This is a genomic window from Burkholderia sp. BCC1998 (assembly GCF_905339875.1).
Lineage (GTDB): Bacteria > Pseudomonadota > Gammaproteobacteria > Burkholderiales > Burkholderiaceae > Burkholderia.
On record NZ_CAJPHE010000036.1, the window covers coordinates 1 to 45,606 of the forward strand.

General features: G+C 69.9%; 39 protein-coding genes and 2 pseudogenes. 16 read left to right on the plus strand and 25 right to left on the minus strand.

Annotated elements, in window-relative coordinates; genetic code table 11:
• Nucleotides 1–234, minus strand: a pseudogene (locus U5A56_RS35060) (amidohydrolase); the annotation flags it as partial.
• Nucleotides 235–253: 19 nt separating this feature from the next.
• On the minus strand, nucleotides 254–421 hold the full coding sequence (locus U5A56_RS35065) for a DUF1427 family protein (RefSeq protein ID WP_044846122.1): 168 nt from the start codon (nucleotides 419–421) through the stop codon (nucleotides 254–256).
• Between the two features lie 120 nt (nucleotides 422–541).
• Here U5A56_RS35065 and U5A56_RS35070 point away from each other — a divergent pair, with 120 nt between their 5' ends.
• Complete coding sequence (locus tag U5A56_RS35070; protein ID WP_124489483.1) at nucleotides 542–1,465, plus strand: LysR family transcriptional regulator; 924 nt, start codon at nucleotides 542–544, stop codon at nucleotides 1,463–1,465.
• 19 nt (nucleotides 1,466–1,484) lie between these two features.
• Here U5A56_RS35070 and U5A56_RS35075 read toward each other — a convergent pair whose 3' ends face one another.
• Entirely contained in the window at nucleotides 1,485–2,171 is a 687-nt protein-coding gene (locus U5A56_RS35075; RefSeq protein WP_124489484.1) for a hydrolase, read from the minus strand.
• 283 nt (nucleotides 2,172–2,454) lie between these two features.
• On the opposite strand from U5A56_RS35075, the gene U5A56_RS35080 reads away from it, so the two are divergent.
• From U5A56_RS35080 to U5A56_RS35095, 4 genes are read left to right on the plus strand one after another with little or no spacing between them, the layout of a single operon-like run.
• Nucleotides 2,455–2,715 (plus strand): XapX domain-containing protein, encoded by a 261-nt coding sequence (locus U5A56_RS35080; RefSeq protein ID WP_044846125.1) that lies wholly within the window; start codon nucleotides 2,455–2,457, stop codon nucleotides 2,713–2,715.
• A 10-nt stretch (nucleotides 2,716–2,725) separates the two neighbouring features.
• Nucleotides 2,726–4,306 (plus strand): sodium:proton antiporter, encoded by a 1,581-nt coding sequence (locus tag U5A56_RS35085; protein WP_321927087.1) that lies wholly within the window; start codon nucleotides 2,726–2,728, stop codon nucleotides 4,304–4,306.
• Nucleotides 4,307–4,366: 60 nt separating this feature from the next.
• Nucleotides 4,367–4,759, plus strand: a complete 393-nt coding sequence (locus U5A56_RS35090) for an OsmC family protein (RefSeq protein ID WP_059467735.1) — start codon at nucleotides 4,367–4,369, stop codon at nucleotides 4,757–4,759.
• Between the two features lie 24 nt (nucleotides 4,760–4,783).
• Nucleotides 4,784–5,668 (plus strand): pirin family protein, encoded by an 885-nt coding sequence (locus tag U5A56_RS35095; RefSeq protein WP_321927089.1) that lies wholly within the window; start codon nucleotides 4,784–4,786, stop codon nucleotides 5,666–5,668.
• A gap of 82 nt (nucleotides 5,669–5,750) precedes the next feature.
• On the opposite strand, the gene U5A56_RS35100 is transcribed toward U5A56_RS35095, so the two are convergent.
• The 9 genes from U5A56_RS35100 to bcsB are packed head-to-tail and all read right to left on the minus strand — an operon-like array spanning nucleotide 5,751 to nucleotide 20,557.
• Entirely contained in the window at nucleotides 5,751–5,945 is a 195-nt protein-coding gene (locus U5A56_RS35100) for a hypothetical protein (RefSeq protein WP_321927091.1), read from the minus strand.
• A complete protein-coding gene (gene bcsG, locus U5A56_RS35105; protein WP_321927093.1) occupies nucleotides 5,927–7,480 on the minus strand; it encodes a cellulose biosynthesis protein BcsG in 1,554 nt (517 codons plus the stop codon). Before bcsG ends, U5A56_RS35100 begins: the two co-directional genes overlap by 19 nt.
• Before the next feature lie 27 nt (nucleotides 7,481–7,507).
• On the minus strand, nucleotides 7,508–10,045 hold the full coding sequence (gene bcsA, locus U5A56_RS35110; protein ID WP_321927094.1) for a UDP-forming cellulose synthase catalytic subunit: 2,538 nt from the start codon (nucleotides 10,043–10,045) through the stop codon (nucleotides 7,508–7,510).
• Nucleotides 10,042–10,830 carry a cellulose biosynthesis protein BcsQ gene (bcsQ, locus tag U5A56_RS35115; protein WP_044846131.1) on the minus strand — a complete coding sequence of 263 codons (789 nt, stop codon included), beginning with the start codon at nucleotides 10,828–10,830 and terminating at the stop codon, nucleotides 10,042–10,044. The genes bcsA and bcsQ overlap by 4 nt, the downstream gene beginning before the upstream one ends.
• Nucleotides 10,827–11,036, minus strand: coding sequence for a hypothetical protein (locus tag U5A56_RS35120; RefSeq protein ID WP_044846132.1), 210 nt, complete (start codon nucleotides 11,034–11,036; stop codon nucleotides 10,827–10,829). Before U5A56_RS35120 ends, bcsQ begins: the two co-directional genes overlap by 4 nt.
• On the minus strand, nucleotides 11,033–13,042 hold the full coding sequence (gene bcsE, locus U5A56_RS35125) for a cellulose biosynthesis protein BcsE (RefSeq protein ID WP_321927096.1): 2,010 nt from the start codon (nucleotides 13,040–13,042) through the stop codon (nucleotides 11,033–11,035). Before bcsE ends, U5A56_RS35120 begins: the two co-directional genes overlap by 4 nt.
• Nucleotides 13,043–13,058: 16 nt before the next feature.
• Entirely contained in the window at nucleotides 13,059–16,994 is a 3,936-nt protein-coding gene (locus U5A56_RS35130; RefSeq protein ID WP_321927098.1) for a cellulose synthase subunit BcsC-related outer membrane protein, read from the minus strand.
• A complete protein-coding gene (bcsZ, locus tag U5A56_RS35135) occupies nucleotides 16,979–18,208 on the minus strand; it encodes a cellulose synthase complex periplasmic endoglucanase BcsZ (protein WP_321927099.1) in 1,230 nt (409 codons plus the stop codon). The genes U5A56_RS35130 and bcsZ overlap by 16 nt, the downstream gene beginning before the upstream one ends.
• 3 nt (nucleotides 18,209–18,211) lie before the next feature.
• Nucleotides 18,212–20,557 carry a cellulose biosynthesis cyclic di-GMP-binding regulatory protein BcsB gene (bcsB, locus tag U5A56_RS35140; protein WP_321927101.1) on the minus strand — a complete coding sequence of 782 codons (2,346 nt, stop codon included), beginning with the start codon at nucleotides 20,555–20,557 and terminating at the stop codon, nucleotides 18,212–18,214.
• A 518-nt stretch (nucleotides 20,558–21,075) separates the two neighbouring features.
• Between bcsB and U5A56_RS35145 the strand changes: the two genes are divergently transcribed.
• Nucleotides 21,076–22,098, plus strand: coding sequence for a sensor domain-containing diguanylate cyclase (locus U5A56_RS35145; protein WP_321927103.1), 1,023 nt, complete (start codon nucleotides 21,076–21,078; stop codon nucleotides 22,096–22,098).
• A gap of 138 nt (nucleotides 22,099–22,236) precedes the next feature.
• On the opposite strand, the pseudogene U5A56_RS35150 reads toward U5A56_RS35145, so the two are convergent.
• Nucleotides 22,237–22,491 (minus strand): annotated as a pseudogene (locus tag U5A56_RS35150) (class I SAM-dependent methyltransferase family protein); the annotation flags it as partial.
• 293 nt (nucleotides 22,492–22,784) lie between these two features.
• Nucleotides 22,785–23,390, minus strand: a complete 606-nt coding sequence (locus U5A56_RS35155; RefSeq protein ID WP_044848430.1) for a CDP-alcohol phosphatidyltransferase family protein — start codon at nucleotides 23,388–23,390, stop codon at nucleotides 22,785–22,787.
• A gap of 223 nt (nucleotides 23,391–23,613) precedes the next feature.
• Between U5A56_RS35155 and U5A56_RS35160 the strand changes: the two genes are divergently transcribed.
• The 4 genes from U5A56_RS35160 (at nucleotide 23,614) to U5A56_RS35175 (ending at nucleotide 26,387) form a co-directional block, all read left to right on the plus strand.
• Entirely contained in the window at nucleotides 23,614–23,838 is a 225-nt protein-coding gene (locus tag U5A56_RS35160; RefSeq protein WP_321927106.1) for a hypothetical protein, read from the plus strand.
• Nucleotides 23,835–24,467, plus strand: a complete 633-nt coding sequence (locus U5A56_RS35165; RefSeq protein ID WP_124489497.1) for a lysophospholipid acyltransferase family protein — start codon at nucleotides 23,835–23,837, stop codon at nucleotides 24,465–24,467. The genes U5A56_RS35160 and U5A56_RS35165 overlap by 4 nt, the downstream gene beginning before the upstream one ends.
• A 36-nt stretch (nucleotides 24,468–24,503) precedes the next feature.
• Complete coding sequence (locus U5A56_RS35170; protein ID WP_044848429.1) at nucleotides 24,504–25,433, plus strand: phosphatidate cytidylyltransferase; 930 nt, start codon at nucleotides 24,504–24,506, stop codon at nucleotides 25,431–25,433.
• Nucleotides 25,434–25,565: 132 nt separating this feature from the next.
• Entirely contained in the window at nucleotides 25,566–26,387 is an 822-nt protein-coding gene (locus U5A56_RS35175) for a carbon-nitrogen hydrolase family protein (protein ID WP_124489498.1), read from the plus strand.
• 52 nt (nucleotides 26,388–26,439) lie between these two features.
• On the opposite strand, the gene U5A56_RS35180 is transcribed toward U5A56_RS35175, so the two are convergent.
• Genes U5A56_RS35180 through U5A56_RS35190 form a run of 3 tightly spaced genes read right to left on the minus strand, consistent with a single transcriptional unit; the run spans nucleotide 26,440 to nucleotide 29,451 of the window.
• Complete coding sequence (locus U5A56_RS35180; RefSeq protein ID WP_044848439.1) at nucleotides 26,440–26,751, minus strand: hypothetical protein; 312 nt, start codon at nucleotides 26,749–26,751, stop codon at nucleotides 26,440–26,442.
• Nucleotides 26,751–28,112 carry an acyclic terpene utilization AtuA family protein gene (locus U5A56_RS35185; protein ID WP_321927108.1) on the minus strand — a complete coding sequence of 454 codons (1,362 nt, stop codon included), beginning with the start codon at nucleotides 28,110–28,112 and terminating at the stop codon, nucleotides 26,751–26,753. The genes U5A56_RS35180 and U5A56_RS35185 overlap by 1 nt, the downstream gene beginning before the upstream one ends.
• 40 nt (nucleotides 28,113–28,152) lie before the next feature.
• Complete coding sequence (locus U5A56_RS35190; protein ID WP_321927110.1) at nucleotides 28,153–29,451, minus strand: citrate:proton symporter; 1,299 nt, start codon at nucleotides 29,449–29,451, stop codon at nucleotides 28,153–28,155.
• A 97-nt stretch (nucleotides 29,452–29,548) separates the two neighbouring features.
• Here U5A56_RS35190 and U5A56_RS35195 point away from each other — a divergent pair, with 97 nt between their 5' ends.
• Complete coding sequence (locus tag U5A56_RS35195) at nucleotides 29,549–30,445, plus strand: LysR family transcriptional regulator (RefSeq protein WP_321927112.1); 897 nt, start codon at nucleotides 29,549–29,551, stop codon at nucleotides 30,443–30,445.
• A 39-nt stretch (nucleotides 30,446–30,484) separates the two neighbouring features.
• Here U5A56_RS35195 and U5A56_RS35200 read toward each other — a convergent pair whose 3' ends face one another.
• Nucleotides 30,485–31,069, minus strand: coding sequence for a flavin reductase family protein (locus U5A56_RS35200; RefSeq protein WP_044848424.1), 585 nt, complete (start codon nucleotides 31,067–31,069; stop codon nucleotides 30,485–30,487).
• Between the two features lie 452 nt (nucleotides 31,070–31,521).
• Here U5A56_RS35200 and U5A56_RS35205 point away from each other — a divergent pair, with 452 nt between their 5' ends.
• Nucleotides 31,522–32,682 (plus strand): porin, encoded by a 1,161-nt coding sequence (locus tag U5A56_RS35205; protein WP_124489503.1) that lies wholly within the window; start codon nucleotides 31,522–31,524, stop codon nucleotides 32,680–32,682.
• A gap of 418 nt (nucleotides 32,683–33,100) precedes the next feature.
• Nucleotides 33,101–34,348 carry a transglycosylase SLT domain-containing protein gene (locus U5A56_RS35210; RefSeq protein WP_321927114.1) on the plus strand — a complete coding sequence of 416 codons (1,248 nt, stop codon included), beginning with the start codon at nucleotides 33,101–33,103 and terminating at the stop codon, nucleotides 34,346–34,348.
• 21 nt (nucleotides 34,349–34,369) lie between these two features.
• On the opposite strand, the gene U5A56_RS35215 is transcribed toward U5A56_RS35210, so the two are convergent.
• Both U5A56_RS35215 and U5A56_RS35220 read right to left on the minus strand, forming a co-directional pair.
• Nucleotides 34,370–34,705, minus strand: coding sequence for a hypothetical protein (locus U5A56_RS35215; RefSeq protein WP_321801541.1), 336 nt, complete (start codon nucleotides 34,703–34,705; stop codon nucleotides 34,370–34,372).
• Nucleotides 34,706–34,976: 271 nt separating this feature from the next.
• Nucleotides 34,977–35,723, minus strand: coding sequence for a MipA/OmpV family protein (locus tag U5A56_RS35220; protein WP_321927128.1), 747 nt, complete (start codon nucleotides 35,721–35,723; stop codon nucleotides 34,977–34,979).
• Between the two features lie 248 nt (nucleotides 35,724–35,971).
• Between U5A56_RS35220 and U5A56_RS35225 the strand changes: the two genes are divergently transcribed.
• Complete coding sequence (locus U5A56_RS35225; RefSeq protein WP_124523917.1) at nucleotides 35,972–36,700, plus strand: response regulator; 729 nt, start codon at nucleotides 35,972–35,974, stop codon at nucleotides 36,698–36,700.
• On the plus strand, nucleotides 36,701–38,056 hold the full coding sequence (locus U5A56_RS35230) for an ATP-binding protein (protein ID WP_044848419.1): 1,356 nt from the start codon (nucleotides 36,701–36,703) through the stop codon (nucleotides 38,054–38,056).
• Between the two features lie 45 nt (nucleotides 38,057–38,101).
• Here the strand turns inward: U5A56_RS35230 and U5A56_RS35235 are convergent, their stop codons facing one another.
• From U5A56_RS35235 to U5A56_RS35255, 5 genes are all read right to left on the minus strand, one after another.
• The gene (locus tag U5A56_RS35235) at nucleotides 38,102–39,352 is read right to left on the minus strand and encodes an MFS transporter (protein WP_321927119.1); all 1,251 of its coding nucleotides are present in this window, start codon (nucleotides 39,350–39,352) and stop codon (nucleotides 38,102–38,104) included.
• 34 nt (nucleotides 39,353–39,386) lie between these two features.
• Nucleotides 39,387–40,484 (minus strand): porin, encoded by a 1,098-nt coding sequence (locus U5A56_RS35240; protein ID WP_321927121.1) that lies wholly within the window; start codon nucleotides 40,482–40,484, stop codon nucleotides 39,387–39,389.
• A gap of 123 nt (nucleotides 40,485–40,607) precedes the next feature.
• Nucleotides 40,608–41,576: a VOC family protein gene (locus tag U5A56_RS35245; protein ID WP_321927122.1), complete on the minus strand. Its 969-nt coding sequence runs from the start codon at nucleotides 41,574–41,576 to the stop codon at nucleotides 40,608–40,610.
• 11 nt (nucleotides 41,577–41,587) lie between these two features.
• On the minus strand, nucleotides 41,588–43,378 hold the full coding sequence (locus U5A56_RS35250; RefSeq protein WP_321927124.1) for an FAD-dependent monooxygenase: 1,791 nt from the start codon (nucleotides 43,376–43,378) through the stop codon (nucleotides 41,588–41,590).
• Between the two features lie 43 nt (nucleotides 43,379–43,421).
• Nucleotides 43,422–44,273 (minus strand): fumarylacetoacetate hydrolase family protein, encoded by an 852-nt coding sequence (locus U5A56_RS35255; RefSeq protein WP_321927126.1) that lies wholly within the window; start codon nucleotides 44,271–44,273, stop codon nucleotides 43,422–43,424.
• A 159-nt stretch (nucleotides 44,274–44,432) separates the two neighbouring features.
• Between U5A56_RS35255 and U5A56_RS35260 the strand changes: the two genes are divergently transcribed.
• Nucleotides 44,433–45,170, plus strand: a complete 738-nt coding sequence (locus U5A56_RS35260) for a GntR family transcriptional regulator (RefSeq protein WP_044848413.1) — start codon at nucleotides 44,433–44,435, stop codon at nucleotides 45,168–45,170.
• Nucleotides 45,171–45,606 lie beyond the last annotated feature (436 nt).

A 45,606-nucleotide genomic window follows, 5' to 3' on the forward strand; every position in this document is an offset into this window, starting at 1 on the left:
ACCGCGAATCACGTGGCAGTGGTTGTCGATCAGGCCGGGCAGCGCGCTGCGGCCGCCGAGATCGACGATCTTCGTCGCGCGGCCCGCGAGCGGCATGACTTCCGCGTCGCTGCCGACCGCGACGAAGCGGCCGTCCTTGATCGCGACGGAAGTCGCGACGGGGTTCACGCGGTCGAGGGTCGTGAATCGTCCGTTGTGGAGGATCAGATCCGGTTGAGTGTCGGGTACGCTCATCAATATGTCCTCGATGCAATCAGAAACCGAGCCAGTGACGGACCGGTGCAACGGCCGCCACGCCGATCAGCATGCCGGCCAGCCCGACCAGCGCAATCAGCGGCGGTGCCGGCGAGCGCACCTTGATCACGCTGTACACGACGCCGACCAGCACGCCGGCGCCCAATGAAACCAGATACGATTCCATACGTCCCTCCCGACTGAATTAGAATGTGCCGCATTACCGCCCGGGGGCCGGGCGCCGTGCGCCTGCGGCCCGATCCGCTGCTGTCCCGTCCGCTTCACTTCGCCGCCACGCTTTCCAGCCATGCAACATCTGCCCGACCTCGAAGCCTGGGCCATCTTCGCGCGGGTCGCGGAGACCGGTTCGTTCGCCAAGGCCGCCGACCTGCTCGGCATCACGCAACCGACCGTGTCGAAAGCGATCGCGCGCCTCGAAAAGCGCCTCGGCGCGATGCTGCTGTACCGTACGTCGCGCAAGCTGTCGCTCACACCGACCGGCGAACTGCTGCGCGATCGCGCGATCCGGCTGCTCGCCGACGCCGAACTGATCGAGGACGAGGCATCCGCACACGCGCTCGAACCGCACGGCCTCGTGCGCGTGAACGCACCGATGTCCTACGGCCTGTGCAATCTCGCGCCGCTGCTGCCCGCGTTTCTCGAACGCTATCCGCGCGTCGACGTCGACCTCGTGCTCACCGACAACTTCGTCGACATCGTGTCCGGCGGCTTCGACGTCGCGATCCGGATCGCCGAACTGAGCGATTCGTCGCTGCGCGCACGCCGCCTGTGCGCGGTACGCCGGCCGCTCGTCGCGTCGCCCGCGTATCTGGACCGGCACGGCCGGCCGACCCATCCGAGCGAACTCGACCAGCACGTGTGCCTGACCTACACGAACATCCCGACGCCCGAATACTGGCGCTTTCGCCATACGACGTCGGGCGACGAATTCGGCGTGCCGGTGCGCGGGCGCATCCGTGCGAACAACGCCGACGTCCTCTGCCCCGCGCTGATCGCCGGCCACGGTATCGCACTGCAGCCGGCGTTCCTGGTATGGAATGAACTGCAAAGCGGTGCGCTCGAGGAAGTGATGCACGACTGGAAAATCCCGGACCTCAACGTCAACCTCGTCACACCGCCCGGCATGCTGCGTGCCGCGCGCGTGACGGCGCTGCTCGAGTTCCTCGTCGAACATCTGTCGCACGCGCCGTGGGCACTGCCGCCCGTCTGAGCGGGCGGCCCGCGACCCGTTACTTCGCCGGCACGGCCGGGATCGACTCGTGCGGCGTCGCGGTGCGCTGTGCCGCCTTGTGGACCATCGTGTACGCGTAGTCGACGCCCATTCCGTACGCGCCCGAATGCTCCTTCGCGATCGCCATCACGGCGTCGTAGGTATCGCGGCGCGCCCAGTCGCGCTGCCACTCGAGCGCGACCTGCTGCCAGGTGACGGGCACGACGCCGGCCTGGATCATCCGCTGCATCGCGAAGTCGTGCGCATCCTTCGACGTGCCGCCCGACGCGTCGGCGACCATGTAGATCTCGTAGTCGCCTTCGAGCATCGCGCAGAGCGCGAACGTCGTGTTGCAGACTTCGGTCCACAGGCCGGAGACGACCACCTTCTTGCGGCCGTTCGCGGCGAGCGCGTCGCGCACCTTCTGGTCGTCCCACGAGTTCATCGACGTACGTTCGAGCGTCTTCTGGTTCGGGAACACGTCGAGCAGTTCGGGATAGGTGTAACCCGAGAAGCTGTCGCTTTCGACCGTGGTGATCGTGGTCGGGATGTTGAATGCTTTCGCGGCCTTGGCAAGCCCGACGACGTTGTTCTTCAACGTCTGGCGATCGATCGACTGCACGCCGAATGCCATCTGCGGCTGCTGGTCGATGAAGATCAGCTGGCTGTTCTGGGGGGTGAGGACTTCAAGCTTCGGGTTGCTCATGGCGCGTATCATCCTTTGGACAGGAAACGTTTAAGGCTTGCCTCGATCGGAAACCGAGAGGAGCCGACTGTGCGTTACCCCGGATCTGCGTCTTCCGGTTGCAGCCATTTAATCGGAAAAGCCGCGGCTCGAACATCCAAGAAATGGAATCGATCGAATTCCGAAAGAGGGGGCTCTCCAACGGCTGTCCGCCCTTTTGTTCCACACGTAAACCCGATACGCTTCCAGCACGTTGAAGGCGCGCCCTTCGCCCCCGATCAGCCTATCACGAGAGGTTTTCATCATGAAGCCGTATTTTCTGTCGCTGTTCGCAGGCATCCTCGCCGGCGTCATCTACGGTGCGCTCGGCGTGAATTCGCCGGCACCGCCGATCATCGCGCTCGTCGGCCTCCTCGGCATGCTGGCCGGCGAACAGATCCTGCCGCTCGCGCGCCGGATGCTGGCCGGCTATCGGCTGAATACCGCGTGGCGCGATGCACAATGCAGCCAGCACATGTTCGGCGCGCTGCCGGGCGCCGCCGCGAACGATCGCAAGCCGTCGTGATGCAAGACTCATGACCAACGTCGAGCTGTTCCACTACCTGCTGCTGTTGATCTGCGGCGCGGGCGCGCTCACCTGGCTCGCGGAGCGCGTGTCGATCCCGCCGGCCGTCGTGCTGCTGCTCGGCGGCTGCGTGGTGGCCATCGCCGGCAAGCGCACGCCCGACATGGATCCGGCGCTGCTGCTCGTGGCCGTGCTGCCGCCGCTGCTGATGTCGAGCGGCTTCTATACGGCGTGGAAGGAATTCCGCCACGAGCTCGCGTCGATCGCGTCGCTCGCGCTCGGCGCGGTGGTGTTCACGACGGTTGCGGTCGCGCTCGCCGTGCATGCGGCCAATCCGGCGCTGCCGTGGGCCGCGTGCTTCACGCTCGGCGCGATCGTGTCGCCGCCCGACGCGGTCGCCGCGAAGGCGATCCTGCAGCGCCACCCGCTGCCCGCGCGGCTCGTCGCGGTGCTCGAAGGCGAAAGCCTCGTCAACGATGCATCGGGCCTGCTGCTGTACCAGATGGCCGTCTCGGCCGCGCTCGCCGTCACGATCACGACCGCGAGCGCCACCGGCCTGTTCTTCTCGCTCACGCTGATCGGCATCGCGGTCGGCCTCGCGTGCGGCCATGCGATGTGCTGGGTGCTGCAGCGCCTGCGCGAGCCGATGCTCGGGATCGTCGTGACCTTCGCGATGGCGTGGGGCAGCTACGGCATCGCGGAAGCCGTGCACGGTTCGGGCGTGCTGTCGGTCGTGACCTGCGGCCTCGTGCTCGGCGTGCGCCAGCATCGCGTGTTCGGCGCCGACATGCGGATCAAGGCGAAGGCGACGTGGGAAGCGATCGTGTTCGTGCTCGACGCGCTCGTGTTCATCCTGATCGGCCTCGCGCTGCACGCGATCCTCGCCGGCGTGAACCACGAAGGCGCGGTGCTGATGGCCGGCCTGCGCGTCGCGCTGCCGGCCACCGCCGCCGCGATCGCCGCGCGCGTCGTGTGGGTGTTCGTCGCGATGTGGCTGCCGGGCCGCCTGCGCGCGCCGCGCGCGGGCCATGCGCGGTGGTCGTGGCGCGAGGCCGTCGTGCTCGGCTGGTCCGGCATGCGCGGCGTCGTGAGCCTCGCGGCCGCGATCGCGCTGCCGGGCAACTTCCCCGGGCGCGACCTGATCCTGTTCAGCACGTTCCTGCTGATCATCGCGACGCTGGTCGTGCAAGGCGGCACGCTCGCGCCGCTGATCCGCGTGCTGAAGCTGCGCCCGGCCGCGCGGCACACGATGTCCGAGCATGCCGTGCGCGCCCACACGTTCGGCGCGGCGCTCGCCGAACTCGATGCGCGCGAGCAGCGCGGCACGCGCCTCGAACGCGCATCGCTCGACCGGCTGCTGACCGAATACCGCAGCCGCGTCGCGTTCAACGAACGCGCGCACCGCGACGGCGCGGAACCGGCGGACGTGCGCGCGCGGATGCTGCGCGTCGAGCTCGAGCTGGTCGGCGTGTCGCGCGATGCGCTGCTCGAGCTGCATCGCGACGGCCGGGTCGACGACGCGGTGCTGCACCGCATAGAATCCGAGCTGGATTTCGAGGAACTGCGGCTGCAGCGCCTGCTCGAGCCGTAACGTCCGGCCTGCCCGGCCCTCCCCGGCCGGCCCGTCTCCCCTTCCCCACATGGAATTGCAATGAGCGAACTGTCCGTCGAAGCGAGCATCGGCTCGGTCGATTACCTGGTCCATTTCACCGACGGCGTCCATCAGTGGCGCGCCGACGAACCGGCGTCGCTCGGCGGCGGCGATACCGCACCGACGCCCGTCGCGCTGCTGCTGTCGAGCCTCGGCGCGTGCACCGCGATCACGCTGAAGATGTACGCGCAACGCAAGGGCTGGCCGCTCGCCGAAGTGCACGTGAAGCTCGCGCACGAATCGGGCAGCGCGGGCAGCACGATCGTGCGCCGCATCACGCTCGACGGCGACCTGACCGACGAGCAGCGCGAGCGACTGCTGCAGATCGCGAATGCGTGCCCGGTGCACAAGATCCTCACGCACCCGATCACGATCGATACGGCCATCGCCTGACCCACCGGATACGAGAGACCCACCATGTCCGCATCGATCAAGACCCTGCTCACGCCGCGCGAGAGCGACATCGGCAACCTCGTCGTGCGCCGCGTGCTGCCCGCGCGCGCCGCGCGCCTCGTCGGCCCGTTCATCTTCTTCGACGAGATGGGGCCGGCCGTGCTGCCGGCCGGCAGCGGCATCGACGTGCTGCCGCATCCGCACATCGGCCTCGCGACCGTCACCTACCTGTTCGACGGCACGCTGATGCATCACGACAGCCTCGGCTTCCGGCAGAAGATCGTGCCCGGCGACGTGAACTGGATGACGGCCGGGCGCGGCATCGTCCACTCGGAGCGTTCGCCCGACGAGGACCGCCCGCATGAACAACCGGTGCACGGGATCCAGACCTGGGTCGCGCTGCCGGTCGAGCACGAGGACACCGCGCCCGCGTTCGTGCATCACGCGGCCGACACGCTGCCGTCGTTCACGCGCGACGGCGCGCACGTGCGCGTGATCGCGGGCACCGCGTTCGGGCTCACGTCGCCGGTCGCCGTGTTCTCGCCGACGCTCTATGCGTATGTGGAATTCGCCGCGGGCGGGCAGCTCGCGCTCGACGCGGAACACGACGAGCGCGGCGTGTATCTCGTCGACGGCGACCTCACGATCGACGGCACGCCGCTCGCCCCCGCGACGATGGCCGTGCTCGAACCCGGCACGAACGTCGCGCTCGCCAGCGCGAACGGCGCGCGCGTGATGCTGCTCGGCGGTGCGCACCTGCCGGGCGAGCGGTTCATCGAATGGAATTTCGTGTCGAGCGAGCGCGCGAAGATCGACGCGGCCCGCCACGCGTGGGCCGCGCAGACCTTCGGCAAGGTGCCGGGCGAGGAAAACGAATGGACGCGCCAGCCGGAGCGCCGCGCGCAGTGAGCCCGCAGTGAGCCCGCGGTGAACCGATAGCGGTCGGCGCATCGATGCAGCGCGGCCGGCGTTCACGCCGGCCGCCTTGCGTTTACGGCTTCAATCCCATCAGCTTCGCGAGCACGGGCCAGCGCTCGAGCGATTCGACGAATGCGCGCCGTGCCTGCTCGTCGACGTAGCGGGCCGGATCCAGCGCGGGCAGATGCCGCGCGAGGCCGAGCACGTCGTTCGGTTGCGACAGGCGATCGTCGTCGCCTTCGCCGATGTTTAGTGTTCGTCGATCCATACGCCGTCCGGAGTCTTAACCGCATAGCCGGTGCTCGTCTGCAGCGTCACCGTGCCTTCGTTCTCGCCGACCATCCGCGTGCGCGGCAGGTCGGCCGCATATTGCGCAAGCGTCGCGCCCGGCTTGAACGGGCTGTTCGACACGAGGTTCGACAGCAGCTGCGCGAGCGCGAGGAAGCTCGTCGGCTGGTCGATCACGGTCGTCGTGCCGTGATTGCCGGTGAAGCCGACGAGCCGCACGCCGACCGGCCCGTGGACGACGCTCGGCGTCGGGATCTCGCGCAGGCCGGCCACCTGGTTCTTGTCGCCGCGCAGCGCGGCGCCGTGCTCGGGCACGAACACGATCACCGCGCGCCGTCCCGACTGCGCGATCAGGTCGGCGAGCCGGTCGAAGTCGTTCATCATCCGGGTCACGCGCTGCGGATACGAATCGATGCTGGTGAGCGAGCTGCCCACCACGCGGTTGCCGTCGTGCAGGCTGATCGTGTTGTAGTACAGCGCGACCGGGCCCGGCACCGACGCGCGCTGCGCGTACCAGTTCGCGAGCGTGCCGTAGTCGTCCTTGATCGCGGAGCCGTCGAACGCATGCATCGCGACCGGGGCGGCGGCGTTCGAGATCATCGGCGCGTCGGGCACGCCGATGTTGTCGTGAACGACCTGCAGGAAGTTGTCGAAGTGCCCGTCGTGGTTCAGCAGCGACTGCACCGTGTAGCCGGCGGACGCGAGTTGCGAAAACAGGTGGCACTGCTGCGGCGCGGGCTTGTACAGGTCCGCGTGCGCTTCCTGCCCGCAACTCGCGCGCAGCACGCGGATCGCGGCCGGGCCGCTGTAGCTCGCCGCCGTGCTGAAGTTGTTGAACAGGTAGTCGAAGTGGCTCAGCATCGGATGATTGCGCACCTTCGCGGCATCGAGGTCGTCCCACGACAGCGAGCACACGTGCAGCACGATCACGTCGAACTGCGCGGCCGGATCGTTGCCGAGATGGCCGAACGCGACCTGCCGCTGCGACTCCTGCGCGCGGAACGTCGCGAGCGCCGCGTTGTGGTCCTCGGGCTGGCCGGCCCGCCCGCCCGTCGCGTCGGCCTGCTGCGGGAGCGGCGCGACGACGCGCGCCATCAGCCCGTTGCCGGCCTGCCACAGCGGCATCACGACCAGCGCGGCGAGCACGAAGGTCGCGACGCGCACCCAGCGGTTGACGATGAAATAGACGATCAGCACGCCCGCCACGGTCAGCACCAGCAGCGGCGGCAACAGGCGCGGCAGCAGCTCCATCCAGTAGTCGAGGCGGAACGTGCTGACCTCGCGCGCGGCATCGACAAGGCGCGCGAGCGGCGGCGCATGCAGCTCGCGCGCAAGGAGCGGCACCGCGATCGCGAGCGCGGCGAGCTGCCGCACGATGCGCCACACGCGCGCGCGAATCGGCGCGCTCGCCGCGAGGGCCAGCGCGAACGCGAGGTTCGCGAGCCACAGCGGCTGCAGGTGGCCGGTCGCGAACAGCGCGAACTTCAGGATGAAATACAGATTCCAGAACGTCATCTAAACCACTCCGTGATGGGCGCCGCGTCAGTCGCGCGCACGATCGAGCTTCGGTGCCAGCATCGACTGCACGCCGCGCGCCGCACCTTTCCACATCCGTACGTAACCGTCCAGGCCCACGCGCAGCACTTCCTTCAGCCCGCGCAGCGGCGTGTCCGCGCGCGCGCTCGCGTGCCAGTCGAGCCACGCATCCGCGCGGCCGAACGTGCACTGCACGAGCTGGCGCTCCTGCTCGAGCGTCAGCGCCTCGAAGCTCACGCCGACGTGGGTCGGCGTCACGCGGCTCACGCGCACCGGGAACGGGAACGGCCGGTCGCCGCGCGTCACGCACACCGTCAGCGTGTCGCCGACCGCGAGCGGCAGCCCCGGCACCGCTTCGAGGCCGAGGCCGCCGGTCGAGTAGTCGCTCGTGAAGCATGCGGCAGTCGAGCCGTCGGCGAGCAACAGCGTCGCCGGCACGCGCATCGCGATCCGGTGCGTGACGCGCACCTGCTTGGTCTCGCGCGCGACGGCCATGGCCGCGCCGAGCATCGCGAGGTTGTAGACGGTCCAGCCGAGCGTGATCAGAATCGTCGACGCCTCGTCGCCCTGGTCGGCCACGAGCCGCCACAGGCCGGCCGCGATCGCGAGCACGTTCAGCGCGAACAGCACGAGGTACGGCTTCGAGGTCGACCAGTCGACGTAGCCTTCGTCGATCTTGCCGCCCTTGTCGGTCACGTTGAACTTGCCGTGCTGCGGGCTGAAGAACGCGACGGTGGTCGGCAGCGCGATGTACCACGCGAGCACCGATTCGTAGACCTCGGCCCAGAACGAGTGGCGATAGCGCCCCTGCATCCGCGAGTTCGCGACGTTCGCGAGCACCAGGTACGGGATCACGTAGCTCGCGAGCGCGACCGACGACGCATTGATGAAGTACAGGTGGAAGAACAGGTACGCGAGCGGGATCGTCAGGAACACGAGCCGCGGAATCCCGTAGAAGAAATGCAGCATCGCGTTGCCGTAGCAGATCCGCTGGATGAAGCCGAGCCCGCGCCCGAGGAACGGATTGTCGATGCGGAAGATTTGCGCCATCCCGCGCGCCCAGCGCGTGCGCTGCTTCACGTGGCCGGCGAGGCTCTCGGTCGCGAGGCCGGCCGCCTGCACGGTCGGCAGGTACGCCGACGTGTAGCCGCGCCGGTGCAGCTTGAGCGCGGTGTGCGCGTCCTCGGTCACGGTCTCGACCGCGACGCCGCCCACCTCCTCCAGCGCGGTGCGCTTGAGCACCGCGCACGACCCGCAGAAGAACGTCGCGTTCCACAGGTCGTTGCCCGACTGCACGAGCCCGTAGAACAGGTTGCCCTCGTTCGGGATCTCGCGGAACGTGCCGAGGTTGCGCTCGAACGGATCGGGCGAGAAGAAATGGTGCGGCGTCTGCACCAGCGCGCATTTCGGGTCGCGCAGGAACACGCCCATCGAGGTCTGCAGGAACGAGCGCGTCGGCACGTGATCGCAGTCGAAGATCGCGATGTATTCGCCGTGCGTCTTCGGCAGCGCACGGTTGATGTTGCCGGCCTTCGCGTGGCGGTTGTCGTCGCGCGTCAGGTAGCCGATCCCCGCCTCGCGCGCGAACGCCTCGAACTCGGGGCGCCGGCCGTCGTCGAGCAGGTACACGCGCAGCTTGGCCGCCGGCCAGTCGATGCTCTGCGACGCGAAGACGGTCGGCTTCACGACCGACAGCGGTTCGTTGTAGGTCGGGATGTAGACGTCGACGCTCGGCCAGGTGTCCGGGTCGTCGGGCAGCGGCACGATCGGCCGGTCGAGCGGCCACGCGGTCTGGACGAAGCCGAGCAGCAGGATCATCCACGTATAGGCTTCGGCGCCGTACAGCAGGTAGCCGGCGAACGCCTCGACGGGGCTGCGGAAATCGAGTGTCTGGGTCGTGCGCCACCACACGTAGCGGACCGTGGCGAGCAGCGCGAGCGACGCGAGCGCAAGCGTCGGCAGATGGCCCGGCAGGCGGCGCAGCGCGAGCGCCAGCACCGCGACGATCGCGAAGAACGCGAACTGCGCGCCGGGCATCAGCGGCGACATCCCGGCCGCGGCCCACATCAGCGCGCCGGCGATCAGCAGCAGCGGCGCGAGCCAGCGGTGCCGGCCGACGCCGTGCGCGCGCGCGTCGAGCCAGCCGCCCCAGCGCGCCCACGGCAGACGCGCGAGCAACGCGTCGAGGCGCCGGCCGAGCGCGCGCGCCGCGACGTAGACCGGCACGACGAACGTGTCGAACCACGCGAGCGGATCGCGCGCGGGCCGGCCATCGGCTGCGCGCGGCGCGCGCACGATCGCGCGCCACAGCCATTCGCGCGGGCTCAGCGGCTGCAGCACGCCCCACTCCCGCGCGAGCCACAGGAAGGCGATGCGTGCCCGGCGGCGCACGGGATCGGGCCGGCCGGGCGGCGGCGCGTGGAAGAACAGCCGCACGAGCCAGTCGAGCAGCGTGCGCTCGGCCGGCAGCCCGATCCCGCGCGCGCACCAGTCGGTCGCGCGCCGGGCCGCGGCACGCCAGCGCGACGCGAACCCGGCCTTCATCGCCGCGCTCCCGTGCGGCCGGCCGCGGCCGCCGCGAGCCACGCGTCGACCCAGTTCGCGACGCCGTTCAGGTCGTGCGACGCCTGCGAATACGGCGCGTCGTCGAAGATCCAGCTGCCGCGCGCGAGCGTTTCGGGCACGGCCGCATCGACGTGAATCCGCTGCTCGAGCATCGACGCCGGTCCCGCGACCGCGCGCAGCATCGCGAGCGCATCGCGCTGCATGTCGCGCGCCGGGTTCAGCCGGTTCACGACGATCTGCAGGTCGCCGCCGCCGGCCCGCAGCGCGTCGAGGCGCGCGGCAACGGTCGCGCACGCGGCCGGTTCGGGCGGCACGACGACGAGCGTCAGGTCCGCGCGGCGAATCGCCTGCTCGGCCTGCGGCGACGGATAGCGCGCGGTGTCGACCAGCACGACGCCGTCAGGCGGCAGCGCGATCTCGTCGAGCGCGCGCGACAGCCAGGCCGGATCGGCCGCGAGCCGCGCATCGCAGGCGGCGGCGCCCGCCGCGTCGACCTGCCCGTACGGGACGAACAGCACGCCGTCGGCATTGCGCCACGTATGCGCGTGCCACGGCGCGGCGTTACCCGGGTCACCGAGCAGGCTGTGCGCGAGCCCGTGCTCGGCCAGCGTGTCGAGACCGAGCGTCGCGCCCATCAGGTTCTGCGCGTCAAACTCGACCGCGACGACCGGCCGGCCGCGACGGGCGAGCAGCACCGCGAGCGCGCCGGCGAGCGTCGTGCGGCCCGCGCCGCCGGTCGTCGACGTGACGGCGATCGTCTTCATGGCGCGGCCTCGCCGGCGTGGTCGGCATCGGGCAGCAGGCGCCCGCGCAGCGCGACCGGCACGAGTTCGCACGGCACCGCGTCGCGCCGCTGCAGCCCGCGCGGCGCATGAAAGCCGCGGCCGAGGCCCAGGTGCTGCGCGACGAGCCACACCGGCACCGCGATCGCGATGCCGACGATGAATCCGATGACGAGTTCGGCGATCATGCGCCCTCCGGCTTGCGCAGCGGCATCGCGCTGCGGATGGCGCCGCGCGTGTGCGCGACGGGAAATGCAGGAAATGCCGGCGCATCGCCCGGCATGTCGGCGGCCGGCGTCGCATCGTCGGCGTGAACCGCGTGCGGCGGCGCATCGACGTGCCGGTCGGCCACACCGCCCGCGGCGCCCGCGCCGCCCTCGCCGCCCTCGCCGCCCACGGCGCCGTCGGCGCCCGGTTCGGCACGCGCCGCGGCATCCGCCGCGCGTTCGCCCGGCGCGCGTGCCGCATCCGCCGGCTGCGCCGTCGCGAACAGGTCGCTGTAGTCGGCGATCGGCGCGCGCCGGTTCTCGGCCTTCAGCGCATCGAGCTCGGTGTCGATGCTGCCCTGCCCGAGACACACGACGCGATCGGACAGCGTCTCGACCGGCACGTCGAAGATACGCGCGAGCGCATCCTCGGCATCGGCCGGCTCGCACGCGAACAGGAACACGTACAGGTGCCCGGCATCGGCCGTCACGACGTCGCCCGCGCGGCGCGGCCGGCAGTGCCGCAGCGCATCGACGTGCGACACGCCGGGCAGCAGCGCGATCTTCGCGAGCGTATGCGGCAGCGCGAGCACGGCGCCGCGATCGAGCACCGCGCGAATCCGCAGGCAGAACGCGCCGACCGGCAGGTAGCCGAGCACCGAATCGCCGAGCGCGGCCGCGAGCGCCGCGCGATAGTCGGGCGCGACGGGCCGCGCATAGAGCTGCCCGCGCAGCGCGTGCACGGCCGCATGCATCCGCGTCACCGGCAGGTCGCGCGCGACGACGCGGTTCGCGCCGACGCTCAGCACCAGCATCTCGAACTGCTGGCGCAGCACCTCGCCGCGCTCGACCACGGCGATCTTCAACGCGCCGCCGCATTGCCGGCGCAGCGTGTGAACGGCCGCGCACAGCGTCTCGAGCTGGGCATGCGAGCGGAACGCCAGCACCGCGGTCGCGGCCTGCGCGCGTGCGCAGGCGGCGACGACCGCCGCGTTGTCGTCGACGATTTCCCAGTCGGCCGGCACGCGGCCGCCTTCGTCGAGCACCGCGCGGCTGACGACGACGCGATCCTCGTCGGTCGCGAGCTTCATCCGGCGCAGCGGTTCGGCGGCGGCGCCGTCGACGATCGCCGCGAGCCGGCCGCCCGGCGCGAAGCGCAGCGGCCGCACTTCGCCGGCCGCGAGCGTCTCGCCCGCGCGCCAGAAGTCGACGACCCACAGCAGCTCGCCGTGCGTGCGCTGCAGCTGCGCGACGCCCGCGCACACGCCGTGAAAGCCGCTGCGCGGCGCGCGATTCGCGTCGCGCACGAGCGGCGGATCATCGGTGTCCGGATCGGCGCCGGTGCGCACGATCTCGGGATCGACCAGCAGCACCAGCGCGATCCGGTGCGTGCGGCACCAGTCGGCGAGCGCGTGCGCTTCTTCCGCGAGCGCCGTCGGATCGTCCCAGCTGAACCAGCGTTGCGCGCCTTCGATGAAATACAGCGAGCGCGCGCGAAAGCCGTAGCGCTTCATCGCGCGCAAGCCGCCCGTGAGCCGCGCGAACGGACCGGGCGCGGCACGGCGCGGCGCACCGGGTTCGCGCGCGGCATCGCCGTCGGCCGCCGCGGGCGCGGGCGGCATCGCCAGCACGTTGAGGTTGCGCGGCCAGCCGGCCGGCTGCGCGCCGCCCGAGAAACCGCGCGCCTGCAGCTGCGCGGCAACGTACGCCGCGGCGCGCGACAGCACGACCGTCACGTCGCGCGTGCGCGACTGCCGCGCGCTTTCCCACACCAGCGCGTCGCACGCCGGCGTGCCGGCGGCGGCATAGATCGCGTACAGGCCGCCCGCTTCCAGCTGCGTCCACGTGTCGGGCAGCCCGTCGATCGCGAGCCGGCTCAGCGGGCCGGCGCGGCCGCCGGCCGGCCCGGTGCGCAGCAGCGCGCGCAGGCGGCCCAGCAGGCCGGCGGCGCCGAGCGCGGGACGGGTTGCATCGAGTTCCGTATTCACGCGTTCTCCCAGTCCCCTAGTAATCCGAATAAAGCCGCACCGGCGTCGGCGTGACGAGCCAGCCGCGCGCCGCGCGTGCGTCGAACGCATAGCGCAGGTACACGAGCGCCGAACTCGGCGCGTAGTCGTGCGACCGGTCGACGTGCAGTTGCGCGCCGACGCTCAGGTGCGGATTCACGCGATACTCGACGATGCCGTTCACGCCGTACGAGAACGACACGCCGCGCGTCGAACTGCCCGCGTAGACGAGCCCCGCCGCCTCCTGCGCGGCGCGCTGGTCCGCGAAGGTCGGGTAGAACAGCGAATCCTTTTCGTAGCTGTTCGAGATCCCGCCCGTGACGGTCAGGTCCCACGACAGCGCGTCGCGCCGCCCTGCCCACTCGAGCGGCACGCCGAGCGACAGGTAGCGCTGCGGGCTGTAGTAGCCGCCCTGCCCGTACGTGTAGTAACGCAGGTTCTGCGCGTAGTGCCACGCATTGCCGACGAGCCCCGTGCTCACCTTCATCGTCGCGCGTTCGTACACGGGCACCGTGAAGCCCGAGCGCAGCGTGAGTTCCGCGTTGCGCTCGACGTTGCGGCCGGACAGCACGCCCGCGCCGAGCTCCGCGAACAGGTTCACGCGGCCGACGTCGAGCGCCGCGCGCAGGTTCACGCCGTCACGCCGCACGCCGCCCCACACCGCGCCCGTCCACGGATCGCGCATCCCCGCATACGACAGCACGCTGCTCGTTTCCGGCCGGCGCGACGCGTTCACGGTGAAGCTCGCCGGCCCCGCGTCGAAGCGGTAGCGCACGCCGCCGACCAGGTAATGCACCGGGAAGCCGAGCGGCGACGTGCCGAGATCGACGCGCCACGCATCCGTGCGATAGCCGGCGCCGAGCGCGACGCCCGTCATCGGCTGGTGCAGGTCGCCCTGCGGATGCGCGATCAACGCGGCGGCCTGCTGGTTCAACGGCGCCAGCGACGAGCCGGCCAGCGCGTTGAGCGCGCCGTAGGTGCCGAAGGTCTTCAGCGAATACGCGTTCGGCACGCTCATATCGAGCGTGCCGGCGTCCAGATGCACGGTGTCGAGCTGCAGGAACGCGTGCCCGTCGTAGCGCACCGGCATCTGCGCGTAGATCGGCACCTGCTGCGCGCGGTACGCGGAAATCCCTTCGTCGCCCGACTTGTACGCGGGCAGCCAGCCGATCTCGATCTCCGGATCGCGCCGCTGTTCGAGATCCGCGAACGCGGCCTGCGCGGGCGTGCGGCCGTCGCGGCCCGGGCTCACGCCGCTCGTGCGTTCCTGCGACAGCGACAGCCGGTACAGCGACGCGGCATCGTCGTAGCGGCCCTGCGCCTCGGCCACGCGCCCGGCGGCAACCGTCACGTCGGCGCGTGCCGGATACGCGGCCTGCAGCGGGTCGATCACCTGCGCGGCTTCGTCCGGGCGGCGCAGCGCGTTCAGCCGACGCACGACCGACAGCCGCGTATCGACGTCGTCGTCCGGCGTGCGCGCCAGCACGGCCTGCACGCGCGCGAGCGCGGCCGCGCGCTGGCCGCTGTCCTCGTCGATGCGCGCGAGCGCGAGCTGCGTGTCGGCATCGTCCGGCGTGCGCGCGATAACGGGCGCGAGCGCGTCGCGTGCCGCGTCGTAGTGACCTTGCGCGCGTTCGAGATCGGCCAGCTCGAGTGCGTAGCGCTTGTCCGCGCGGCCGGCCGGGCTCGCGCGATCGAGCAGCGCGCGCGCGCGCGCATAGTCCTGCTGCGCGATCGCGTCGTCCGTCCGGCGCAGCACGAGCCGCAGCGACTGATCCTCGATGCGCGCGGTCTGTGCCGGCGTCAGCGCCGGTTCGCGGCGCAGCGTGTCGAGCCATGCGGCGAGCGCGTCGTCGCGCCCCGCGCTGCCGAGCAGGTCGCCGTAGCGCAGCCGCACGTCGGGATCGGCCTCGCGCGGATGCGCGGCGATCCAGTCGCGCAACGGCGCGAGGCCGCGCTCGGGCTCGCCCGCGTCGATCCACTGCGCGCCGATCGCGGCCAGCATGTCGGGATCGTCCGGCGCGCTCGCCTGCGCATGCGCGAGCGACGCGGCAAACGCCGCGCGATCGCCGCGGCCGAGCGCGCCGCGCGCGTCGGCCAGCGCGCTTTGCGCGTCGAGCTTGCGGGCGAGCGCACGCATGCCGTCCGAGCGCTGCGCATCGTCGACACCCGCGAGCGCGGCCTGCGCGCCGGCGACATCGTCGAGCGAGCTGCGATACAGCGCGGTCGCATAGCGCATCTCGGGCGTATCGCTTTGCGCGAGCCCCTCATCCATCACCGTGCGGCCGAGCTGCGGCAGCCCCATGTCGCGATAAAGCCGCGCGAGCGCGAAACGCGTCCACGGTGCGTCGGGCGCCGCGCGCACGGCCGCTTCGTAGCGTTGCACGGCCGGCCCGCGTTCGCCCTTGTCGGCGAGCGCGCGCGCCTGGCTCGCGAGCAGGTCGGCGCGCAGCCCGTCGAGTGCGCGGCGATCGTCGCTGCCCGTCACGCGGCCTTGCAGCGCGTCGAGCAACGGGCCGACGCGGTCCGCGCGGCCGGTGTTCTCATACAGCATCGCCGTGCCGCGCACCGCCGACACGTTCGGCGAACGGGCGGCCAGCAGTTCGCGCAGCAACGGCTCCGCGCGCGCCCAGTCACGCTGCGCGAGCAGCGCGTCGGCGAGCTGCAGCTTCGCGTCCGGGCTGTCGGGCTGCATCGCGAGGGCGGCGCGCGCCGCGCGCTCGGCATCCTGCGGCCGCCCGGCCGACGCCGCCGCGCGGCCTTGCGCGAGCAGCCCCCAGAACTGCGCGGTACGCGCGAGGCTCTGCCACTTGCCGCGCTGGTCGGTCGACAGCGCCGCGGCGCGCGTGAACAGCGCACGCGCTTCGTCGTGCCGGCCTTCGCGCAAGCGCAGCAGGCCGAGCCCGCCGAGCGCATCGGCGTCGCCGGCGCGCGCCTGCGCGGCGCGCGCGAGCAGCGGATCGGCACCGGCCAGGTCGCCGCGCGCGAGCGCCTGCAAGCCGCGCTGCTGCGCGATGTAGTCGGGGTCGCGTTCGAGCCGGCGCTGCGCGTCGCGCTGCCGGTCGAGTTCGGCGCTGCGATCGCGGAATTCGGTGTCGTCCGGCACCAGCGCGAGATACGCGTGCAGCGCATCGAGATACGCGGGATCGCTGCCGGCGGACTGCAGCACGCGCCGCCACACGGCCATCGCTTCCGTGTGATCGGCGTCGGCGCGCTTCGCGAGCGACCACGCGATGCGGTTCGCTTCCGCGCGCGTGTCGGCGCGCTGGTTCAGCAGCCGCGCGAGCGCGAGCGCCGCGCTCGTGTCCTGCGGGTCGGCCGCGACCGCGCGGCGCAACGCGGCGAGCGCCGATTCTCGGCCACCCGGCGCATTCGCGACGATCTGGTAATACTCGGCGCCGAGCGCGCCGGACGGCGCGCCGTTCGGGAACAGCGCGACGATCCGCCGAGCCGCTTCGTCGGTGCGACCGCTGCGCGCGAGCAGCCGGATCTGCGCCATCTCGCCGCGCCCGCTCGTCGCGACGCGGTATTCGTCGGCCGCGCGCCGCGTGCCGGGCGCCGCGGGCGCGCGGGCCTGCAGGCGTGCCAGCGCGGCCTGCGCGCCTTGCGCGTCGCCGAGCCGCAGCAGCACCCGCATCTGTTCCGCGAGCAGTTCGGGATCGTCCGGCGCGATCAGGAGCCCCTTGCGCAGCGCGTCGCGCGCGAGGTCGTCGCGATGCTTCGCGCCCCACATGCGGGCGGTCGCGAGCTGACGCTGTGCATCGGGCAGGTCGGTCGTGGCCGGCACCGGCGCCGAGATGGCCTTCGGCGCGACGGTTTTCGGCAACGCGGGCGCGGGCGTGGCGACGGCGGCCGGCGCCGCCGCCGTGACCGACGACGCGAGCCACGCGAACCCCGCGACGCGCGGTGCGGTGCGCTTCATCGGGCCGCGCATGAACGGTCCTCCCAGCGCGCAGCGAGCGACCCGTCCGCGCCGAACCGGTAGCGGCCGTCGCGCCAGCCCAGGCCGAACAGCGTCAGCACGCTCGTGTAGTAGCCGGGCGTCGCCTGGCGCGCGAGCGCATCGACACGGGCCGCCTGCGCATCGGCGAGCGCATGCTGGCCGCGCGCGTCGAGGAACGGCACGGCCGCCGCGGAGAAGCCGCCATTGCCGTCGTTCGGCCCCGCGACGCCGGTCGTCGTGTCGACCTTCTCCGGCGGCGCGCCATGCGCGGCGATATGGTCGGCGAACGGCGCGAAGCGCGCGAGCAGCGGTGCGGCGAGCGGATCGGCGCGATCGAGCATGCCGGCCCACAGGTACACGCGGATCGCGTTGTACGCGCTTTCCGCATGGGTCTGGGGATCGGGGCCGAAGCCCGCGCCCGCGCGATACAACGCCCAGTCCGGCGAGAAGCCCTTCGGCGCGGTGTCGAGCAGCACGCGGCCGGTACTGGCCGCGAGCGCGGCCCAGCGGCGCTCGTCGGGCAGGCGCGCGGCGAGCCCGCGGATCACCTGCGGCGGCGAATAGCTCGGGTTCACGCGCCATTGGCCATCGGCCAGCTTGAACCCGGTCGGCCCGGGCAGCAGCGTGAGGCCGAGGCCCGGCACACTGGCCGTCTCGTCGTCGAGCACGCGCTTCGCGAGCAGCGCGCCGCGCGCGGTGTAGCTGCGCTCGTGCCACAGCCGCCCGGCTTCGACGAGCGTGTAGGCGATCCAGAGATCGGCATCCGACGCCGCGTTCGCATCGAGCACGCGCCACGTGCCGTCCGGCGCGCGGCCCCACAGCCACGCCGGCAGCCGGGCGCTCAGGTCGCCCTGCGCGAGATTGTTCTCGGTCCATGCGAGGATCGTGTCGAACGTGCGTCGGTCGTTCGCGACGAGCGCGAAGAACAGTCCATACGCCTGCCCCTCCGATACCGTGCGCGAATCGGCCGAGCCGACGTCGATCACGCGGCCGTCGGCCGACACGAAATCGCGCTTGAACGCGTCCCAGCGCGGCCACGCCGCGCCGCACCGCACGTCGGCCGCACCGCCTTGCGCCGCCTGCGCGCGCCCGGCCGTCCCGGCTACCCCGGCCGCTGCGCACGCCGCCGCGACGGCCAGCACGAGCGTCGTGCCGCCCCGCCGCGCCGGCCGCGCTGCCCGTCGCCTTGCGAATGCCCAAGCCATCCGTTACATCCCCCGGCGGCGCGCGGCGACTTTCTGCAGCACGCTGAACACGCCGAGCGCGAGCAACAGCCCCGCGACGACGCCGACCACGCCGAGCACCACCGGGTGCCGCGCCGCCTGCGTCCAGACGCGCGCATACCACGGCACGAAGCCGACCACGTACGGATCGCCGACACGCAGGCTGTCGACCTGTCCCGGCCGCACCAGCGCGAGGTCGCCCTGCAGTTGCGACACGAGGCCCGGCTTCTCGAAGACGTCCAGCAGGTCGGCCAGGCGCGCCTGGTCGGTCGCGGTCAGCGCGACGACGCTGCGGCCGCGGCTGCCCGGCAGTTCGAACCCGGCGAGCGCGGCAAGCGCACCCGTCTGTTCGATATGCGCGCCGCCGTCGGCCATGCCGACGCCGTTGCGCCAGCGCTCCTTCACCGAGAACGCGACACGCGTCGCGCCGGTGCCGGCCTGCTGGTCGATCGCCAGCGGCAGCGCCGCGCGCCAGTGCGACAGCAGCGGCGACGCGGGCGAGCCGTCGATCACGAGCAGGTCCTTGCGGCCCGCCAGCGCGGCGACGTCGCCGGGCCGCGCGACCTGCACGCGCAGCGCCGGGAAGCCGGTCCACTGCCCCATGTGGCCGAGCATCGTCAGGTAGGCTTCCAGCTCCTGCGGCGACGGCCGGTCCGGGATCACGACCGCCGTCTGCGACAGGTCGGCGAAGCGCGTGAACGGGAAGCCGCTGTTCGCGAAGAATGCGAGGTTCGGCAACTGCGCGTAGTGGACGAAGTGCGAGAAGTCGATCGTCGAATCCGGATCGATCGCCGCGCGCTGCGGCTCGGTCGCGGTGCTCGAGCAGAGCCCCGTCTTCTGCGAGTCGAGCGTGAAGCGGAACTGCAGCTGGTTGCCGCTGCCGACGCGGAACGCCGGGATGTCGACATCGCTCGTCACGCGCCCTTCCGGCACCGCCAGCAGCGGCAGCTGCATGCGCCCGCGCGCGTCTTCGGCATGGGCCGGCCCGAGGCGGTACGACTTCACGAGCTGTTCGTTGATCTCGACGGCGAGCGTCGAGTTGTCCTGCACGGTCGGCGCCGTGTAGCGGTAGCGCAGCGTGATCGGCACACCCGAGCCGTTCCACGAATGCAGGTCGGCCGGCACCCGCAGGTTCAGCCGGATCGCGTCCGGCGACGTGCCGCGCACTTCGAGTTCGCGCGGGTCCGACACCAGTTCGCGGAACGCGATCGGCCGGTTCACCGGCAGCCAGCGCGGGGCGTCGTACGGCTTGCGCGGCGCGCCGAGATCGACGTGCGCGACCGTCGCCGCCGGGCCCGACAGCGCCGCGCGGCCGAGCACGAGCGCCGCGACCGCATCGTCGACCTCGGCTGCCGTGCGGCCCGTCACGACCAGCAGCTTGCGGCCCGGCGCGGCCGGGTTGTCGGCGACGGCGAGCAGCGGGCCGTTGACCGACGGCAACGCGAGGCCGGCCGGCAAGGTCGCGGCCGTGCCAACCACCACCGCCTGGTCGTCGGCCGGCAGCGTCGCCGCGACCGGGAAGCGCGCCTGCCGGTAGTCGGCCTGCGCGCCGAACCACGACGCGAGCACGCCGGCACTGCGCAGCGTCGCCGAGTCGGGCGACGCCGGCAGCACGAACGGCAGCCGCAAGCGCCCGTTGTCGCGCCGGTCGAAGAACGGCGCGGGCAGCAGCGCGAGATCGTTCGGCAGGCGCACCGGCGACTCGTCGAGGATCAGCTCGCTCGTCGGGCTCACGTCGGCCCACAGCGCCGAGCTCGACGGGTCTTCGCAGTGATCGAGCGAGTAGTGCGCGATCAGGCGCAGGCCGATCTGGTTGAAATCGGAGAAGTAGCGCGGATCGATCGGGATGTCCTGCGTGACCGTGCGGCCCGCGCGCGTCGCGTCGAACGGGACGGTCGCGACCACCTCGTCGTTCACCGAGACCTTCAGGTGCGACATCGGGAACACGAGCGACGGCGAATACGCATAGGTCAGGCGCAGCCGCGCGCCGGTGACCACGCGGTCGAGCCGCACGCCCGCATGGATCGTGCGCGCATCGTCGGCGCCGCGCAGGTGCACCGGATCGAACGCGCCGAGCGACGCGAACGGCAGGTGCACGGTCGTCGCCGGCAGGCCGGCGGGTGCCGCGCTGGCGGCGCTCGATGCGGCCGATGCGCTCGATACGGCCGCGCCGTTGGCGAGCGCCGGCGTGGCCGGGCTGCCGGCGGACGCCGAAGCGGCCGCCGAAACGGATGCCGACGCGACCGGCATCGGCGCGGCCGACAACGCGGCCGCATGAAACGCGCCGAACGTGGCGAGCGACAGGACGAACAGCGACACGGCCGGCTTCATGCGCGGCTCCGCATCGTCGTGGTCGTCCGGTGATCAAGCGCGCCGCAATCGACGCGCCCAAAGCAGCTATGCCCGTGAGTGCACATCCCCACTGCTTCCCCTCAAAGTCTGGCCTGAATGCATGTATCGAAACGACGCGGCACATTCTTCCGCTGCCGGTCCATCGGACGGTGCGCGCCTGGCACCGGCGCTCGCACATTCGTCACACTATCTCAAAATCAGGACAAAACTCACCCTGATTCGCGCTGACGAAGCGAAAAACAACTCAATACGGTCGGAAATGCTGCGTGCGGCGACTGAATGGCAAGAATTACGCCGTTGCTGCCGGCCGGACCGATCGGCATACTGCCGACGCTGCCGGATCGGCGAACCGTCGCGCCGGCGAACCGTCCGGATACCGGATACCGGATGCCGGATGCGACCCCTTGCGGGCCGCCCGGAACGCGCTGCCGCGTGGGCGGCGCGTATGCTACCGCAAGCCGGCGCCGCGTGCCGGGCTTTCTTCATGGAAAACTGACTTGGATCAAATCGTCGACACCGCCACCCCGTCCCCCGACACGCTGTTGCGCATCATCGCCACGCAGACCGAGATCGCGAAACTCGGCCTCGACCTCGGCAGCGTGATGGCTTATGTGACCGAGCAGGTGCCGCAACTCACGGGCGCGAGCGGCGCGGCGGTCGAATTCGCCGAAGGCGACGACATGGTGTACCGCGCCGCGTCGGGCTCCGCCGCCGGGATGCTCGGGCTGCGGTTGCGTCGCTCGGGCAGCCTGTCGGGCCTGTGCGTGACGCGCGGGGAATTGCTGCGCTGCACGGATTCGGAAACCGACCCGCGCGTCGATCGCGATGCCTGCCGCCGCGTCGGGCTGCGCTCGATGCTGGTGATGCCGCTCACCCATGCGGAGACGACGGTCGGCGTGCTGAAGGTGATGTCGCCGGAGGTCGACGGCTTCTCGGCCGCCGACGCCGGCACGCTGCGGCTCACGGCCGACCTGATCGCCGCCGCGATGTTCCACGCGGCGCGCAACGAGGCGAACGAGCTGTACCTGCGCGCAACGCACGACGCGCTCACCGGCCTGCCGAACCGCGCGCTGTTCTACGACCGCCTGCGCCAGTCGATGCACACGGCGCTGCGCGCGAACGGCCGGCTCGGCATCCTCAACATCGACATGGACGGGCTCAAGCCGATCAACGACGGCTACGGCCACCGCGCGGGTGACGCCGCGCTGCGCGAGGCCGCCACGCGGATGCTGGGCGCCGTGCGGCGCTCGGATACGGTCGCGCGGGTGGGCGGCGACGAGTTCGCGGTGATCCTGCCGAACGTCGGCAGCCGCGACGACATCGACGCACAACGCGCACGGCTCGCCCGGCAGGTCGCCGAACCGTTCGAGTTCGAGGGGCAGCCGCTGCGGCTCGGCGTCAGTGTCGGCGTCGCGATGCTGCCCGAAGACGGCACCGACATGAATGCGCTGATCGAGCATGCGGACCAGGCGATGTACGAGGTGAAGCGCACGCGGACGCAGCGGGCATGCCACGCGTGACGTGCGACGCCCGGCCCGTTCGGCCAGCCGGGCCGCTCGCGCACGGCTGACCGGACTGCGGCACCGCGATCGCCACCCCGACCACGATCCACTGCACGATCGCGACCAGCACGCCGGCGCGGCACAACCCGAGCGCGCTCATGACGCGTCGACCCACTGCGCGAGGCCGACCGTGAAGATGCCCAGCTCGTCGATCCGCTGGTCGAGCTTGCGAAAGCCCGCGCGCGCGACGAGTTCGTCCATCCCGGCCTGCGAGCGGCGGCGCATCAGCCAGGTCGCCTCGCCGCGATGATTGTTCAGCGCACGCGCGATGAATTCCAGCCGCGGATGCCACGGCTGTCCGGTGCAGACGAGATAGCCGCCGGGCGGCACCGCCTGTGCGAGCCCGCGCAGCTCGAACGCACGCAGCGGCGCGAGCGCCTGCGCGCGGTCACGCTCGCCGAGTCGACGAGGTGCGCGACGTGCGCCGAATGTTCGTGGCCTCGATGCAGCAGCACGATCGCGTCGCGGCAGCGCGGGCCCGTCGCGGGCCAGTGACGATAGAACAGCGTGTCGCCGTCGTGCGTGACAAAGCCAAAGCCGGCCTCGCGGGCCGTGCGTGCGCTCATGCGATCTCTCTCGTTTCGTTATTCGAATCACGCGGCGCCGCCCTCCGGCGCCGGTCCCGCTATGGCCGCCAGCCGCCGTCAGCCACCCGCTTCGGCGACGCCCGCCTGCACGCGTCGCACCACCGTCACGATCGACAGCACGATCAGCACGCGCCACAGCCACGCGGCGACACCGCCGACCGGCAGGCCGAAGCCGATCCACAGCGCGAACGCGCCGAGCGCGAGCGCGCGGTCGCTCTTGCCGAACGGGCCGTCGTAGCGGCGCGTCGCACCGGCGAGCGGGCCGATCAGCCCTGCGCATTCGACGATGATCGCCGTCAGCGCGAACAGCCAGACGTCTGCCGGCGCGAACGCGGGAATCGCGAGAAACGGCAGCACGAGCGCGACATCGGACACGATGTCGCCGAGCTCGTTCAGGTACGCGCCGAGCGTGCTCTTCTGCCCGTGCTCGCGGGCGAGCATGCCGTCGATCGCGTTGAGCGCCATCCGCACGAACAGCCAGATCGGGATCAGCAGGAACAGCACGCGGGCGAACACGCCGAGCCCCGCGAGCGCGCCGACGACGATCGAGCCGCCGGCCGCGAACAGCGTGACCTGGTTGGCCGTGACGCCGCGCTCGGCAAGCGAATCCGCGAACGGACGCAGACGGTTCTGGAATTTCGGTTTGAGTGCGTAAAGGCTCATCGTTTTATTGGTTCGGCACGTTCGGATACGTTCGTCGCCGCCATGCCCCGGGCGGCGCAACCGCCGGCGGCGGCTTTCGACAGGTGGTCGTAATCGTCGCCGAGCGGCCCCGACGCGTCAAGCCGCGCCCCCGCGCCGGGCAATCTGGCGTTTTCGACGGAAACTCGCGATAATCCGCTGGCCCGTGAGCGCAGCAATTCACTCGAACTGTCGCCGGGCGCTCGTGCAACAGCCGATTATCACGCCGTCGAACGGCGCATTCGCCGCAGCGCAACGTCTGCCGGCGCATCGTCCGATGATCGCGGCCCTGCGACAGGCAGCCACGAATTTGAAAAAACTTGAACAATGGCCGTCCGGCGCGCATCCTGCCGCGCCGGCATTCCGGGATTCCGCCCGCCGCGCCCGCGCGGCCGCGCGGGCATGCACGCAGGAGGCGCGGCGCCGATGAACATCCTGAACATCTGGCAGCGCGATTTCCTGCTGTCGATCGTGCGGCTCGTCGCCGGCGCGTATCCGGTCTGGCATCAGGCGCCGCCTTCCCCGACGCAGAAGATCTACTTCTCGAACCACACGAGCCACATCGACACGCTCGCGATCCTCGCCGCGCTGCCGCGCGACGTGCGCGCGGTCGTGCGGCCCGTCGCCGCGCGCGATTACTGGGACAGCGGCGACCTGAAGCGCCACATCGCGCAGAAACTGCTGAACGTCGTGCTGATCGACCGTCACCGCGAGAGCGGCGGCGACCCGTTGGACCCGGTGCGCGATGCATTGCGGCAAGGCCATTCGATCATCATCTTCCCGGAAGGCACGCGCGGCGCGGACGTGTTGCCGCAGCCGTTCAAGAGCGGCCTGTTCCATCTCGCGACCGAGTTTCCGAACGTCGCGCTCGCGCCGGTCTATCTGGAGAACCTGCAGCGCATCATGCCGAAGGGCGCGATCTGGCCCGTGCCGCTGATCTGCAAGGTGCACTTCGGCGCGAACGACGCGCTCGGCGCCGGCGAAGACAAGCCGACCTTCCTCGCCCGCATGCGCGACGCGATCGTCGCGCTCGCGCCGCCGCAGCGGCCGGCCGGCTGAACGCGGCGCCCTCCTATCCCTTTTCCGGACCTCTTCATGCGAACTCTCTTCTGGGAACTGGTCGCGGGCGTCACCGGCGTGCTGGTGCTCGCGACCGTGATCGGCGCGATCCTCGGCGCGCGCAGCGGCGGCGCGAGCGCGACCATCGTCAACCTGAACCAGCGCATCCGCGCGTGGTGGGCGATGATCGCGATCATGGTCATCGCGATCAGCCTCGGCAACAACGTCACATATCTGGTGTTCGCGCTGCTGTCGTACCTGACGCTGCGCGAGTTCATCACGCTCACGCCGACGACCGCGAGCGACCATACGACGCTCTTCATCGCGTTCTTCGTCGCGATTCCGGTGCAGTACCTGCTGCTCGGGATCAACTGGTACGGGATGTATTCGATCTTCGTGCCGGTGCACCTGTTCTTCGCGATGTCGCTGGTGTCGGCGCTCACGCAGGACACGCGCGAATTCCTGAGCCGCAACGCGAAGATCAACTGGGCGCTGATGGTGTGCGTGTACGGGCTGAGCCACGCGCCGGCCGTGCTGATCCTCGACATTCCGCGCTACGCCGGGCAGAACGCGCTGCTGCTGTTCTTCTTCCTGTTCGTCGTGCAGATCAGCGACGTGCTGCAGTACGTGGTCGGCAAGCTGTGCGGGCGCCGCAAGATCGCGCCGCAGCTGTCGCCGTCGAAGACGGTCGAAGGCTTCGTCGGCGGCGGCCTGCTCGCGACGCTGTGCGGCGCGTCGCTGTATCGCGTGACGCCGTTCAGCTTCGGCGCGGCGTTCGGGATCTCGCTCGCGATCGTGATCGCGGGCTTCGTCGGCGGCCTCGTGCTGTCGGCCGTGAAGCGCTCGCTCGGCACCAAGGACTGGGGTTCGATGATCGCGGGCCACGGCGGGATGCTCGATCGCGTCGACTCGGTCTGCTTCGCGGCGCCGGTGTTCTTCCACCTCGTGCGCTACCTGTACGTGTGATGCGCGGGCGGCGCGGCATCGCAAGCACTAACGCGTCGGCGGGATGGGAAACCGGCGTGTTCGGCGCATACTGACGCTCATCCCCACCCTTGCGCCGCATCGCGCGACGAGCCACTGCCACCGAACCCGCCCATGAAACTGAAGCTCGACATCGTGCAGCTCGCCGGCCGCGACGGCGACACACCGTACAACCTGCGGCGCACGCTCGACGCCATCGCGAGCTGCGCGCCCGGCACCGACATCGTGATGTTTCCGGAAGCGCAGCTCACCGGCTTTCTCGATCCGTCGAATCTCGCGCGCGTGGCCGAGCCGCTCGACGGTCCGAGCATCGGCGCGGTGATCGCGGCCGCGCGAGCGCGCAACGTCGCGGTGGTGGCCGGGCTGATCGAGAACGACGGCGGGCGCTTCTACAACACGACCGTGTTCGTCACGCCGGACGGCATCGCACTGCGCTACCGGAAGACCCACCTGTGGCTGAGCGAGCGCGACGTCGTGCTGCCCGGCGACCGCTACGCGAGCGTCGAATGGCGCGGCGTGCGGATCGGCCTCTTGATCTGCTACGACAGCGAATTTCCGGAAACCGGCCGCGCGCTTGCGGCGCTCGGCACGCAGCTGATCCTCGTGACCGACGGCAACATGGAGCCGTACCGTCAGGTGCATCGCATGTCGGTCTCGGCCCGCGCGATGGAAAACCAGGTGTTCGCGGTCGTCGCGAACCGCGTCGGCGCAGGTGCGCACGACGTCGTGTTCGCGGGCGGCAGCCTCGCGGCCGATCCGTTCGGAAACCTGATCTTCGAAGCCGGCAACGGCGAATCGCGCCATACGGTCGAACTCGATCTCGACCAGGTCGCCGCGTCGCGCGCGCTCTACGACTATCGCGCGGATCAGCGCCTGCACATCGCAGGCGAACGCATCGAGCACGCGGACGGGCGTCGCGAATGGTTGATTCCGTGAGCATGAACCTGGCGGCGAACGCGGCCGGCTGGCGATGCACGCCGCCACATCGTCACGCCGGCTCCGGCACATCGATCGCCAGCAACACCGAGCTGACCGACTTGCCGTGCGCATCGAGCGCGAGCGAACGCGTGACGCCGCCGCCGAGCGCATCGCGCAGCACGAAGTTGAACGCGGCAAGCGCCGGCAGCTCGTAGCGCACGACGTCGCCGTGCACGATGCCCGCGAGCCATCCCTTCACCGCGGCCGCATCGAGATGCGCGCGCAGGTGTTCGTAGTGACGCGGATCGCGGCAGATGACCGATACGTTCAGCGTATTGCCCTTGTCGCCGGTGCGCGCATGCGCCAGTTCACGCAATTGCATCATGCCTCCACGAAAGAAAACGACGGCGTCACGGCCGTGCGCGGCAGCAGCACCGACTGCACGGCGATCACCTCGCGCGTCGACTTGAACGCACCGCCGCCGCCGGCCGGCCCGTTCGTATAGAGCGTCTCGACTTCGTTGCCGATCCGCGCGGCCTCGGCGGCGCTCGCCGCACGGCCGGCCACCCGCACGCGGACTTCGGCCGGCTCGCCGCGCACGGCGGGCGTCGCGTCGCCGTACAGCGCATCCACGCCGATCAAATCGAAACGCAGTTCGGTCGCGGCCACGCCCGTCAGCGCGAGCCGCTCGCGGACGATGTCGAGCGCGAGCCGCGCGCGTTCCAGCGCGCCCGGCCCGCCGTACGAGATCTGCCCTTCGCCGATATGGCCGTCGACGTACGCGACCGACACCTTCAGCGTCCCGGTGCGTGCGCTGCCGCGCCCGCCCGTCACGCGCACGCGGTCCGGCGCCTCCTCCGCCACCGCCACGCGCGTGAAATCCGCGACGACGTCGGGCTGCAGGTAGCGCGCCGGATCGTGAATCTCGTACAGCAGCTGTTCCTTGCAGGTCGCCGCGCTCACGCGGCCGCCCGCGTGCGGCACCTTGGTGATCACGACCGAGCCGTCGGCCGCGACCTCGCCGATCGGGAATCCGAGCCGCGCGAGATTCGGCACGTCCTTGTAGCCGGGGTCGGCGAAATAGCCGCCCGTCACCTGCCCCGCGCATTCGAGCAGATGGCCGACGACCGTCGCGGCCCCGAGCGCGTCCCAGTCGTCCATCCGCCAGCCGAACGCGTGGATCAGCGGCGCGGCGAACAGCGACGGATCGGCGACGCGCCCGGTCAGCACGACGTCCGCGCCGGCCGCGAGCGCATCGACGATCGGCGCGGCGCCGAGATACGCGTTCGCGGACACGATGCGGTCGCGATACGCGGCGACTTCGTCGCCCGACTCCTCGAAGCGGAACGCGCCGCGCAGCACGACGTCGAGCACGTCGTCGCCTTCGACCGCCGCGACCTTCAGCCCGGCGAGGCCGAGCGACTGCGCGATCCGCGCGGTGCGCCGCGCGGCCGCGCGCGGGTTCGCCGCGCCCATGTTCGACACGATCCGCACGCGCTTGTCCGCCGCCACCGGCAGCACGGCATGCATGCGCGCGTCGAGCAGCGGATCGTAGCCGAGCGCAGGATCCTTGCGCCGCGCCTGCTGCGCGAGCGCGATCGTGCGCTCGGCCAGGCACTCGAAGACGAGATAGTCGAGCTGCCCGTGTTCGGCCAGCTCGACCGCGGGCTCGATCCGGTCGCCCGAGTAGCCGGCGCCCGCGCCGATGCGCACGCGCCGTTCGTGTGATGGCTTTGCTGTCATGTCGGTACCGTGATCCGGCGCTCGCGCGCCGGGAAAAAAATCAAAAGACGCCCAGCACGACGCACGCGATCGTCATCACGATCGAGGCGCCGAACAGCAGCGGGAACGTGAACTTCTGGTGCTCGGCCAGCTCGATGCCGCACAGGCCGACGACGAGGAACGTCGCGGGCGTCAGCGGGCTGACCGGAAACCCGGTCGTCATCTGGCCGAGCAGCGCGGCCTGCCCCACGTGCACGGCCGGCACGCCGAGCTGGCCGGCCACTTCGGCGATCACCGGCAGCACGCCGAAGTAGAACGAATCGGGATCGAACAGCATGCTGAGCGGCATCGACGCCAGGCCGAGCGCGACCGGAATGTGGCCGGCCATCGACGGCGGCACGAAGCCGACCGCCGCCTGCGCCATCGCCTTCAGCATCCCGCTGCCCTGCATGATCCCGGTGAACACGCCGGCCGCGAGCAGGATGCCGGCCATCATCAGCGCCGCGCGCGCATGCGCGTCGATGCGCTTCCTCTGCATGTCGACGTCCGGGTAGTTCACCATCAGCGCGATGCACAGCCCGACCATGAACATGATCGCCGGCGGAATCTTCTCGCCCATCACGACCATCGTGCCGAGCACGACGAGCGTCAGCAGCAGGTTGAACCAGAACAGGCGCGGCCGGCGCAGCGCCTGCTCGTCGGGCGTCAGCGCGCGGGTCGGCAGCGGAATCGACGCATCGTCACGCGACAGGCCGAGCCGCTTCTCCTCGCGCCGCCCAAGCCAGTACGCGACGCCGAACACGAACACGAGCCCGATCGCCTGCACCGGAATCAGCGGATTGAACAGCGCCGACACCGGCAGGTGCAGCGAGGCCGACGCACGGATCATCGGCCCCGTCCACGGCAGGAAGTTGATCCCCGCGGCCATCGACACGGCCGCTGCCAGCACGCGCCGGTCCATCTTCAGGCGGTCGTACAGCGGCAGCACCGCGGGAATCGTCACGAGAAAGCACACGGCGCCCGAGCCGTCGAGGTGGATCAGCAGCGCGAGCAGCGTCGTGCCCATCACGATCCGCGTGGGCCGCGTGCCGACCGCGCGCAGGATGCGGTCGATGATCGGGTCGAGCGTGCCGGCGTCGGTGATCGTCCCGAAATAGAGGATCGCGAACACGAACATCCCGACCACGGGCGCGAGGCCCTTCAGCCCGTCGATCACGAACTTGCTGGTATGCAGCCCGAAGCCGCCGATCAGCGACGCCGCGATCGGCACGATGATCAGCGCCACGAGCGGCGACATGCGCTTGGACAGAATCGCGGCCAGCAGCACGACGATCGTGCCCAGCCCGAGTAACGGCAGCATCGGTGTCTCCTACCTTGTCTTTTGTTGGAGACGAGCGTAAGGTCGGCGCAGCGATAGCACAATTGAAATGATTTGATCGCAGCAATCACGAACCGTTATGGATCTGAACCTTCGCGACATTCGCGCGTTCGTCACCGTCGCGCAGGCCGGCAACTTCACGCGCGCCGCCGCGCGGCTGCACCTGTCGCAGCCGGCGCTGACCGTGCAGATCCGCCGGCTCGAGGAGATCGTCGGCGCGCGGCTGTTCGACCGCAACAGCCGCAGCGTCGCGCTCACGCAGACCGGGCGCGAACTGCTGCCGCTGCTGCAGCGCTCGCTCGACGACATGGAGCGCGTGCTGCGCGACGCGCGGGCGCTCGGCGAAGGCGCGAGCGGCACGGTGCGGCTCGCGTGCCTGCCGACGTTTGCATCCAGCCTGCTGCCGGAGCTGATCCAGTCGTTCCGGTGCGACGTGCCGCGCGCGGGCTTCGACATTCGCGACGGCGTCGCGAGCCTCGTCACCGCGCTGGTGCGCAACGAGGAAGCCGATCTCGGGCTGACCGGCGGCGACGCGTTCGACGCGTCGCTGGACGTGCTGTACGCGGGCGCCGACCGGCTCGTCGCCGTGTGCCCGAAGGATCATCCGCTCGCGCGCAAGCGGCGCGTGCGCACCGCCGACGTCGCCGCCGTGCCGCTCGTGCTGACCGCACAGGGCACGAGTGTGCGCAGCGTCGTCGATGCCGCGCTGGAAGCGGCCGGCTGCACGCCCGACATCGCGTGCGAGCCGACCTACATGATGACGGCCGTCGCGATGGTGCGCGGCGGCCTCGGCGTGACGATCCTGCCGGCCACCGCGCGCGAGGTGCGCGCCGAGCCCGACCTCGTCGCGAAACCGATCGACGACCCGGCGTTCGTGCGGCCGATCGCGCTCGTCGCGAAACGCGGGCGCACGCTGTCGCGCGTCGCGCAGGCGTTCGCCGACGTGATGCTGGCGGAATTGAAAAAGCGCGCGTGAACCGCGCGCCCGAATCGCGAACGAAAGCCCGCTTTCTGCCTACTGCGCGTCCGGATCGACGTGCAGCGATTCGCCGATCGCATAGAAGTTGCCGCCCGCGATGTAGTGCAGGCTGCGCAGCGCCGGATCGGCCGATTCGAAATACCAGTGACCGTCGCGGAACACGCGCGTGTCGGACCATGCGCCGACCACCTCGCCAATGAACAGGTCGTAGGCCTGCTGGTTGTGCGGCTCGGGAATCAGCTTGCACGCGAGCCAGCCCGAGCAGCCGGCGACGAACGGCAGGTCATGGCCGGCGACGTCGAACAGCGTGACGCCCGCCTCGCGCAGCTTGTCCGGCCGCTCGGCGAGACTGTGACTGCCGACCGCATGCGTGAGCTGGAGCTGCGCGGCCGTCGGCACCTGGATCACGAAGGTGCCGCTGCGCTCGACCAGCTCGCGCGTCTTCGCGGACTTGTCGAGCACGACCGTCAGCTTCGGCGGCAGGAAATCGAGTGCGCAGGCCCACGCGGCGGCCATCACGTTGTCGACGCCGTCGTGGCGGGCCGACACGAGCACGGTCGGGCCGTGGTTGAGAAGACGGTAGGCTTTCTTCAGCTCCACCGGAGCGATGTGACTGTCCATGCGGGTTCCCTGGTGAGCGGCACGACGCGTGCCGGCCGAGGCCAGCATTCTCGCACTCCGTGCCGATCGCCGCTGACGGCGCGCGCGGGCGCGCTACGTCACACCCAAATCGCTCGCGCGGTGCGCGCGATAACACACTCGGCCCGCATCGCGCGATTCGATTCGTTAAATAATCAATTGATGAATCGACGACCCATGCATCGTCGTCGAAATTCGACTGGAAATCGTGCGGAATTATCACGATTCCGGCAATACGCCGGTCGCGCCATCTCGAAATTCAAATCGATTGATACACGATTCTCAATAATGTGAATCTCTCAATGAACCTTGCCGCAGCATGCATCTGTCGGCTTTATGTCACATCGGAGAATTTCGTTTTTGCCGTTCGTCTGCGGCTCGGTAGTCTCCTGCCATTCCGGTTCAAGAAAACAGGCCAATCGCAAGGAGATGAAATGAAACGCACGACCCTCTCGCTGATTTCGCTCGCGTCGTTCGCGGCGATGCCCGCCGCGCATGCGCAGTCGAGCGTCACGCTGTATGGCGTGATCGACACGTCGATCACGTACGTGAATCATGCGCAGGGCAAGGACAACGCGTGGATGCTCGGCAACAGCAGCGCAGGCAATCTCTCCGGCAGCCGCTGGGGCGTGAAGGGCAGCGAGGATCTCGGCGGCGGGCTGAAGGCGCTGTTCCAGCTCGAGAACGGCTTCGACCCGAGCAGCGGCCGGCAGGGCCAGGGCGGCCGCCTGTTCGGCCGGCAGGCGTTCGTCGGGCTGTCGAGCGACCGCTACGGCACGCTCACGTTCGGCCGCCAGTACGACCCGCTCATCGACCTCGTGCAGGGCATCACCGCCGACAACTATCTCGGCAGCGTGTTCGCGACGCCGGGCGACGTCGACAACTACGACAACAGCTTCCGCGTCGACAACGCGGTGAAGTACACGTCGGCCGTGTATTCGGGCCTGCAGTTCTCGGCGATGTACTCGTTCGGCGGCATCGCCGGCAGCACCGGCGCCGCGCAGTCGTATTCGGCCGCCGTGTCGTACAACAACGGGCCGTTCAGCGTCGCGGGCGGGTACTTCCACGCGACCAACAGCCCCGCGTCGAACGGGCTGCGCAACGGCTGGACCAGCTCGTCGGACGGCACCTTCGACGGCCCGATCAACACCGGCTACGCGAGCGCGCATTCGATCGGCATCGCCCGCATCGCGGGCCAGTATGTTGCCGGCCCGTTCACGTTCGGCCTCGGCTACAGCAACGCGCAGTACCGCCGCGACGCGAGCTCGGTGTTCAACTCGAACGAGCACTACAACACCGGGCAAGGCTTCGTGAACTACCAGGCGACCAATGCGCTGCTCGTCGGGCTCGGCTACAGCTACACGCGCTCGGGCGGCGATACGTCGGCGACTTATCACCAGGTGTCGGCCGGCGCGGACTATACGCTGTCGAAGCGCACCGACGTGTACCTGACCGCCGCGTACCAGCATGCGAGCGGCCAGACCGGCGACGGCAACGGCGGGTCGATGGCCGCGCAGGCGTCGATCGGTTCGTACGGCTATGCGGGCACGAGCTCGCAGACGATGGTCAACCTCGGCCTGCGTCACCGCTTCTGATCGACGAGGGCCGGCTGCGTGAGGCATCGCGCGGCCGGCCGGTCGATACCGGATTTCGGGAGTCGAGGATGCATCGACACGGCGGCTGCGGCCGCCGTCGTCGTTTCTATGACCCGCGCACCGGCGCGCCTTTTATCGTCCGTTTCGCTGCACCATTCATTGCCGCATTCGCCGCGCAACTGACGCGTGGCGTCAGTATTTCGATAGCGGCCGCACGCCGGCATGCGCACGATAATCGGCCCTTTTTACCGATTCCATCCTGTCGCACGGAGATACCGGCGCCCGCGAAAATCCGCGACAAATCCGCCGGCAAATGCAAAGGAAAGTTTGACGCGAGCCATTTGCCTGCGCGCTATGGCACACTTCGCGTCTGCGTAATTTCCTTGCACCGGGCGGCCGGATTCCGCCCCATCCTGCCATGCCGCGTCAGACTGCCCGTTCGATCAGCCAAGCCACGCCGAAGATCGCCGCGACGATCGTGTTGTCGTGCGCGCTGCACGGGTTCGCGCGGGCCGACTGCCTCGACGACGCGGCCACGTTCCAGAAAGTGAGCGTGAGCCTGTTGCGCGGCATCGCGCAGGTCGAATCGGGGATGAATCCGAACGCCGTCAACACCAACACGAACGGCACCGTCGACATCGGCCTGATGCAGATCAACAGCACCTGGCTGCCGACGCTCGCGCGCGAAGGCATCACGCGGGAAAGCCTGTTCGATGCGTGCACCAACGCGTACGTCGGCGCGTGGATCCTGTCGCAGAACATCCGCCAGCTCGGCGCCAACTGGAACGCGATCGGCGCGTACAACGCCGCGTCGCCCGACAAGCGCCTCGCATATGCGCGCAAGGTCTATGATGCAATCCGGACCATGCCGGATTCGCCGGATACTCCCATGCCCATCCTTCCGCCCTCCTTCACGCCGCCGCAACAGGTGCAGGCGTACAACCCGTTCGCCAGCCTGAGCGTGTCGGCACCGCCGGTCGCACGGCCCCGCACGCTCGCGCCTGCCGCGCCGCCGCCGCAACCGCAAGGCGGGCCGGCCGGCCCGGCCGGCACGTACAACTTCGGCTGGACCGTCACGGGTGCCGACCAGGCCAAGCCGACCCAGGTGTTCGACGACGGCGCGCGGATCTACGTGCAGTTCAGCGACATGAAGCACGTGCCGGCGATCTTCACCGAGACGTCGTCGGGCCGCGTGCTGATGTCGTGGGAGCTGCAGTTCCCGTATGCCGTTCTGACGCGTCCCGCGCAAACGTTAATCTTCCAGCTCGGGCCGTTCGAGGCGCGCGCGCAGCGCGGCGCGACGGGGACGACCGCTCAGGCGGGCGCGGCACCCGCAGCGGGCACGCAGCGTTCGGGGGCGACGGCCGCCACGGCAGCGACGGCGACGGCAGCGCCCGCATCCAGGCACACCGCCAATGCAGCGGCCAAGCGCACCGCCTCGGCCGATGCGCTTTGGTATATCGACACGGCGTCCACGTCGGGTTCGGCGGCAACCTCGAGTCAGGCCAATACGTCGACGGCATCGACCGCGTCGAACACGCCTGCGACGTGGCCCACCGCAGTGACGTCGAACACGCCGCCGCCGGTTGCGACACCTCAGGCGCCCGCTGCGACGAAGCAGGGCGCACGCGTCAGCACCGACGCGCTCTGGTACATCTCGAAGTAACGCTCGGGCCGGCCCGATCCCTCACCCGCGCCGCACCCAGATCACCTTGCCGTCGCGAATGCCGAGGTCGCGGCGCTCCTCGCGATAGTCCATCGTGCCCGGCAACGACTGGCCATCGCGCTCGAGCACGCGCCACAGGCAGCCGTCGAGCAGCGCGGCCGCATCGGCCTCGGTCTTGCCGATCAGCGCGTCGTCCGGCGTGGCGTCCGCCTTGCACGCGTTCACGGCGCCCGACGGCGCGGGGTTCGTCACCGCGCCGCCGGCGGTGGCGTTGGGGTGCTTCGTGTTCATGTCCGCACATCCCGCAAAGGTTGCGCTCGCAACGAGTGCCGCGAGCATCGCGATCGTGTTCTTCATCGGTTTCTCCCTGTCGCGGCCCGGCGCGGCAGGTGCGGGATGCGCGCACGCACCGGGCGTTGGATCCATGATGGGTTCTGCGCGCCACCGGCCGGTAAGGCACCGTATTGCGCGATCCGTTCGAGTCGAATCGGCTCCGCGCAGTCGCCTCGACAGCCTGACGCCGAAGCCGAAGCCGAAGCCGAAGCCGAAGCCGCCTTCATGTTACCGCACCGATCCGCGGCGAAGTCGTGCTCCCCGGACGGGGCGCTGGCGAATCATGCCGGCCGCGTCAGAACTTGTACGTCACGCCGGCCATGCCGAAGTAGTTGCTGCGCGTCTGGACGATCGGGCTGTCGCCATAGCGTCCGAGCAGCCGCGTGAAGCCGCTGGTCGCATGCACCGACCAGTGCCGCGACACGCCCCAGTTCCATGCGAGCGACAGCGTTGCGCTGTCGACCCCGCCGCTCGTCGAATACGGCCTGAAGCCGCTCGCCGCCGACTGCGCGTCGGTCACGCCGTAGAACGTCTGCATGTAGCGCCCCGTGCCGGCATGCACGCTGCCGGTCACGACAATATCGTGGCGGCCGGCCTTGAATACCGGCACCGCGAGATCGACGTGGCCGGACAAGCCGCGCGACGTATGCGTGACCGGCGCATCGATCGCGATGCTCAGTTCACCGCCATCGAGCAGCTGCACGCCCGCACGCATGCCGACGAGCACCGAACCGGGGATCCGGCCCATCCCCTTCAGGTGATCCGAACCCGCCAGGTCGAAACGGTTTTCGTCGGAACGGCCACCGGCATAGCCGAGCGCTGCCGACACGAATGCCCCGTGCGGCAGGTTCAAACGGTAGCCGGCGCCGGCTGCCGTGTCGATGAAGAACCCGTTGCCGAACATCGCGGAGAACGACGGCGCGACGACGGCGCGATACTGGTTGCTGCCCTGGTAGCGCGGCGCGAACCCGCCGCCGAGCGATATCGCGTACTGGTTTTCGGCGTGGGCGACGGCGGCAAGGGTCAGGCCGGCAAGCGGCATGCAATAGCGCAACGAGCGCAGCGAACGGAAGGATGGACTCACGATGTCGAGACAAGAGTGACGGAGCCCGAAGTCTAGGTACGACGGCGCGGCAGCACTGTCCTGAATCTGCGGCAAATGTGTGCTCAATTGTGATCGTTTGTTCCCGATTGTCGTATCGCGGCCCCGGCGGCCGCCACGCCGGATAGAATTCGCCGGCCGCGCATTCATCGGCATCGAGAAGCTGAACGCGCGCAACCGAGGAGACCATGAACGACAATCCGCTCAAATACCGTGTGCTGCTGATCGAGGACGACGACCGCCTCGCGCAGCTCGTGCGCGAATATCTCGACAACTATGAATTCGCGGTGACGGTCATACGGCGCGGCGATCTCGCGGTCGCCGCGGTGCGCGAGCATCAGCCCGCGCTCGTGATACTCGACCTGATGCTGCCGAACCTCGACGGGATGGAAGTCTGCCGGCGCATTCGCGCGTTCACCAACGTGCCCGTGCTGATCCTCACCGCGCGCGCCGACGTGTACGACCAGGTCGCGGGCCTCGAAACCGGTGCCGACGATTACGTGACCAAGCCGATCGAGCCGCGCGTGCTCGTCGCACGCGCCCGTGCGCTGCTGCGCCGCGCGCAGCCTGCCGCGTCCGAACCGGCGGCCGACACGCAGCCGCACGCCCTCGTGTTCGGCGAGCTGACGATCTCGCCGCCGAACCGCACGGTCACGTGGCGCGGGGAACTCGTCGACCTGAAGACCACCGAGTTCAACCTGTTGCTGATCCTCGCGCGAGCGGCGGGCACCGTGCTGAGCCGCGACGACATCCTGAAGCAGTTGCGCGGCATCGAATTCGACGGGCTCGACCGCTCGGTCGACTCCGGCATCTCGAAGCTGCGCCGGCGCTTCGAGGACGCTTCGTCGGAGCCGCAACGGATCAAGACGATCTGGGGCCGCGGCTACCTGTTCAGCCCTTCCGCGTGGGACGACTAAATGCTGCGCCCGTTGATCAAGCTGTACCTCATCGTGATCCTGTGCTGTGCCGCCTCGATCGTATTCATTCAATGGTCGTTCAACAGGATTTTCTACGAGCGCGTGGCGCAGGCGCAGCGCAACGCGCTGACCACTTACGCGTTCGTGCTGAACGATTACCTCGAACGCCATCCGGGCGGCAAGCGCAGCCTCGCGCTGCGTGAACTCGCGCAGCACGGCAACGAGCGATTCGGTTTCGTGACGATGGCCGACGCCCGTGCGCAACTGCGCGGCGGGCCCCTGCGCGATCTGGACGCCGGCCGGATCGCGATCAGTTACGACCGCAGGAACTACTACATGCCGCTCGCGGACGGCTCGGTCCTGCATGCCCGCCCGATCGCACCGGCCGACCTCGACATCCAGATCTACGCATACGGGATGACCGCACTCGCGGCCCTGTTCGCCGTCGCGCTGTGGACCTCGTATCACTGGCGCGACCTGCGCAAGCTGCAGGCCGCCGCGCACGCGTTCGGCGCGGGCAACCTGTCGACGCGCGTGAAGCTGTCCGGTCGCTCGAACATCTACGCGCTGTCGCAGCAGTTCAACGACATGGCCGAGCGGATCGAGGCGTCGATCAAGCAGCAGCGCGAGATGATGCACGGCATCTCGCACGAGCTGAAGACGCCTCTCGCGCGCCTCGAATTCGGGCTCGCGCTGCTCGCCGAATCCGACGAAAGCGGCCGCATGCGCGAGCGCCGCGACGAACTGCGGCGCGACGTGCGCGAACTCGACGAGCTGGTGACCGAGCTGCTGACGATCGGGCGGCTCGAACAAGGCGCAAGCGAACTCGCGCCGATGGACGTCGCCGTCGATGCGCTGATCGACAGCGTGGCCGGCAACGTCGCGAACGACGTCGCCGACCGCGGCCTCACGCTCGGCGTGTCGACGACCGGCGCGCCCGCTACGCACGTGTGCGATCCGAAACTCGTCGCACGGGCGCTGCTGAACCTGATCCGCAACGGCGCACGTTATGCGTCGCGCACCGTCCTGCTGTCCGCGACGCACGACGCGTCCGGCGCGCTGGTGCTGAGCGTGGACGACGACGGTCCCGGCATCCCGGTCGCCGAACGCGCGCGCGTGTTCGAACCGTTCCAGCGGCTCGACTCGAGCCGCGACCGGCAGACCGGCGGGTTCGGGCTCGGGCTCGCGATCGTGCGACGCGTCGCGCTCGTGCACGGCGGCGACGTGCGGCTCGAGGATTCGCCGCTCGGCGGCGCCCGCTTCGTGATTTCGTTGCCGCCGCGGGCATTGCCGGAATTCCTCGGCGACACGCCACCGCGCACGGAGCACGTGCGCGCCGGCACGGCAACGCCGTAACGACGCGCGCCAAGCGCAGCGACGGCCGGCCGGTCCGTCACGCCGTCACGACTCCGCGAGCGAAACCGTCCTCGTGACCCGCGCCGGCGCGGTTTCCTTCAGTGCCAGCGCGACAAACAGGCCGAGCACCAACGCGCCCATGCCGAGCTGCATGATGTACTGGATGCCGAAGTGCTTCGCGACGTAGCCCGCGACCGACGGCGCGATGCCGCCGCCGAAGATCTCGCCGACGCCGATCACGAGCCCGGACGCCGTGGTCATCAGTTGCGCCGGAACGGCTTCCGCGCTGATCGGCCCGACCGTCAGCGTGATCATCGCGAAGACGAAGAAGATCGTCGCCAGCAGCCCCGCGAACAGCGCGGCCGGCTCGGCACCGGTGCGCGAAAACACCCACATCGACACGAACGCGCCGATGACCGACAGCACCATCACGGGCCGGCGGCCGATCCGGTCGGACAGCGCCGGCATCGCGAGCCCGCCGAGCGTGCCGCCGATGCCGGTCGCGGACAGCACGAAACCCATCTGCTGCAGACCCAGGTGCAGGTAGTCGGTCAGGTAGTTCGGCAGCAGCGCGCTCAGCACGATCAGGCAGGTCAGCCAGCACAGCATCCCGACGAAGCACAGCGTCACGTTGCGGTAGCGCAGCACGTCTCGCCAGCGATGACGGCCGGCATCGGCCGTGCCGGTATGCGCGGCCGCGCGCTCGGCGCTGGTATCGCGCAGCACCTTCCACGTCAGCGCGCAGACGACGAGCCCCGGCACCGCGACCATCGCGAAGATCCAGTGCCACGGCACGACGCGCATCAGCTGCGTGACGACGACCGGAGCGATGCCCAGGCCGAGCAGCGGCAGCGCCGCCTGCTGAATGCCGACGTTGCGGCCGTGGCGCGCCGGGTCCGACGCATCGAGCGTCGCGGTGATGCTCGACGGCGTGTACGCCCCTTCCGCGAAGCCCATCACCGCGCGGATCGCCATCAGGCTGCCGACGCCCCACGCGAGCCCGCTCGCGCAGGCCAGCAGCGAGAACGCGAGCATCGCCGGAATGATGACCTTGCGATGACCGAAGCGGTCGGACAGGTTGCCGGTCAGCAGCGCGGACACGCCCCACGCGACCGACAGCGCCGCCGTGATGTGACCGAGATCCTGGTAGTCGAGTTTCAGGTCCCGCATCATCACGGGAAAGAGCGGCATGATCATGAAGCGGTCGACGCCGACGAGCCCGAATCCGAGCGCGAGCAGCGCGACGATCTTCCATTCGTACGAGGTGTCCCGGTCGGACACGCGTGCGTGGTTCATCTGGTTTCTCCAAAGGGGTGCGCGTGCCGCGCGGTCAGAACACGGTATGCATGCCGATGCGTGCGATCGCCTGGTTCGCGCCGGACGATGCACCGTCCGGCTCGAGCACGCCGTTGATCTGCGCATGGGCGCCACTACTCGCGCGCTGCCACGCACCGCTCGCGTAGACCATCGTCCGCTTCGACAAGCGGTACTGGATCGTGGCGGTCAGCTGGTGCGCGTGGTTGTCATCGAGCGTCGCGTTGCCCTTCATGTACATGTAGTCCGCGCCAAGCGTGGTCGCGCCGTTCAGCTTCCATGTGCCGCCGACCTCGCTCATCCACGCGGCGCCGCCCGACGCCGCATTGCGCACGGTCGTGAACAGCGCGCTCAGGTTGGCCACGCCGAACCCGTAGCGCAGCCCGGCGCCCCAGTTGCGCACGCTGGTCGCGGGCGAGCCGGCCTGCGCACCGTATTTCTCGTTCGTATAGGCGGCGGCCGCGCCGAACGTGCCGATCGAATAGTCGGCGCCGACGCTCACGGTGTTGTTCGCGCCGATGCTGCCGGGCACGCCGCCGAAGCCGTACAGCGCGCCGAATTTCAGCCCGCCGACCACGGGGCTCACATACTTGACCGCGTTCGCGACGCGCCGGCTGCCGGCCATCCGGTCCCAGTCGAACGCGCCGGTCGGGTTGCCGGGCAACGCGAGCTTCTGGAACGGGCCGTTGCGCAGGTTGTACAGGCCGCCCACGTCGCGCGCCGCGTCGACGCCGCCGAAGAACAGCGTGTCCGCCATGAACTCGTACTGGTTGCCGAGCGTGACCGTTCCGTAGCGGTCGTGCTGCAAGCCGACGAATGCGGTGCGCGCGAACAGCCCGTCGCCGATCGTCGTGCCCGAGCCGATCGCGATCTGGCTGACGAGCTGGAAGATCGCATGCATGCCGCCGCCGAGATCCTCGCTGCCGCGCAGCCCGACCAGGCTCGGCGTGAAAATGCCGTCGTCGAATTTCGCGACGCCGTGACCGCCTTCGTTGCTCACGTAACTCACGCCTGCATCGAGCAGGCCGAACAGCGTGACGCTGCTCTGCGCGGATGCCGCGCACGCATGCCCGAGCGCCAGCACGCCGATTGCACAGGTCTTCTTGCTGACCATCCTGATCTCCAAATGTAATTCGTTATACTGATTGATATGGCGAGAATGAAATGCCTGACGCGTCCGGCCGCCCGGCCCGACGAGCGCGCGCCGGCGCAAGCCGGCGGCATGCGGTGCGACGATTCAGCCGGCTTCGGTGTTCTCGAAGAAATAGCCCGGCACGTCCGGCCCCCACAGATACAGCGAGTCCTCTGGCGGGTGATCGCCGACCGGCCACTCGACGCCCGCGCCGACATAGTCGATGTCGGCCGAATACTCCCAGAACGAGCCCCACGGATCGCGCACGTACTGGAAGTAGTTCGAGCCCAGCACGTGGCGCCCGACGCCCCAGCCTTCCACGTAACCGGCCCGCTGCATCTGCATCTTGCCGAGCCCGACGTCGTCGACGGCCGGCACATCCCATGCGCTGTGATGCCAGCCCTTCGCGGTGCCCTGCGCGAAGGCGATCAGGTGATGGTCGCTGCCGTGGCGTGCGTGGAGGAACGCGACGATGCCGGCGGCGCCGTCCGACAGGCCGAGGCCGAGCGCCTGCTCGTAGAACGCGATCGCCCGGCCGATGTCCGGCGTGAACATCAGCACGTGCGACAGCCGCGCCGGATGCACGATCGGGGCGTCACCGCGAAACAGCGCGCCGCGCTGCGGCCGGATGCCGGTCGCGCGCGGCGGCGCCGGCTTGCATGCGGGTGTCGTCTTCGCCCCCGCCTTCAACTGCAGCAGGTTGCCGTCCGGGTCCTCGAACCAGAAGCCGTCGTCCGGCGCCTGCCCTGCCGGCGCCGCCGCCGCGCGCCCGCCCGCGGCAAGAATCTGCGTGCGCAGCGGCGCAAAGTCGTCGGCGAAGCAGTTCAGCGACAGATACGCGAGCCGCTTGCGCGGCCCTTCGCGCAGGGTCGCCCAGACGTGGCCGCCGGATTCCGTGCGCAACCGCAGCGCGTGCCCGGCTTCCTCGACGTCGAAGCCGAATGCCGTCACGAACCGACGGGCGTCCGCGAGGCCCGGCACGTCGAGCGAGAAATGGTCGATGCTGTGGATGCCGAATGCGGCACGCTTGCGTGTCGCATTCGCCGCAGCCGTCGTCGTCGTTGCAGTCGTCATGCCGGCCTCCGTTACGCTTCGGCGAGCGCGACCGCATCGGCCCGCGCGCGTGCCTGCCCGGTGCCGCCGAGAATCCGGGACAGCACGCGGCGCAGCGCGCCGGCCGGATCGTCGGCCAGCGCTTCCGAACGCCATGCGACGAAGCGGTCGGGCCGCACCAGCACGCAGCCGTGATCCTCGATCTCGCGCTGCCGCGCCCAGTCGCCGTACACGTCGAAGGTCCGCGTGCCGGGCGCGATCGATACCGCGCGGATCTCGATGCCGAATTCGTCGCCGACCCGCTGCGCCGCATCGAGCCACGCCTGGCCGCCGGCGCCCGTGAGCACCGTGAACGCACCGCGGCCGACGAGGTCGAGCGTCGACACCTGTTCGCCGCCGTGCTGGATCCATGCATGCGGAATCGATGCGCCCGGCGTCGTCGTCGGATGATAGTAAAGCTCCGGGTCGCGCGACGGAATCGGGAATGTCGCGCCGTCGCGCACGATCGCGGACGACGTGTAATGCTGCCCGAGTTCGACGCCATGGCAGTTGAACTGGTAGTTCTGCAGTTCGACCGCATCGGCGAGCGCCTTGCGGCGCTTCCGGCCAGCGTCGTCCTCGGCGAACAGCCCGTCGAGCGACGCCCAGCCTTCTTCCGCGCTCTGCCCTTCCGAGAAGCCGAGTGCCTTCGCGATCGGCAGCATCTCGCCGACCGATTTGATCGCACGATTCACGACCGTCTCGGCAACCGGCTGGCGCTCGTCCGAATAGGTCTGCAAGAGCGCGGGCGATGCCTGCCCCTTCACGATCATCGCGAGCTTCCACGCGAGGTTGAACGCGTCCTGCACCGACGTGTTCGAGCCGAGCCCGTTCGCCGGCGGATGACGGTGCGCGGCGTCGCCGGCGATCGCGACGCGGCCCTTCACCATCGTGCGCGCGACCATCCGGTTGATCGTCCACTTCGACACCGCCTTCACGCGGATCGGGATCTCGGGGTCGCCGATCGTCGCGCGCGCCCGCGCGATCACCGCGTCGTGGCTCAGGTCGGGCTCGCCGTCCTTCGGGTTGTACATGAACAGCAGCACCCATTCGTTCCACGGCCGCACGCAGATGTAGGTGCCGCTGCCGACCCAGTAGTCGCTGCCCGGCTGGCTCATCCAGTACAGCACGCCCGGGCGGTGCGCGGTGTATTTCTCCAGGTCGACCTCAAGCCAGCAGTTCACCGCGCAGCCGAGCCCCATTTCGCCGTCGAGTTCGAAGCCGATCTGCTTGACCACGAGGCTTTGCGCGCCGTCCGCGCCGACCGCGTAATCGGCGATCACCTCGATCTCCTCGCGCGTCACGACGTCGACGAGCTGCGCAATCACCGCGTCGTCCGTCTGACGAATCGACACGAGTTCGGTGTTGAACAGGATATGCGCGCCGTACTCCCGAGCCGCGCCGAGGATCACCGGCTCGAGCAGATGCTGCGGCGCATTGCACATCTGCGACGGGCTGGCTGCCTCGTAGTCGGCCTTGCGCTTCGTGCCCGTGCCCCAGGTCTGCAACCGCGCAATCTCGCGATCCGCGAAGCTGGTCGCCCACACGTTGTTGGTCATCAGCTCGTTCGGCGTCGCGAGCGCTTGCACGCGCGCCTCGATGCCGAGATCGCGGAACACCTCGACGGTGCGCTGGTTCGTGATGTGCGCGCGCGGCGAATGGGCGGTGCCCGGATAACGCGTGATCGCCAGCACCTCGACGCCGTATTTCGCGAGCAATGCCGCGGTCGTCAGCCCGGCCGGCCCTGCGCCGACCACCAACACCGGAACTCGAATCTGTCTCATGTCTTCCTCAGTCTCTTGATTGGGTCCGTTCAACGGCCGGCGTTCATTGCGCCGCGTCTTCGTCGCGCACCGGATTGCGCAGGATGCCGAGCCCTTCGATCTCGACCTCGCACACGTCGCCGTCGCGCATGATCAGCTTCGGGTCGCGCGCCCAGCCGATGCCGGCCGGCGTGCCGCTGACGATCACGTCGCCCGCTTCCAGCGTGATCGCCTCGCTGACGATCGCGATCAGCGTCGCGACGTCGAACAGCATGTCGCTCGTGTTTGCCGACTGCACGACCTTGCCGTTCAACCGCGTTTCCAGCCGCAGCCCGGCGCCGCCCGCCGGCAGCTCGTCGGCGGTGACGAGCGCGGGGCCGAAGGCACCCGTGCCGTCGAAGTTCTTGCCGACGGTCCATTGCGGCGCCTTGAACTGGTATTCGCGCACCGACCCGTCGTTGAACACCGAATACCCGGCCACGCACTCGAGTGCGCGTGCCTTCGGCACGTGACGGCCGCCGCTTTTCAGCACGACGGCCAGCTCGCCCTCGAAGTCCAGCGAATCGGACACGCGCGGCCGGATCATCGCCGCGTCGTGGCCGATCAGGCTCGTCGTGAAGCGCGGGAACAGCGTCGGATAGGAAGGCTGTTCGTACGGGCTTTCCTTCGTGTGGTCGGCATAGTTCAACCCGACGCAGATGATCTTGCCGGGCCGCGTGAGCGGCGGCAGCCACGTCACCTCGTCGACGTGGAAGGTCGGCCCGGCCGATGCCTGCCGGTCGGCGAAGCCGGCCAGGTCGGTACCGCTCGCGAGCAACTGTTCGAGCGTCGCATCGCCGAGCGACACGATGGTCGAGTCGCGCTGCACGCCGAGCATCCGTTTGCGGCCATCGGGCGAAAAATTCACGTAACGCATGACATCTCCAGATCAAGGGGTCGCCGCCGGGCTGGCCGCGATTTAGATACAAATTTAGAAAATATATATATTTTCGTCTTTGCATGTTTACCCTAGCCTTCGCATACGTCCTCCAGTTCTGCATATAATTTGGCCATCTGGAGGGAAATATTCGTGGACATGACGTTTGACGACGCAGTAACCGGCGGCTCGCGAACCATGGCGTCGGTGCTGGCCGACACCATTCTTCGGGACATCGTGTCGGGTGCGCTCGCCCCCGGCTCCAAGCTGAAGATCCGGGAGCTGGCCGACCGCTATCAGGCCGGCGTGATCCCTCTGCGCGAAGCCGTGTCGCGACTCGCGATGAGCGGCTTCGTCGAGGCGGAGGACCAGCGCGGCTTTCGCGTGACCCCGGTATCCCGCGCGGATCTCGAGGACATCACGTCGGTGCGGCAGTGCATCGAATCCGAGGCGCTGCGCGACGCGATCGAGAGCGGCAACCTCGAATGGGAAGCGTCGGTGCTCGCCGCGTTCCATCTGGTGAACAGCCTGCCGACCGTCGTCGACGAGCCGCCGCGGATGAACCCCGACTGGGAACGCGCGCACGACCACTTCCACGCGACGCTGCTGGCCGGCTGTCGTTCGAAATGGCTGAAGCATTTCGCGGCGACGTTGCGCACGCAGACTGCGCGCTATCGGCATCAGTCGCTGCGCAGCCAGCATGCGGACACGCGCGATGTCGGTCGCGAGCACGAGGAGATCGTGAAGGCCGTGATCGCGCGCGACGCCGATCGCGCGTGCGAGCTGCTGCGCGCGCACTTCGCCGCCACCGCACGGCTCGTGCTGGAAGACACCGCGCCCGCCGGCGGCGCGGCGCCGGCCATGCGTACCGCCGGCAAGGCACGCGCGCGGCGCTAGGCCGCGCGTTTCGTTCGTCACCCGCTCCCGCCGCCCGCGTCGACTCCCCCGATCCGCACCGCCGGATCGGGCCGGCCGCCACGCCGCTCGATCGCCGCATGCGCGGCAACCGTCGCCGTCACACCTGTCAGTGCTCCTGATCATGCCGCTCATGGTAGCGGCACGCTGCGCCCGGTCGCGCCCGCATGCCGTTCGATGAACGAGAACACTATGTTCTGTCCGCGCGCGCTACGCACCGCCGGGCGAATCGCATAAGCTGACGACACTCGCCGGCACCCGAATCCGGCGAATCGCCAGGCGCGCGCCGCGTCGAGGTCGCGCCGCACCGTCGCGCTTCGATCGTCGCGGCACCGCACCACAGCAGAATCGCATCGCGCCCGCACGACGGGGCGGCGCGATCGTGATCCCCAGCCGCCCCCCACCCTGATCTGGAGAG

Coding starts and splice junctions, on each gene's coding strand:
- U5A56_RS35155 (WP_044848430.1), bottom strand. CDS start 23,390: ATGAGCCTTTACGCACTCAAACCGAAATTCCAGAACCGTCTGCGTCCG.
- U5A56_RS35180 (WP_044848439.1), bottom strand. CDS start 26,751: ATGCAATTGCGTGAACTGGCGCATGCGCGCACCGGCGACAAGGGCAAT.
- U5A56_RS35235 (WP_321927119.1), bottom strand. CDS start 39,352: ATGAACCACGCACGCGTGTCCGACCGGGACACCTCGTACGAATGGAAG.
- U5A56_RS35255 (WP_321927126.1), bottom strand. CDS start 44,273: ATGCGTTACGTGAATTTTTCGCCCGATGGCCGCAAACGGATGCTCGGC.
- U5A56_RS35190 (WP_321927110.1), bottom strand. CDS start 29,451: ATGCTGCCGTTACTCGGGCTGGGCACGATCGTCGTGCTGCTGGCCGCG.
- U5A56_RS35085 (WP_321927087.1), top strand. CDS start 2,726: ATGACCAACGTCGAGCTGTTCCACTACCTGCTGCTGTTGATCTGCGGC.
- U5A56_RS35205 (WP_124489503.1), top strand. CDS start 31,522: ATGAAACGCACGACCCTCTCGCTGATTTCGCTCGCGTCGTTCGCGGCG.
- U5A56_RS35225 (WP_124523917.1), top strand. CDS start 35,972: ATGAACGACAATCCGCTCAAATACCGTGTGCTGCTGATCGAGGACGAC.
- bcsZ (WP_321927099.1), bottom strand. CDS start 18,208: ATGGCTTGGGCATTCGCAAGGCGACGGGCAGCGCGGCCGGCGCGGCGG.
- U5A56_RS35220 (WP_321927128.1), bottom strand. CDS start 35,723: ATGCCGCTTGCCGGCCTGACCCTTGCCGCCGTCGCCCACGCCGAAAAC.
- U5A56_RS35185 (WP_321927108.1), bottom strand. CDS start 28,112: ATGACAGCAAAGCCATCACACGAACGGCGCGTGCGCATCGGCGCGGGC.
- U5A56_RS35090 (WP_059467735.1), top strand. CDS start 4,367: ATGAGCGAACTGTCCGTCGAAGCGAGCATCGGCTCGGTCGATTACCTG.
- U5A56_RS35075 (WP_124489484.1), bottom strand. CDS start 2,171: ATGAGCAACCCGAAGCTTGAAGTCCTCACCCCCCAGAACAGCCAGCTG.
- U5A56_RS35175 (WP_124489498.1), top strand. CDS start 25,566: ATGAAACTGAAGCTCGACATCGTGCAGCTCGCCGGCCGCGACGGCGAC.
- U5A56_RS35165 (WP_124489497.1), top strand. CDS start 23,835: ATGAACATCCTGAACATCTGGCAGCGCGATTTCCTGCTGTCGATCGTG.
- U5A56_RS35245 (WP_321927122.1), bottom strand. CDS start 41,576: ATGACGACTGCAACGACGACGACGGCTGCGGCGAATGCGACACGCAAG.
- U5A56_RS35070 (WP_124489483.1), top strand. CDS start 542: ATGCAACATCTGCCCGACCTCGAAGCCTGGGCCATCTTCGCGCGGGTC.
- U5A56_RS35100 (WP_321927091.1), bottom strand. CDS start 5,945: ATGGATCGACGAACACTAAACATCGGCGAAGGCGACGACGATCGCCTG.
- U5A56_RS35095 (WP_321927089.1), top strand. CDS start 4,784: ATGTCCGCATCGATCAAGACCCTGCTCACGCCGCGCGAGAGCGACATC.
- U5A56_RS35260 (WP_044848413.1), top strand. CDS start 44,433: ATGACGTTTGACGACGCAGTAACCGGCGGCTCGCGAACCATGGCGTCG.
- U5A56_RS35065 (WP_044846122.1), bottom strand. CDS start 421: ATGGAATCGTATCTGGTTTCATTGGGCGCCGGCGTGCTGGTCGGCGTC.
- U5A56_RS35080 (WP_044846125.1), top strand. CDS start 2,455: ATGAAGCCGTATTTTCTGTCGCTGTTCGCAGGCATCCTCGCCGGCGTC.
- U5A56_RS35170 (WP_044848429.1), top strand. CDS start 24,504: ATGCGAACTCTCTTCTGGGAACTGGTCGCGGGCGTCACCGGCGTGCTG.
- bcsA (WP_321927094.1), bottom strand. CDS start 10,045: ATGAAGGCCGGGTTCGCGTCGCGCTGGCGTGCCGCGGCCCGGCGCGCG.
- U5A56_RS35240 (WP_321927121.1), bottom strand. CDS start 40,484: ATGGTCAGCAAGAAGACCTGTGCAATCGGCGTGCTGGCGCTCGGGCAT.
- U5A56_RS35250 (WP_321927124.1), bottom strand. CDS start 43,378: ATGAGACAGATTCGAGTTCCGGTGTTGGTGGTCGGCGCAGGGCCGGCC.
- U5A56_RS35120 (WP_044846132.1), bottom strand. CDS start 11,036: ATGATCGCCGAACTCGTCATCGGATTCATCGTCGGCATCGCGATCGCG.
- U5A56_RS35210 (WP_321927114.1), top strand. CDS start 33,101: ATGCCGCGTCAGACTGCCCGTTCGATCAGCCAAGCCACGCCGAAGATC.
- bcsB (WP_321927101.1), bottom strand. CDS start 20,557: ATGAAGCCGGCCGTGTCGCTGTTCGTCCTGTCGCTCGCCACGTTCGGC.
- U5A56_RS35195 (WP_321927112.1), top strand. CDS start 29,549: ATGGATCTGAACCTTCGCGACATTCGCGCGTTCGTCACCGTCGCGCAG.
- U5A56_RS35200 (WP_044848424.1), bottom strand. CDS start 31,069: ATGGACAGTCACATCGCTCCGGTGGAGCTGAAGAAAGCCTACCGTCTT.
- bcsG (WP_321927093.1), bottom strand. CDS start 7,480: ATGACGTTCTGGAATCTGTATTTCATCCTGAAGTTCGCGCTGTTCGCG.
- U5A56_RS35130 (WP_321927098.1), bottom strand. CDS start 16,994: ATGCGCGGCCCGATGAAGCGCACCGCACCGCGCGTCGCGGGGTTCGCG.
- bcsQ (WP_044846131.1), bottom strand. CDS start 10,830: ATGAAGACGATCGCCGTCACGTCGACGACCGGCGGCGCGGGCCGCACG.
- U5A56_RS35215 (WP_321801541.1), bottom strand. CDS start 34,705: ATGAAGAACACGATCGCGATGCTCGCGGCACTCGTTGCGAGCGCAACC.
- U5A56_RS35230 (WP_044848419.1), top strand. CDS start 36,701: ATGCTGCGCCCGTTGATCAAGCTGTACCTCATCGTGATCCTGTGCTGT.